Raw genomic sequence first — 57,671 nt, 5'->3', positions numbered from 1 at the left:
GCCGAGGATGAGGATGGATTTGATATCAGTACGTTTTGGCATGGTTTACTACAGGGAAAAAATAAAATGGCCTATTTTACCCAATTTTGCTTAAGGATTATACCCATTCTATTTAATTTTCGAGAGTTAGTAAAAATTTGCACTTCTTATGACAATACTGGCAACGAAAAGGAGCTGTTAGACAGCCTATAACTCACCACGCATTTTTAACCAAGCCCTTCCCAGAAGCTCATGCATTGCCACGCTTAAGTAGAATAGATTATGGGGATTAGGTAAGTAACGTTTAGCCCAGCGCTCATCATTCCAGTAGAGTGTATAGTCTGTGGGAGCCGCAATGGGGTGCAACCCTTGAGCTTGGCAAAGTTGCATTGAACGAGGCATATGAATTGCAGAAGTCACTAAATAAAAAGGTTCTTTGTGGACTATTTGCTTAATCGCTTTAATTTGGTCAGCGGTGTTTATCGATTTTGTTTCTAATACAATATCGCTTTGCGGAATAGCAAACCAGGAAGCAATTTCGGATAAATGATTGGCCTCGGGCACTTCAAAACCATAACCGCCTCCAGATAATAACAATTTGGCTGCGGGCAATTGTCGGTATAACCGCAGCCCTTCCAGCAAACGCTTGATACTTACATTCGATAAAAGCGAATTTGCTGGCATGTCAATCCTATCTGACTGGCCACCACTGAGTACCACAACCCAATGGATGGCAGGATTAATTTTTGTTATTGGCGAATATTCATCTTCCAGATTGCGAGTTAAACTTTGGACAAACCAGCCCGTGCTAAAAAAAATTAACAAAACAAGAACTAATACTAGCCCCCCCCGAATAAAACGATGGTCTCCAATGAACCAAAGTAACACTAGAAGAACAGTAAAAAACAATAGAACCAGAAAAAAAGGGTTTAACATCACTTCAAATAAATGACGGAAAATAACCACTACCTCATCCTCCGCATCAAATAAAGCCCCAACAAAGCAAATATACACGTGGGGCCGATGGCCGCAAGCTCAGGTGACAATTGCAAAACCTGGCTTATAGGACCAAAAAAACGGTTCATAATATGGAAACCAAATCCGACCGTTGCACCAACCAATAACTTAGAACCCATAGTCGATGAGCGCAAGGGGCCAAAAATAAAGGGAATAGCAAGAATCATCATAACCACTGTTGTTAATGGCTGAATTATTCGTTGCCAATACGCCAAACGATAATTTAAAGCACTTTGATGACTTATTTTTTGGTCACGTAAAAATTGCTTTAATTCATGCAAAGTCATTTCGTCAGGTTCATTGCTGCTTACGCTAAGAATTTTTGGCTTGACATTAACGTCCCATAACATCGATGGAATAAAACGAGACATTGTACTTTCTTTGTTAATATCGGTTTCTTGAATAGAATAGGCAACCCAGCGATTGTTCACCAGATTAACCTGGTTAATCATCCGTGCCACACGCAAGTTATGTTCCTCATCAAAACGATACTGATAAACTAATACTAGGTTATTTTTAGGGAGAATGGCACCAATGAAAATAAAATCATTTTTATGCCGTAGCCAAACTCCAGAAGCCGTGCGAAGGGTTTGCCCCCCGCTTAAAGCCTGCATTTTTTGATCATTAGCTAAATGCGCTAATTTGGGAACTATCGTTTCACCGATTATCGTGACAAACAAGATAATTACCATAGCGACTTTAAGCACAGCAAGGGTGATTTGGCCTATCGACATACCTGCAGCCCGCATGACTACCAATTCACGGTGATTAGCCATGATGCCTAAACCAATCAAACAACCTAGCAAGCTGGCCATAGGGAAAAATAAATACACTTGATAAGGCATTTGCAAGAGCACATAGAACGTTGCCTGCACAATGCCATAATCAGCTTTACCCAAATCATCAAGCTGATTGACGAAAAGAATAAATATTTGCAACCCCGCGAGCATCAGGGTCACTAAAGAAATAGTGGCGAGTACAGTTTTGGCAATATAGCGATCAAGTAATTTCACGATAATTTCACCCGATTACGCCAAATCAACCCTATCCCTATCATTGCCATACTAAGATGTAACCACCAAATACCAATCCACCATGGCACTTTGCCCGCTGCCAACCAATCACGCGCCACAAAGATAAAGTTTGCATAGATAATATAAAGGACAAGTGCGGGTAATAGTTTGGCGTACTTACCAGAGCGTGGATTAACACGGCTAAGTGGTACTGCGACCAGAGTGAGCACAAACACCATAATAGGCACTGATAAGCGCCATTGTAACTCCGCGGCCTTAGCGTTATCAGGATTGCTGAGCGGCAATAAATTGGCTAGGGGCGCTGTCCGTAAATCTTTATCTAAATCATCAATCTTGGGATGCGGCAATCGCGCTTTAAATTGCTCGAACTCCGCTGTTTGATAATTGTTTAAACCCGCTGTTCCCTCGTAAGCATGCCCTCGCTGCATAACGATATAATCTTCAAATGTTTTAGGATCAGTTTCAGCGAAAGCTTGTTCTGCCCATAAAATATCCCACTGCGGCGTGTTATTTTTCATAACATGGCGAGCTAAAAAAACATTCTTCGCTTTTGTGTGATCACGGTTCATCGATTCAACATAAAAAATCTTTTTTCCCCCGGATTCTGCCCGAAATCGCCCAGGAACAATAAGTTGAACGAGCGTTTGGATCCCTGAAGTACGCAACAAGATTGTGCGTTGCGTGTTGATTATTGGGCTTGCCCAAGTCATGAGGATAGTCACTAATACAAATACCACGGAAGCCATCACCAAAGTATGCTTAAGTAATTGGTTTGGTCCATACCCACAAGCATGCAACACAGGCATTTCACTTTCTGCATACAAACGCCCGTAAGCCACCAATATTGCCACATAAAACCCAAGGGGCAGGAGTAATCCCATAAGATTAGGCATTTCTAGCATCATCAATTTCATGATGATCATGCCAGGTATTTGACCACTCGCGGCGCGATTCAAATAACGCACAAACTGATTTGACATGAAAATCAGCATCAATATGCTTGTTAAAGCCGCTAAAGTTACAAAAACTTCTTTGGCTAAATAACGAAAAATCAACACGACCTAGCTCGCTACCTTATAAAAGTGCACTTTAAGGGCTTCATTATACCTTTTGAAATCGACTTTGCCTAAGGTTCTCAGCAAAAAGCACAGTAGCATTGATAACAAACCCCAGGTAAACTACCCATTTTTGGTTAGAGAAAGCAACATGCACTACAGTCTTCTTGAAGCTCCTACCCTAAAAGCCAATGAATGCCTTGTGCTCGGTCTTTTTGCTGATGATGAATTCCCTGATTTAGCTAAAAAACTGGATAAGCACCACAATAAACTCATTACCCGTTTGTTTGCTAAACTCAGTGAAGCTGGAGATACCATCTGGCAAGGTGATATTGAGGCGCATAGCTTAGTGCTGGTTCACTGTGGCAACAAAGCTGAATTTAAAGGCAAAAATCTACGAAAATACCTAAATGATATCATCCCCGCACTCATTAAACAGCGGATAACTTCAGCGACTTTTTGCTTACCTCAAATTTCTGACCATGAGGCTGATTGGCAACTACAGCAAATGCTTTTGCAAATTGAGGCACAACTTTATCAACAATCTGCTTTTAAAACCAAGAACAATAAACTGCACAAATTGGAATCGGTGCAATTTTACCTTGTTGGTGCGTCAAGCAGTACAATTCACTCGGCACAAGCGATTGCTGAAGGAGTTAAATTCACTCGCAACTTAGCTGATCTTCCCCCTAACGTCTGCACCCCCACTTACTTAGGCGAACAAGCAACCGCTTTAGCTCAATCACATGAAAATTTGTCAGCACGAGTTATGGGCCCTGAGGATATGCGAAGCATGGGCATGGGAGCATTGCTCGCTGTCGCCCAAGGTAGCCAACAAGAACCGCGTTTAATAGAAATTAATTACTGTGGGGGCGGTGATACACCACCGATTGTGTTAGTCGGGAAAGGGATCACATTTGATTCTGGCGGCTTGTCATTAAAGCCTGCAAACATGATGGATGAAATGAAATATGATATGTCGGGTGCTGCCAGTGTATTTGGCACTGTAAAAGCATGCGCTATGATGAAACTTCCGATTAATCTTATCGGATTAGTTGCCAGTGCTGAAAATATGCCGAGCGGGTCTGCGGTAAAGCCAGGTGATATCGTCACCAGCATGTCTGGACAAACCATTGAGATATTGAACACCGATGCCGAAGGTCGTTTAGTCCTTGCCGATGCACTCACTTATGCAGAGCAATTTAAGCCTCGATTAGTCATTGATATCGCTACGCTCACAGGAGCCATGGTCATTGCACTTGGCTCTGTGGCCACCGGCTTTATGACTGAAGATGAAGAATTGGCAGAAGTGATTTTACGAGCAGGTAAAGACGCGGATGATAAAATTTGGCGTATGCCGTTAGATGAAGCATATCAAGAAGCACTTGAAAGCCCCTTCGCTGACATGATCAATGCCTCTTTTGATCGCAATGCCGGAGCAATCACTGCGGCTTGTTTCCTTTCCCGCTTCACCAAAAATTATCGTTGGGCTCACTTGGATATTGCGGGTACTGCCTGGATTACGGGTAAGAAGCGTATTGCCACTGGCCGCCCTGTTCCCTTACTTGTTCAACTGTTACGCTATGCAATCAATTCGCGTTGATTTCTATTTATTAGCCAATGGCGATGAGCAAGCTCGTTTGCTGCTTGCTTGTCGCTTGCTGGAAAAAGCTTATTTTCGCGGCCATCGTGTTTTTGTGTATTGCAATAATCAACAAGAGGCTGAAACTTTAGACGAATTACTGTGGACATTTAAAGACAACAGTTTTATTCCACATAACATACAAGGTGAAGGCCCAGAACCACCTCCTCCAATTCAAATTGGTTACCACAGTGAGCCACGTGGGTTTGACGACATTCTTTTCAACTTAGCAACTGAGATTCCCATTTTTTACTCCCGTTTTCGCCGAGTAATCGAGATCGTCACCAATAACGAAGTTGCTAAAGAATTAAGCCGCTCACATTACCGGGAATACCGTGCTAAACAATGTGAACTAAAGACGCATGAGATAACCTGACTCCCGCGTCGACGTCCAATATCATTAATTTAAAACCCGATAATCTGAGCCGGATACATGACAGGCGACAAGGTCGCCTGACACAAACTCGATTTGGACAAGATCGAAAGACCCAACCCCTACCCACTGCCGTTACTTATGGACGCGACTTAACCTCGCTATAGGTCTTCTCAAGGTAATGCATTAACGCCCGAAGAGCCATAGCTTCTCCACCCTCAGGTTTTCCCGGTCTGGTGCTAATATTCCAAGCCATAATATCGAAATGTACCCATGGTAACGACTTAGGTATAAAACGCTGTAGAAACAAAGCGGCCGTGATTGCACCAGCAAAAGGTAGGGGGCTTGCATTAAGTAAATCAGCTACCGTGGAATTAAGCAGCTCCTCATACCCAGCAAAGAGCGGTAAGCGCCAAATTGGATCGTCCACTGCCTTTGATGATTCCATGATTGCTTGGGCTACTTCATCATTATTACAAAACATCGCGGCAATATCAGTGCCCACTGCCGCTCTGGCCGCACCGGTTAAGGTTGCAAAATCTATCAGCAAATCAGGCTTCTCTTCGCTTGCTTTCGCAATGGCATCAGCCAAAATTAACCGCCCTTCTGCATCAGTATTATCAACTTCAACTGTCAAGCCATTGTACATTTTTATAATATCACCCGGCCGGAATGAATCAGAGCCTACTGAGTTCTCCACCGCAGGAATAAATACTCGCAAATGAACAGGCAACTGCTTTGACATCACCCACTGTGCCAAACCAATTACATGAGCCGCCCCCCCCATGTCTTTTTTCATCAATCGCATTGCAGACGATGGTTTAAGATCAAGCCCCCCGCTGTCAAAACAAACTCCCTTGCCAATTAAAGTTAAGCGCGGATGAGTTTCATCTCCCCAAGTTAGAGTAAGTAAGCGGGGTTCTCTAGCTGAGGCTCGGCCAACCGTATGAATCGCATGTAAATTTGAAACCAATAATTCGTTTCCTACCCACTGTTTAAAATGGGCGTCGTATTGCTTCCCTACTTTCGCCAAAGCAATTGCCAATTCCTCAGGTCCTAGATCATTAGTAGGCCGATTAATCAGATCGCGCACCAAAAAGATGGTTTCAGCCTCTGCTATAACCGCAGGCAATGTCCCCTTATTGACCACTAAAACACGCGGAACCCAATCTTGTTTTTTATATTCACTAAAGTTATATTGCGCCAAGGACCAAGTCACGTCGGCAGTGCGTGATAAATCCTCTTGTGAGACATAACACCCTGCAGGCAATTGGATCGCAGCATTTGCAATGGCTAGAACTTGATTACCCTCACCAGCACCAATATAGGCTTTGCTGATATGGCCTTCATTGTCGTGAATCAGACAGTATTCACCCAATTTACCTGTGAAACCTTGGCCTGAAAGGGAATTTCGCTCATTCGCTGTGATGGCATCAACGCCTTCTTGCCATTGCTCCTCGTTGATAAAACAAAGTGGAATCGCATTTTCAGAATGAATTGTATAAAACAGATCACTAGGCATTTTTACTCCTTCATGTGGCCACGGAATTGCGCTAAACGAACCCCAGTCAAGCCTAAACAGACTACATAAATAACGACTGCAACTGACACATGAAGCATCAATTGGATTAGACGCATCAGCGCCGAAAGCTCTAACCAATAATCTACGGTACCTACCATCCTATACAAATAGAAAGCAATCGCCGCATTAGCAATAAGTAATTGCAAGGTAAACTTCAACCACCCCGATGAAGGCTTATAGATGCCACGCCGTATTTGTAAAAAAAATAATAAGCCGCAGTTAACATAACCTGCTAGAGCAGAGGCTAAAGCAAGGCCTGCATGAGCTAAAGGCCAAATTAATAATGCACAGAGGATTGAATTTGCAACCATTGCCCATGCACCTATTTTCACGGGTGTCTTGATATCCTGGCGGGCATAAAATCCGGAAGCAAGAACTTTAACCATCATGAATGCAGGAACTCCAGAGGCAAGCGCAATTAGGCTTTTCTGGGTTTGAATCAAGTCGTTTGCAGAAAATTTGCCATAAGTAAAACAACTTGCAATTAATGGCATGGAAAACAAAGCTAACCCCAAACCGGAAGGGATACCAATGAGCATCAGTGAACGCAACCCCCAATCCAAGGCACGAGAAAAATTCTCAACACTTTGTTCTGCATGACGCCTGGATAAATGAGGCAGGATAACCGTTGCAATCGCAACACCAAAAACACCTAACGGAAAGTCCGTCAGTCTGTCTGTATAATATAACCAGGTTACACTGCCTACTTTTAAGAAAGACGCAAAAATAGAGTCAATCATCAAATTAATCTGCGCAATAGATACCCCAAATAAAGCAGGAACCATTAATTTTAATACGCGTCTTACACCAGGATCATTCCAAGCCATTTTAGGCCTTACCAATAATTGGCGATTGTAAAGGAAGGGGATCTGGAATAGAAATTGAACTATTCCCGCAATTAACACGCCCCATGCCAATCCAACTACAGGGTTTTCAAGATGCGGACTTAAGTAAATTGCCGCTAAAATCATGCAAATATTGAGCAACACAGGGGTGAATGCGGGAACACCAAAATAACCATACGTGTTTAAGATGGCACCTGCCATTGCAGTCATTGAAACCAACATCAGAAAAGGAAAAGTTAAACGCAACATCTCGGTAGCAAGAGTCGCACGTAGACTACCTTCTCCAAATCCTGGCGCAAATAAAAATATAATAATAGGGGCAGCCATCACACCAATAACCGTCACCAAGGTAAGTACCGCACCTAATTGACCTGCTATGCGTGCGATAAAAAGGCGAACATCAGCAAAAGGACGGGTCTGTTGATATTCAGCAAGCACAGGGACAAAGGCTTGGGAAAACGCCCCTTCAGCAAAAAGCCGCCGCATGAAATTCGGGATTCGAAAAGCGACATAAAACGCATCCATTCCTGCTTGCGCACCAAACAATTGCGCGATCACCATATCCCGCATGAATCCTACCATTCGCGATAACAAAGTCATAAGCGATACAAGGGAGGTCGAACGTAATAGACTTTGTCGTTTGGGCACCATGGTTTCAGTCACAGACATAATTCGAAGGTATTCACAAATAAACCCCTATGATATACCCAAGAAACTTCAAAGCGCTAGGTTTAATACTATTTACCTAGCAAAGACTCTTTAACTACAGTGCCCGAGAGCTTTAATAAAATTTAACTGATATTTTTGCTAATCTATACCTATTAATGAATCCTTCATCCCACTAATAAGGATTTTTATGGAACCTTCGATTCTAAATATTGCCCTTTACTCTCTCCTTCCAGCAATTGGAATGCTTATCGGGGGGATAGGCGCGAGTGTTTATCAACCAAGTAATAAATTAACCAGCGCGACCCAACATTTTGCCGCAGGCGTGGTTTTCGCAGCGGTTGCTAAAGAATTGCTTCCCAAATTAGGGGCTGATAACGAGCCAATTGCCTTGATCGTTGGTTTTGGTCTGGGAGTTATTTTAATGCTATTCCTTAAAAAATTAACCAATAGGCTTAGCGAAGAGGAAGCAAAATCAACCGGCATATCCCTAGGCTTAGTGTGTGCTGTAGGGATTGATTTATTCATCGACGGCATCCTTATTGGCGTTGCTTTTTTAGCTGGAAAACAAGGAGGAATTTTGATTGCCATCGCCCTGGCATTAGAAATTTTGTTTTTAGGCCTATCGTTGACATCAACATTGGGCACACGTGCAGTTAGTCCCAAAACAAAATTACTCATAACTTTTGCGCTCGCTTTACTAATTCCTATCGGCAGTATTTTAGGTGCAGTCTCATTATCACAATTGCCTCAATTCTTCACAGATGGATTACTCGCATTTGGTGTATCTGCCCTGCTCTATTTGGTAACTGAAGAATTATTAACCGAAGAACATGAACATGAGATTAAGGAAACTCCCCTCATCACCGCGAGTTTTTTATGGGATTTTTGTCTATTCTTCTATTAGAAAGATTTGCTGTCTAAAGCCTAATATGCATTCAGGCCAGCATATTAATATTGACAAGATAGGCCTTATTGGGCATGATCACACTTTTTTTGTGACATCTGAATGAGTGGAGATTTCTAAGTGGCAAACATCAAATCAGCGATCAAACGTGCTCGTCAAAACGTAAAACTGCGCAAACACAATGCCAGTGCACGCTCCATGTACCGCACCTTCATTAAAAACGTGCTTAAAGCTGTTGAAGCAGGTGACCAAGAAGCTGCACGTGCTGCCTATGCCAAAGCACAGCCGATTATTGATAAAGCAGCTGGCAAGGGTCTGATTCACAAAAATAAAGCTGCCCGTATTAAGAGCCGCCTAGTCGCGCGTGTTAAAGCTATGGCTGCTTAATCCTGCGTTTCCGTCGCTCTAAGTCCGTAAACACCCGGACCGGTTTCTTTCTACCGGTTCGGTCCTTTAATCCCCATATCTTGGGTAAAGCATTGTTATCCCGATTGTAAACATAATCCTTTTCAGCCCACCCCCATCAACCTGTTCAAACCATCTTATGCCGTTAATCGCTTGTCCTTGTTATATAAAAAATGTACAATCTGCGCATCTTGTTAATGGAATTCAATCACTATGCCAACTGAAATTTCTTACCATATTGCTGATTTTAAAGTAGATGACGAGATCAAAATTTTAGAATTAGGCAATGCGTTTTATGGTTCAAATTTATCTGAAAGAGCACAACACGGTGTTGACAATAAAGCAGCCATGCTCAAACATGCTGCTCAATTTGGACCTATTGAGCTAATTTTTCCGGAGCTTCGAAGTTTTAGGCACTCCCGAATCCGCTGGGAAACATCAGACTGGGAACTACCGCAATACCTCAGGACAATGCCGATCCCCACAAATCCAAAACAAATTCATTTTGTTGATGATTGTTTTATGGAACCGGTGATGGAATGCATCCAGGAAAAACACGATGCCTACTTGGAGCAAGGTAAAAATTCCCAACTTGTTTTTGATGGGGCAATCGATACTTTTTATCTTTGCGATCGAAATAAACGCATCTTCAATACGCTTTTAGATTTGAATGGACTTAAGCCCATTCAGCCAGAAACCTGGTTTTATCAGCTTGATTCAGCAGAACCTTTTATTCCACCTTCAAATATTCCTTTTTTCATTGTAAAGCCAATGCAAGAATCTTTAGGAAAAGGGGTCATGTTGGTAGCCAATAAAGAGCTACCTGCTTTGCTTGAGGCATTAAAAACAGGGGCAAATTATGCTAAGGACGTAGGTGATATCGATTATTATGCCCGTAGTAAAAATAGAGGCATTCTCATTCAGCAATTTTGTCCAGGGAAATTAATTCAACATAACGGCAAACTCTTTCGCCCCACGGCCCGTGCCGTCTTTGCAGTAGTGAGAGAAGGTAATCAAACTTACATTGATATTCTTGATATTTTCTGGAAACTTCCCAAGACTGCCGTTCAAAGCGAGACCCCTATCCCTGAACAATCCGTTTCTTATTCCGGTAATTCAAACCAGGTTATTAGCCAAATCTCTGTTGAAAAATCCACCTATCAAGCCATAGAAAGTGCCTTGAGGGAAAAACTAATGGCACTAAGTACTGCTATTTATAATTATGATATTAAAAGCTATTTATTTAAGCTTGATGAGAAAAAACAACACGATGAGATCAGATATTATTTAGATAATTACGGTCATGTGCGTGTAAGAAGGCTAGATCAGGAATTTGTAAAACTTATTCTTGCAATCGATGAAAATAAAGCCAAGCGATTCTTAGTTGAGCAAGCCAAACACTTCGCCCTCCCCTGGCATTTGGAATTTAAAAATCTCTTTTTGAAAAAATGGATACAAGATAATTTGGCAGAACTAGACCCTGAATTACTGATGAATTTGCGAGAATTCTTTAGTAAAAGTAAAGAAGCCCTTGCGGGCTCAGGAAGAGCAGATGAAGAGGAAGTCTTGAAAGAATACACTTCCTTTATAGAACAAATAGATGCCCTTCTGGCACTAAAAGAGAAAAAGCAAGAAGCACAAGCACCCAGTTTTAAGCAAAGTTCAACCCAAACTTTTTTTAAGGACGGCAAAGCTGAGTTGAGTGATAAAACACTAACCTTGGATGTTACTTATTCTTAATGTGATGCTGGGCTATAGCCAAAACGAGCCAACCTATAAAAATTAAAGAAGCGGTTGAATCACACCACTAATCAACTGGGCAATGGCTTTCAGGCAAGTTAGCTTCGCTGTGCAAGAACGCCAATAAAGCGCAATCGTGCGCGATGGTGCGGGTTTTACAAAAGGTATAACTTGAAGATTATCTGTTCCTGTTTTTTGAACAGACAATGCAGGTAACAAGGTAACGCCAATTCCTGACTCTACCATCAAACGTAACGTTTCTAAGCTGGTTGCAGTGAAATCGGCACGAATTTCTGCTTTGGCTAATCGGCAAACAGCCATCGCTTGCTCACGCAAACAATGCCCCTCCTCTAATAACATGACAGGTTGATCAATCAAATCATTAATCTGCATGGTTGTTTTATTCTTTGTGGGGGAATTCAGCGCTGCAGCAAAATAAAAGGGTTCCTCAAAAAGAAATTGACTACTAAAATCCTCTTCAATCGGTGTTGCCATGATGGCTGCATCCAATTGACCAGCAGTCAACTTCTCAATCAGGCGATAGGTTTTATCTTCAACTAGCCATACCCGTAACTTAGGAAAACTCCTTTGAATTTCAGGCATGACGTGGGGTAACAAATAAGGTGCCAAAGTAGGAATAACACCTAGCCGCAACTCGCCAGCAAAAGGATCGGCAGCAGCGCGGGCAAATTCCTTCAATTCAGTAACCTGCGCTAAAATTTCCTGTACACGACTAACTAATGCTTTTCCTTGATCAGTCAACATAACCTGCTTATTATTTCGCTCGAAAAGCGCTACACCTAATTCCTCTTCAAGCTTTTTAATCTGCATACTGAGGGTAGGCTGGCTTACATGGCAACGTTTAGCTGCCTCGCCAAAATGCATTACTTCTGCCAACACCACAAAATAATGCAAATCACGTAAGTTCATTTTCCCCTCCGGAGCAAATTCCTCTCATTTATAATACTTTGCCTATGCAGGTCATTTCGGCACCCACATTTTCACGAAAGAATAAGATTAATTGGTGAATTCTTCAGTACAGTATAAACTGTATAACAAAAACATTTGAGCATGCTGACCATTCATGGTGAAACTTTCCCACTTGACTGACTTTTTCTTGAAGTTTATCCTGCTAGTAATTACCCTAAGTGTTTTCGTACCCTTTTCCCCTAAAATGCCCGCACCCGGGCTTGATCCCTCTTGGGCTCTTGGCTTGAATCAAGCAATCGCCCAGGGACTTTCTTTCGGCAAAGACATTATTTTCACCTTGGGCCCCTACTCTGCTATTTACACGAAAGCCTATCACCCCAGTACCGATTTCATGACTATGAGTGGTAGCTTCTATTTGGCTTTTTCTTACTGGATCGGCATGATCTTACTCATGAGAGGAATTAAATGGCACTGGAGTATCGTATTTGGCCTGCTTCTCTTCACCATGATTTATGTCCGTGATTCTCTTTTTTTTTCGTATCCTTTATTGGCGGGGTTAGTTTGTTTTAAACTGCTTTCTTATGAAAATCAAAAGAAAACTTTCTTCTCTTTGCCTCTGCAGCTTACCTTCATCTTCGCCCCCTTTGGTCTGCTCCCTCTAATTAAAGGATCGCTGTTAATTTTATGTGCCCTCGTTGCGATTTTTAGTTCAGTATTTTTCAAAATAAATGAAAAAAATCAGTTAGCTCTCATTTGCTTGATCATCCCCATTTTATCACTCTTGCTATTTTGGGTTGGCGCAGGGCAATCGGTTAGCAATTTATTCGGTTACTTGGAGGGTACTGTCTCACTTACTTTTGGTTTTAGCGAAGCAATGGCAACTGAAGGTATCCATGAGGAAATAATTCTATATCTAATCAATTGTGCCCTAATCCTTTTATTTATCGCTTTGAAGAATCAAATGCCTCGTATGCATCGATTTTTCATCCTAAGCCTTTTTCTTGTTTTTTTGTTTCTTTCTTTCAAAACCGGCTTTACCCGTCATTTTGGCCACGCATTTATCGCGAGTTCATCCATCCTCATCGCAGCCAGCCTACTTCCTTTTATTTTTAATTCCAAAATGGTGTTCTGTCTTATTCTTGTCTCTTTTAATACTTGGTCATACATCAATAGCCATTACACCAATATATCAATCTGTAATAATTTCAAATCCACCTATTCAGCAGCATGGTTTGGTCTCAAAAATAGGTTGAAGGGTAGCAATGGGCTAAAACAGGATTTTAATCTTGTTATGAATTTTATGCGCGACCAAGCTTTGTTTCCTGAATTACCAGGCACGACCGATATTTACTCATCCAACCAATCCTATTTAATTTCTTCACAAAATACTTGGTCACCCCGTCCTGTGTTTCAAAGTTATTCAGTTTTCACAGCTTCTTTGGCAGAAAAAAATAAAAAACACCTGATGGGAAAAAATAGACCCGATCATATTATTTTTAAAATAGAGCCGATCGACGGAAGAATTCCTTCGTTAGAAGACGGTTCAAGTTGGCCATTTTTAATAACCAACTACCAACCAATGCAGATGATCAATGATTTTTTATTTCTACAAAAAAAGGAATCGCCTATTGTAGAGCCAATGGAATTACTAACCAGTGAAGAACATTTTTTAGGAGAAACAGTTACTCCCCCCCAAGGAGACCAACCGTTATTTGCTGAATTTCAAATTAAACCAACCATATTAGGTTATTTATCAGCTATTTTCTTCAAACCCACCCCTCTATACATTCATTTTGAACTAAAAAATGGTACAAAAAAGCAATATCGTCTTATCGCAAATATGGCTAAATCCGGCCTTCTTTTATCGCCTCTTATAGAAAATACTACTGATTTTGCTGCCATGTTTGATAAACGGGATGAGTTAAATAGCAAATTAATCAAATCGTTCCAAATTTCTTTGAATCCAAATATGCTTTGGCAGTGGAAAAACGAATACGTGATTCACTATAAACGATTTCGATAATCGTTTAGCCTTGTTCAATTGACCCAACAGCAATCTGCCGCTATCGTTTACCCGATTTGATCCCTACTTATTGCACAAAATCCAGGCATATTACCTTCGGCGACACCCGCAATAAGTTGATGCTTACCATTTTCCTTCGCTAGAGCATCTTGTAAGGTAAGGTGAACATTAGGAGATGGAATACGAATACGCCAGATTCCTTCCTGCTTGGTTTCTTTAACTGATACGAACTGGGACATAGCAATCGCTGAACCTTGGATATCTCGCCAGCCTGCTACAGCCCCTCTTAAAGCATCCGGTTCTTGTAAATTCACTGCATAAAAGCCGCTTCCGTCATTAAACTGACATAAAACTCCGGTGAGGGAATGCAGGCTATCTTGCGGTTTTTTCACACGAATCTGCTTAAACCAAGCTTTTTGCGCAGTAACAAATTGATCTTTGGAGGTTTCACCAGTCTGTAAATGCCCATTGAGCCGGCCTGTTTGATTAATAAGCAGCTCTACACCAGAACGGAGATCTTGGCTAACTGGTGGGCTAACCGCTTGTGCTAACATATCAATTTTAAAATTAAACCCTTTGTTTCCATGGGTTTTAACTCCGAAAACCCAACTGTTGTTGATTGGGTTAAATTGCATGAACATTTTCCCTACACGCCAACTTTTGGCATCGGCATTGTCAATGGTAGTATTACCCTCTTCAAAGAGTAAAACATCCTTACTTTGGCTATCAATTAGAGTAGCAAGCGCGTGAAATTGGGTGTTTTTACGTTGTATTTGAAAATAATAATCATAATGCTCACCACTTTCGTTAGTGACTATACCAGAAAATACCCAATAAGCTTCGAATGAGTTGTTTGATAAATTATTTTCGATTTGCTTTAACTCTATTTTTGCTGGATCCACAGCTTCGGTGGCACAAACACTTGCCGTTAAAAAAATAAAGCATCCAAACAACTTGCGCAATCCAATTTGTCTCATCTCAAATGTAACCCTGTAATCGTTCATGTGACCATAGCGCCTGCCAAAACGAGTCGCTTAACTTTGCCTCCACAGGCAAAAAATACCAAGAGTCTTGTGCAAAAGATTGACATTTTACCGCATCTTTTTCGGTCATAACCACGGCTTTTGCTGCCAATTGTAAATCTTTTTCCTGGAAAGGGTGATGATCTGGAAAAGAATATTTTACTATTGCCAATCCCATGTTTTGCAATGTTTTAAAAAATCGCTGTGGATGGCCAATGGCTGCAATAGCTGCTACAGGCGATGGTAAACTCTGAGTACTTACTTCTTGTCCAGTAGTAAGTTGCGTTAGTTTACCTGGCTGCAAACGCATTGAGTAAGCGTTTGGCCATTCGCCTTCATTTACAACAATCAAATCACTCCTTTGCAAACGGCGGGCACTTTCTCGCAAAGGCCCTGCCGGTAAACACATACCATTTCCTAATCGACGCAATCCATCAATCACTACAATTTCAATGGCTCGTCCCATAGCATAATGTTGCAAACCGTCATCGCTAAGAATAACCTGGCATTGGTGGTTCTTTAGCAAATAATGCACTGCTTGCACGCGCTTCGGGGCAATGACTACGGGACAACTTGTTTTTTTAGCTATCAACAGAGGCTCATCGCCTACTAAGCTCGCTGTATCATCAAGCGAAATTTCATGAGGAAATTGTTTAATTGTAGCACCATAACCACGACTGACAATTCCTACACGCAGTCCCTTACTTTGGAGTTGTTTTGCCAAAGCAATCACTAAGGGCGTTTTCCCTACACCACCTACGGTTAAATTGCCAACCACAATAATAGGAACAGGAAATTGGTGCTGACAAAAATACGATAAATAAATACGGCGCAGACAAGTAATGACCCCGTAACTGAAAGCAAAAGGCCATAATATCCAACGTAAAGGGTGTTTGTTATACCATAATTTATCGATATTAAGTAACATCATGCGATTACTTTTTCGTGCTCAGTACCTAATTTTTGGACTCTGTACAGCTGTGCATAATGGCCGTCTAATTCCAGTAATTGCTGATGCGTGCCCTGCTCTACCACATGTCCTTGTTTCATAACAATAATTTTATTAGCCCCTTTAATTGTTGACAAGCGATGGGCGATAACTAAGGTGGTTCGAGTTTTCATTATTCGCTCTAATGCAGCCTGGATATAACGCTCCGATTCACTGTCAAGCGCTGAAGTGGCTTCATCGAGAATCAAAATTGGTGCATCTTTTAATATGGCACGAGCAATGGCTATCCTTTGCCTCTGCCCACCTGACAGAAGAACACCATTTTCTCCAATACGAGTGTCATAACCATTGGGCAACCGCCTAATAAACTCATCTGCAAAAGCAAAATTTGCAGCTTGTTCAATTTGCTCACGAGTGACATCGAAACGCCCATAAGCAATGTTATTCGCCAAACTATCGTTAAATAAAGTGACATTTTGGCTAACTAGAGCAATTTGCTCTCGTAGACTAGCTAAGGTTATTTCCTGGATTGATTTACCATCCAGAATGATCCGCCCTTGTTTGAGTTCGTAAAATCGAGGCAATAGGCTGGCAATGGTCGTCTTACCACTACCCGAATGGCCTACCAAAGCGACTGTTTCACCGGGGGCAATACTAAAGCTCACATCATGCAGCACAGGCTGCCCTTGACGGTAAGCATAGCTCACTCGCTCAAACTCGATCGCTCCTTGCACCCTTTTCGTTAATTTCGTGCCTTTAGTACTCTCAATAGGCTTATCAAGCAAATCAAATACGCTTTCAGCCCCCGCTAAACCGCGCTGGATAGTCGCATTGAGCGTCGTTAACGTTTTCATTGGTTTAATGAGTTGCAACATTGCGGCGATGATCGCTAGAAAAGAACCTGCCGTAATTGTGATGACTGTAGCTAGCTGAATCGCGGCCAAAATAATGACAGCAATCCCCACTGCAATCACGAACTGCACACCAGAAACATTGATTGCTTTGGAGATCGCGACTTTCATGTCATTTTTGCGTGAAATTTCAGTGGCTTGATTGAACTTATCTATCTCATGCTGTTCACCGCCAAACACACGTACCACCCGATAACCCTCGATAACTTCACCGGCAATTTCAGTGACTTCCCCCATGGATTTTTGCACCTTATGACTAATCCGACGTACACGTTTATTGGTATAACTGACAATCAATCCTACAAATGGAACGGTTAATAAGAACATCAATGATAATTGCCAGCAAATCACAAACATGACGGTTAAAAGACCGATCACTAAACAGGTGTTTTGCACAAAATCTGTTAAAGCATCTGCACTGACTTGCGCCACTTGCTCCACATCGTAAAGAATTTTGGAGAGAAGTTGTCCTGAGGTGGCCTCGTCGTAATAATCAGCAGGCAGTCTCACAATATGGGCAAAAACACGCTGACGCAGAACTTTTACCACAGAGCGAGCAACCCAAGTCATGCAATAACTACCTAACGAACTGACTAATCCTCGTACAGTAATCCCTATTAATACAATAAAAGGAATCTTCTTAACAAAGACCATATCGATATGGATTAATCCCTTATCAAGAAAGGGGCGCATCATGTAGGTAAAACCTGCATCAATAAGGGAATAAAGGATATTAGCAAATATGCCTAACAACAGGACAAGCCAAAAGGGTTTAACATAGGAAAGCAGACGACGATATAACGGACCGGTTTTACCGAGAGGCTTTTTATTCATTTAGTATGCGACTAGGTTGGCATAAAGATGGGGCGAATTGTAACGCTAAATATAGCTACGAGCCAAGTTCTCTGATAAGAATGAGCTTACTTCGTAAAACTGAACTTTACATTACCTTAAACTTGCCGCTAATTCAGCCACTAAACCAGGTCCTTGATAAATCAAACCGGTATAAACTTGCAGCAGATTAGCTCCTGCATTTATTTTATCCTGAGCAATTTCTGGACTGTCTATGCCTCCGACACCTATCAAAGCCACGTCATTACCAACCACTTGCTTTAATACACGCAAACAATGGGTAGCGCGTTTTGCGATAGGACGCCCGCTTAACCCTCCCTGTTCAGTTCCATAGGGCAAGGAAGAGACCCCTTCTCGTTCACAACTAGTATTAGTTGCAATAATCCCAGAAACACCTAATTCGACGATAATATTCGCTATTTCTTTCAGTGTTTCATCCGGCTCATCAGGGGATAATTTGATCACTAACGGGACGAAGCGTTGATGACTATCTGCTAAGCGTTTTTGCTCTTCGCACAACTTGCCAATCAAATCACTAAAAAATTTTTGCTGCTGAAGCAAGCGTAAATCAGGAGTATTCGGCGAAGAAATATTGATTGTGATATAAGAGGCATGTTGATAAATTTTACGTAAACAATGCAGATAATCTCCTGCTGCCCTTGTTAAAGGGGTATCTTTATTTTTCCCAATATTAATCCCTAAAATACCACGATAATTTGCCTTTTTTACATTTTCGATTAATACGTCGACGCCGAGATTATTAAATCCCATCCGATTAATAATCGCAGCCGCTTTAGGTAAACGAAACAGGCGTGGTTTAGGATTCCCGATTTGAGGATAGGGTGTCACTGTTCCGATTTCGATAAAGGAAAACCCAATTTTACTTAAAGCATCGAGATGTTCACCGTTTTTGTCTAAGCCGGCTGCCAAACCAATTGGGTGAGGAAATTTTAAACCCATGGCAGTTACTTCCCTACCCACAGGTTGTTTAAAACAACATCGGGGTAACCAGTGCAAAGCCGACAAAGTAAAACCATGCGCCTTTTCTGCGTCCAAACAAAACAAAAAAGGTCGAATTGAAGAATACATGACAACTCCTGACAATAAAAAGATTCGGATACCCACAACTAGGATTTCGAAAATACTACAGGAAAATTTTAGAGCTAAAAACGATGTTTTTCGTCTAATATGAAAAAAAAAGCTAAAAAACAGTTCAAACCACGATAAATATATTGACAAATATCAAAAAAAATTGTTGCATTGACATAATGTTCGTTTTTTAAAAACTATTGTAAAAAATAGAAGCCTGTATACAACATTGGATTGGAGCTCTTTAAATTATGGTAATCAGCTAATTAATACACTCAGACTTATTTGAGCTAACATAAGGAATATGTTATGTCATCAGATATTGCAAAAAGGATCCATGAGTTAAAGCTTCAGTTAGATGAAATTTATCTATCCATAGAAAAATTGCTGTTCTCTAAAACTTCCTTTCTTCATTACATCATTTTATTCAATCAATCCATTAAAGAAAAAGAGAATATTGATCTACTCAGCTACTATGGGTTACTAAAAACTTTCATGCCCTCAGACTATTCATCCGAAGATCCAAGGCGAATTTATTCGATAAAAGAAATGGCCTTTCTTAAGGCCAACGTTTTTCTACCGAAGTTACTCAATCAAGCAAAGCTTGAAATGTATGCTTTAAGCACCCCCTCCGAAGAAAACAATCCGGTCATTAGAAGGCTAACTGCTAATTTCGTAGAAATGCATGTTACTATTTTAAGAATTATTTTGGCCAAAAAAAACCTTACTGATCAACAAACTAATTACTTAGAAGAAAAGGTAGGCTCCCTTAAAACCACGGTTGGCGAAATCGAGAAACTGAATATCCAGGAATTTATCTCACACATCGAATGGCGGTTATCCCGTAATCTGTATCCTCAATTACGTAGTCCTATGTTCACTTTTTTCGGGAAAGGGAAAACTAATAAAAGATTGATTCAAGAGATAAGCAATTTATTTGAGGACTTGCGCAGCAAACCTCTCACTGCAGAAGCGTTAATCGGGGCACTTTTTTTAATTAATGGGCAATTGATTCCCCTACTTCACGAATCTCTACGCAACACATTGTCTCATCATATCAATCAATATCTGGTTCACATTCAAGGAAATTCAGGGAACAACAAATATGATCAGCTAACCTGCATTCAAACTTTCTATACCCAAGCTCACACGCTCGCTGTGACTTGGCCAGTAGTAAATTCCGCCGCTGAACCTACGAATGAAACGTTGTCAAAGCAAGACCTTGTCGCAATGGTCAACCAACAAGGACAAAATCATACTTTGAATCTATCATGAGATTTTTGGTCATAGGATCAAATCTGGCATTGTTGCGCCCATACACGCAGCATCGCATTGCCGCTCGGTTGTAAATGATAGGCAACCTCCCTCACTTCGGTTCCAAAATTATCCTGTTGTAAACCAAGAAGCACAGGCCCTAGAAAGGGTGAAGGTTGATTGTAGCGATCAATGAGCGGAAAAATACGAACTTCTTTAGCAACTCTAGCCAATTCTTTAATTGCCTTTAAGTGGAAATCAACATCTTGATCATCCAAATCAGCAAACAGATAATGAGAACTTAAAGCAAAATCGAAGGAAAAATCAGAAAAAGGAAGGGTGTATTCACTTATACCCAAGTAACGCTTCTCTGTTTTGCCTTTTTCGTAATCAGCAAAAAATTTTGCCATGCCTTCACGTCTTTCATCAATGAACAACCTAGGGCTACCGTAGCGACTAAAATCAAATTTTTTCTGATCTCTAAGCACTCTTTCTGCCATGTCAGCAAATATCAAGGTGGTTTTGCTGTAAAGAGTGTCTTTATCTAAGTTAAATAGTGGATCGCAACTGACAATATTGTGAGAAATAGCAGTTAATTCTGCATTAACTGCACTCGGTCCACAGCCATACTCTAATAAGTGAGCAGTCATATCCTCAGCTGATAAATCAAACATTTCACGGTATTCGTCAGCATGGTGTCCCCAGAGCACAAGTTTACGCATAGGCTATACTCCTTTTTTAGCACCGAAAAAAATAATCCTGTCATACGAAAATCGCTGGTATTCTCTATCCATTCGAAGATTTTCCTATAACTTTCACGATGCCGTTTATTAACTTATTGATATTTAATATTTTTTAAATCCAACCAGTATAAGATAAATCGTTTAAACATTTAGGTAGTAGGATAGTCGATTAAATTGATGTTGCAACTTAAATTTAATTGGGTGTAGTCTAGCCTATCCGCTTTAGTAACTGTAATAGCTAAGGCTCCGTGCTTATGTTTACCCGCAAGGAGCTCAGCAACTTACTCAGTAACAGGAAGTCATCTATGCATACCGGTTTACAGTACCTACTTGGTGAAACATACGACATATTGCGCGATAGCGTTTATCATTTTGCACAAAAAGAGATAGCCCCTCTCGCTGCTAAAATTGACATCGAGAATTCCTTTCCTAATCAAATATGGCGAAAATTAGGCGAGATGGGCTTACTTGGGATTACTGTTAGCGAGGAGTACGGCGGGGCAAACATGGGATACCTCGGCCATGCGATTGCCATGGAAGAAATATCACGTGCTTCAGCCTCGGTTGGATTAAGTTATGGAGCTCATTCAAATCTGTGCGTTAACCAAATTTACTTAAACGGCAATACTGAGCAAAAACGTCGCTATCTGCCTAAATTGATCAGTGGGGAACACGTAGGCGCCTTAGCCATGAGCGAATCCAATTCGGGTTCTGATGTCGTCAGCATGCAACTTAATGCTTCTTATCAAGGCGATAAATTCATCCTCAACGGCACCAAAATGTGGATTACTAATGGTCCTGATGCTGACGTATTGGTAGTCTATGCGAAAACAAATAAGCAAGCGGCAAGTAAAGGGATCACAGCTTTTATTATCGAAAAGGGATTTAAGGGTTTTCGCACAGCACAAAAACTCGATAAACTGGGTATGCGTGGCTCCAATACTTGTGAACTTGTCTTTGAAGACTGTGAAGTCCCCAGAGAAAACGTGCTTGGCGAGATTGACAAGGGCGTCACAGTATTGATGAGTGGTCTTGATTACGAACGAACAGTGTTAGCGGCCGGCCCCATCGGCATCATGCAAGCCTGTATGGATGTTGTGCTACCTTATGTCCACGAACGCAAGCAATTCAACCAACCCATCGGAGAATTTCAATTTATCCAAGGTAAATTGGCTGACATGTATACTGAATTAAGTGCTTCACGTGCCTACCTCTATACGGTAGCCCGCGCATGTGACCAGGGCAAAGTGAGCCGGAAGGATGCAGCTGGAGTGATTTTATATACCGCAGAAAGGGCGACACAAATGGCGCTACAAGCCATTCAAATCCTTGGTGGTAATGGGTATATCAATGAATATCCAACAGGCCGATTGCTGCGCGATGCAAAGCTCTATGAAATTGGTGCGGGTACGTCCGAAATTAGACGAATGCTAATTGGACGTGAACTTTTTAAAGAAACTGCTTAAGGGAGAAATGAACATGGAACAAAATGAAATTGTAATTGTTGCAGCAAAAAGAACGCCGATGGGGAATATGCTTGGCGCATTATCCCCTTTATCAGCCCCAGAATTAGGTGCTGTTGCCCACCAAGCAGCAATGGCCCAAGCAAAACTGTCACCAGCTGATATTGATGAGGTCATCAGCGGCTGTGTGCTACAAGCGGGGATTGGCCAAGCACCAGCAAGGCAAGCGGCTATCAAAGCAGGTATTCCTAATTCAGCAAACGCCACAACCATTAATAAAATGTGTGGTTCAGGTATGAAAGCTGTGATGTTAGCCCATGATTTACTTAAAGCAGGCTCAGCCAATGTTATTCTTGCAAGCGGAATGGAAAGCATGAGTAATGCACCCTACTTGTTAAGTAAAGCACGTGCTGGCTACCGATTAGGACATGGTGAGCTGAAAGATCACATGTTTTTAGATGGGTTAGAGGATGCGTATGAACGGGGTCAATTAATGGGTTGTTTTGCAGAAGCAACAGCCAGCCACTTTCAATTTTCTCGTCAACAACAAGATGAGTTCGCTGCCCGCTCTTTGATGCGTGCATTACAGGCGCAGCAAAATAACGCATTTGCGGAAGAAATTGCTCCTGTAACCATTGTTGATCGTAAAGGTGAGATCGTGGTCAAACAAGATGAAAGCCCTGACGAAAGCAAACTTGCCAAAATCAGCCAACTACGACCCGCTTTCAAAGCAGACGGCACAGTGACCGCAGCAAATTCAAGCTCGATTTCTGACGGGGCTGCGAGCTTGATTTTAATGACTGCTGCTTATGCAAAAAAACGTGGGCTGCAACCTCTCGCTCGAATTATCGCTCATGCTAGCCATGCCCAAGCTCCTCAATGGTTTACTACTGCTCCTGTCGATGCCATACGCAAGGTTTTAAACAAAGCGGGTTGGCATCCAGGTCAGGTTGATTTGTATGAGATTAATGAGGCCTTTGCCGTTGTCGCTATGGCTGCCATTACCCAGCTTGAACTGGATCATGAAAAAGTTAATATTCATGGGGGGGCTTGTGCATTGGGCCATCCAATTGGTGCTTCCGGAGCACGAATTATTGTGACATTAATGCATGCGTTAAAACAAAAACAAAAAATACGCGGTATCGCTTCTTTATGCATTGGCGGAGGGGAAGCTACAGCAATTGCTATAGAAATGATGTGACATGGAGAAGTTAAAGAGTTCCGCCCTGCTACCGGAAGAGAGCGGACAAGAAGCAAGCGGTTATGTATCCGCTTGCTCACACATCCGGCTCGGATTAACAGTCTTAACATAATGACAGTAAGTCTACGACTGCACCCGCTAGCCCGGATTAAAATATATAGGGTCAAACAACAATGCCCTGAAATAATAACAAAACTTGTTTACTTCGATTAAGGATGTACATGCTTAGACAAAGTCTTATCTACCTGCTACTTAGTATCCTTGTAGTTGTTTTTGCGCGATTTGCCCACATGCTATTAGTCTATATCGATATGTTGTATGTGTTTATTAATATCAAATTAACGCCAATCTTTAGCCAAGGAGGCTTAGGCACCGTTATCCGTAAAGTCATTCTTCTAGTGCTTATTCCAGTTATAATTGCTGCGATCCCCGCTCTGAGTTATCGCTTAGTTAAAGGAAAAGAAATGCCTTATTTCATGGAGTTAACTTGGTGTTTATGGCTTGTCGTAGTACTTAGCAATGTTTTGATACATATTTAAGGATTATTCATGACTAAAATTATCAGTCAGTTAAATCCCGCCAGTAATGAATTCAAAGAAAATCAAGCAAATATGCAGGGCTTGCTTGAAGCACTGCAAACTGTGGTTAGGAAAATTGCTCAAGGAGGGGATGAAAAAGCCCGACATAGGCATTTGAAACACGGAAAACTACTACCACGTGAACGTTTGCAGCAATTACTTGATCCGGGCAGCCCCTTTCTCGAGCTGTCGCAGCTTGCCGCCTATGAAGTTTATGAAGACAATGTTCCGGCAGCCGGAATTATTACCGGTATTGGTCAAGTTTCAGGCACCGAATGCATGATTGTGGTCAATGATGCCACTGTTAAAGGTGGAACTTATTACCCTATAACAGTTAAAAAGCATCTGCGCGCGCAAGATATAGCGAGGGCAAATCATCTCCCCTGCATTTATTTGGTAGACTCTGGCGGTGCTTTCCTACCAAGACAAGATGAAGTTTTTCCAGATCGTGACCACTTCGGGCGTATTTTTTATAATCAAGCCACGCTCTCTGCCGAAAATATACCGCAAATTGCCGTCGTGATGGGCTCTTGTACCGCTGGAGGAGCTTATGTACCAGCAATGGCTGATGAGTCGATCATGGTGAAAAATCAAGCGACAATTTTCCTCGGTGGCCCCCCACTTGTGAAAGCCGCGACAGGTGAAATCATTAGCGCTGAAGAGCTTGGCGGAGCGGACGTTCATTGCCGTCACTCAGGGGTTGCTGATCACTATGCTGAAAATGACGCTCACGCCTTACATCTAGCAAGAGTCGCAATCAGCAATTTGAATCGTAAAAAGCCAGAAACACTTACCCGCATTCAAAGCCGTGAGCCTCTTTATGATGCTAATGAGCTCAACGGTATCGTCCCCGTCGATCCGCGCAAACCTTTTGATATTCGTGAAGTCATTGCCAGAATTGTCGATGCCTCTGAGTTTGATGAATTTAAAGCGCTTTACGGTACAACTTTAGTCTGTGGGTTTGCCCATCTTTTCGGCTATCCGATAGGGATTATCGCTAATAATGGGATATTATTCAGTGAAAGTGCGCTAAAAGGGGCTCATTTTATTGAGTTATGCTGCCAACGCAAAATCCCATTAGTCTTTTTACAAAACATCACGGGTTTCATGGTGGGAAGTAAATATGAAGCAGGCGGCATCGCCAAACATGGCGCCAAAATGGTTACTGCTGTAGCCAATGCCCAAGTACCTAAATTCACTGTGATTGTAGGGGGTAGTTTCGGTGCTGGAAACTATGCCATGTGCGGGCGCGCCTATGATCCACGTTTCCTATGGTCGTGGCCTAACACGCGGATTTCAGTCATGGGCGGCGAGCAAGCGGCTAACGTTCTTGCTCAAATTAATCGAGATAAATGCATCAAGCATGGTACACCTTGGCCTGCAGAAGAGGAAGAAGCTTTTAAAGCCGAACTGCGCGCACAATACGAGAAGCAAGGTAATCCCTATTATGCCAGTGCCAGGTTGTGGGATGATGGCGTTATTGCTCCCGAAGACACACGAAGAATTTTAGGGTTGAGCCTATCGGCTGCCTTAAATGCACCGATTCAAACAACTCGTTTTGGTGTATTTCGCATGTAACCTGCATTCCGCAATGCAAGGAGATACGATGAGTGACTTGTTAAGTGAACTTCAAGATCGAATTTTTATTATCACCTTAAACCGTGTAGAAAAACATAATGCTTTTGACGATCGTTTATTAGCCGCCCTTAAGCAAACACTCGATGAAGCAGTGCGAGATCCACGGGTACGCGTTATACTACTTAAAGCAAATGGTAAGCATTTTTCTGCTGGCGCGGATCTCGCCTGGATGCAGCGCATGGCAGAGTATAGTGAGGAAGAGAACTTAAACGATGCCATGGTCCTTGCACAAGTGATGTACAACTTAAATAAGAGCCCCAAACCCACCATTGCGATGATTCAGGGTGCTGCTTTTGGTGGAGGAGCAGGTCTTGCGGCTGCTTGTGATATTGCAATTGCGTCAACTGCTGCACGCTTTTGCTTTTCTGAAGTCAAGCTCGGCTTAATTCCTGCAGTAATTAGCCCTTATGTTGTTAAAGCAATTGGCGAGCGTGCTGCGAAACATTTATTTATGACAGCGGAAATTTTTGATGGGGAAGAAGCGAAACGATTGCAGTTAGTCCAGCACTGTGTAACCGAAGATGCCTTATGGCCTTTTACTCTGAATTATGCTGAACAGATTATTAGACTTGCCCCACAAGCAATCAGTGCTTGTAAAACATTAGTTGAAAAGGTTGTAGATAAAGCGATTGATGAGGAAATGATGCGATACACAGCAGCTCTCATTGCGAAAAAACGGGTTTCCACGGAAGGCCAACAAGGATTGCATGCCTTTTTAAATAAAGAAACACCCATCTGGGATTAAGGTAATTAAGGATTTTCATGTTTAATAAAATTCTCATCGCTAATCGTGGAGAAATTGCTTGCCGTGTTATTAGAACTGCAAGGCAATTGGGTATCCATAGTGTTGCAATTTATTCGACCGCTGATAAACATAGCCAACATGTACTGCAGGCAGACAGCGCCTATTGGATTGGTGATGCACCTGCAAAAGCTAGTTATCTCAATATTGACGCAATTATTTCAGCAGCAAAAGCCAGTGGTGCAGAAGCAATCCATCCTGGCTATGGTTTCCTATCTGAAAATCCACTTTTCGCTCAAGCCTGTGCTGAAGCAGGAATTGTTTTTATTGGTCCTCCAGCTTCGGCAATGCAAGCCATGGGTTCGAAACAATTAGCTAAACAGATGCTGGAAAAAACCAATGTGCCTCTCACCCCAGGCTATCATGGTGGTGATCAATCCGATGAGCGTTTATTAAATGAGGCGCTCCAAATCGGTTTTCCAGTTTTGTTAAAAGCGGCTTGCGGCGGTGGTGGTAAAGGAATGCGTGCGGTGTATAGCGAAGCGGAATTTTCCCAAGCTTTAGCAAGTGCCAGGCGTGAATCCATGGCCAGCTTTGCTGATGATACGATGCTCATTGAAAAATTGATCACCAATCCCCGCCATGTTGAAGTGCAAATTATGGCGGACAACCAGGGTCAAGTCGTCCACTTGTTCGAGCGTGATTGTTCTATTCAACGGCGTCATCAAAAGATTATTGAAGAAGCTCCAGCTCCTAATTTGCCTCATTCTTTGCGTCAAAGCCTTGCTGAAGCAGCTTGTGAGGTAGCCCGCTCCATTGATTATCGCGGTGCCGGTACAGTGGAATTTTTAGTCGATGCCAACGAGCACTTTTATTTCATGGAAATGAATACACGCTTACAGGTTGAGCATCCCGTTACTGAAATGATTACTGGATATGATTTGGTTGCATGGCAACTAAAAATTGCAGCTGGTGAACCTGTTCCTCTTACACAAGATAAAATTTCTGCTAAGGGACATGCCATTGAATGCCGAATTTATGCCGAAGATCCCCATCAAGGATTTATTCCTTCGATTGGTCAAATTGATTTCCTCAAAGAACCGGATGGCGAAGGAATCCGTATCGACAGCGGTGTAGCTTGTCATTCAGATATTACTAAGCATTACGATCCCATGATCGCAAAATTGATTGCTTGGGGTGAAACGCGCGAACAGGCTTTACAACGATTAAGACAAGCATTGAAACACTTTGCTATCGGCGGCGTAAAAAGCAATATTCCTTTTCTACTCGCGATTTGCGAACACCCACGCTTCAGTAAGGCTGATTTAAGCACTGATTTTTTAAGTCAGGAAAAAGTCCATTTCCCTAAACCCAATGTGAATTTAGCAGTCTTAATGGCAGCCGGTTATGACTACCTCATGTTGACTCAAAATAACGATGATGCGCTTTTTCACCATAGTTTTGCTTGGCAAATGCACTTATCGAGCCATTGGTCTTGGCGGTATTTGATTGGCGAACAACAATTAGACGTTACGGTTACCCCCTCCGCCTCAAAGACACTTAAGTTGAAGCTCAATGAGGAGGAATTTGCTATGAGTGTCTGGATAGATCACGATCGGTTATACCTGAACGATGGTCAACAAATCCACCAGTCTTTCGTTGCAAATGAAGCCGGTAGCATTTGCTTATATACTGAACAAGGCCCTCTAATCATCGAACGCTTTGACTGGCAAAATTTTGGAGCACAATCAGCAGCAAAAAGGGGGCAACTGACAGCGCCCATGCCCGCCACAGTAGTTGCCATTCTAAAAAATAAAGGGGACACCGTTAAAGAAGGGGATAGTTTAATTGTTCTGGAAGCGATGAAAATGGAGCATACTATTCATGCACCTAAAGACGGCATACTTGTTGAGCTCTATTATGAAGTCGGCTCGCAAGTCAATGAAGGGGCTGAATTATTGGCCTTAAAAGACTAATTCGGTTTAGGGATAACCATGAACTATCCACAAAAAGTCACCATTGTTGAAGTAGGCCCACGTGATGGTTTACAAAATGAACCTTCTTTTTTGCCCACAGAAACTAAAGTGGAGTTAATTAACTTACTGAGTGAAAGTGGTTTGAAAAACATTGAGGTGACTAGTTTTGTTTCACCAAAAGCAATTCCACAACTTGCCGACAATGAAGCAGTATTTGCGGCAATTGATAAAGCATCTCATATCCATTATTCAGCGCTAGTCCCTAATGAGCGCGGTATGCTAAAAGCACTTGAAGTGGGTGTGAAAGAAATTGCTGTGTTTACTGCCGCCAGCGAAACATTTAATCAGCGCAACATCAATTGCTCAATCGCAGAAAGCATCCACCGTTTTGAACCAGTTTTTAATTTAGCTCAAGCCCACCATATTCGCGTTCGAGCCTATATTTCCTGTGTGCTCGGGTGTCCTTATGAAGGCAGTATTAGTCCAAAGCAAGTTGCATCGGTCGCCCGTCAATTATTGGCATTTGACGCAGTCAATGAAATTTGTTTAGGCGACACCATTGGAGTAGGCACACCTAAGCAAACCAAAGCAGTGATTAACGAAATTTTAGAGCTTATTCCCCTCCCTCGATTAGCCATGCATTTTCATGACACTTATGGGCAAGCGATTGCAAATATTTATGCTTCTTTAGAATGTGGGATCCATCGTTTCGACAGCTCTGTAGCTGGGCTTGGCGGATGTCCTTATGCACGGGGGGCAACTGGCAATGTCGCTACCGAGGATGTCCTCTATCTTCTGCATGGTTTGGGCATTGAAACAGGTGTCGATATTTTTAAAATTGTGGCTGCTGGTGATATGATTTGTAAAGCTTTAGGAAAAAAGAATCAGTCGAAAGTGGCTAATGCATTGATGGCTAATCAAGCTTAATCGATAAACCTTAAAGCAAATCCATGGCTTTAACTCTCTGCTAAAGACTCGATAATCCCTCAAGTGCAAGCAGATAAATTGCTGCACTCCTTTCACTCCCTCACATCGCGGTTCGAGTTCCCAGTTTTAATAGTCTATAAGTTGGGCAATTAACTCTTTTATTTTCCAAAAAGAATTTTGATGATAAAGTACGCACTTCGAAACAGGCCTTTATGGACACTGCGTAATTAACAGCGAGATAACAAATGAGTAAAGACATATTAAAAGTAGGTTTAGTGCAAGAAAAATGGAGTGAAAACCCTAACGAACATCAAGATCGGCTTGCTTCGGGTATTTTTGCTGCAGCCAAACAAGGCGCCCAGATTGTATGTTTACAAGAATTAACGCTTTCTCCCTATTTCTGCACACGTCATGATGTTGATCCCACCCCCTACATGGAAGATATTGCTACAGGCCCTACTGCACGCTTTGTTTCAGCAATGGCTAAATCAGCTGGAGTGACTATTACTGCATCGCTCTTTGAAAAAGCAGGCTATAACACAGCAGTTGCCTTTGATGAATCAGGTACATTGATTGCTTCTACTCGTAAACAGCATATTCCGAGTGGAGAAAAATACCACGAAGATTACTATTTTAAGCCCGGAGACTCTGATTACCCAGTCCACACGCTTGCGGGGCATCGTTTTGGCCTGCCCACCTGCTATGATCAATGGTTTCCCGAGTTATCACGAATTTATGGCCTAAAAGAGACGGAAGTTTTAGTCTACCCTACAGCTATAGGCGGAGAACCTACAGCTCCCGGCTTTGATAGTCAGCCCATGTGGCAAAAAGTCATGGTGGCTCAAGGTATTATGGCAAACACATTTATTGTTGCTGTTAATCGCATTGGTTGTGAAGATGGACTTGAATTTTATGGCAGCAGTTTTATTTCAAACCCAATGGGTGAAATTTTAGCGCAAGCCCCTCGTAATGAACCCGCTGTATTAGTCGCTGAATTGGATTTTAGCCAACGCGCACTATGGGGACGTTTATTCCCTTTTGCAATGCAACGCGAACCTGAGACATATCAGGAGTTACTCAAGCCACGTAAATCCAATTTAGGACGACTTTAATGACAATAAATGCCATATCTGATGATAACTTCTACAACATAGAAAACTGGGGGGAAGGTTATTTCAACATAAACCCCAACGGAAATATCGCAGTAAGCAAAAACCCTGCGGATAAAGGAGTTGAATTACAAACGATTGTTAATGCTGCAAGCCGTGCTGGCCTGCAATTGCCTTTGCTGATTCGTTTTACTGACATTTTGCATGATCGAGTTCTGAAGCTAAATAAGGCTTTTGCGGAAGCGATCAAAGAAAATGACTATAGCGGAAACTATAAACTGGTTTATCCGATTAAAGTTAATCAGGAATACAGCGTAGTGAGGGAAATTTTGAAAGCGCCCGGGTATTCTGTTGGCCTAGAAGCCGGAAGTAAACCCGAGTTAATGGCTGTCATTGGCTTATTAGGCCAGACTCCTTCCACCATTGTATGTAATGGATATAAAGATAGTTGCTACATACGCACTGCTTTAATCGCCCAACAGATGGGGCATGAGGTTTTCATTGTCATCGAAAAACGTTCCGAACTCGATATTATTCTCAAAGAATCAGCACGCCTAGATATCAAGCCTAAAATTGGCCTACGTATTAGGTTAGTCACCAAAGGAGCGGGTAAATGGGAAAACACTGGGGGTGCTAAATCCAAATTCGGATTAAATGCTGAACAAGTTCTGGATGTGGTGAATCAATTAAGAGATAAGGACTATCTAGATTGCCTTCAATTAATGCATTGTCACCTGGGGTCGCAAATTGCCAATATTCATGATATTCGCCATTGCATGCAAGAAGTAGCACGCTACTACATCGAGCTACGGCATTTGCAAGCCCCAATCAATACCATCGATGTAGGCGGCGGTCTTGGTGTTGATTACGAGGGTACTCATTCCAGTTCGGATTGTTCAATGAACTACAGCATCAAAGAATATGCAACAAATATTCTTTTAGCGCTTCGCCCTTTCTGTGAAGAAGCCAACATGCCGGAGCCAAATCTCATTTCAGAATCAGGAAGGGCGCTCACAGCGCACCATGCTGTTTTGGTCACGAATATTACCGACGTTGAATCTGTCAAAAGATCTAAAAACTTACCGCCTATTACTGATGAAGACTCCCATGTTATCCGTGATATTTGGGATACTTACCAATCCATTTCGGGAAGCTCACCCTCTGAAATTTACAATTATGCGAGCCACTCTTTGGATGAAGCACATTCTCTCTTTAAACACGGTCTCATGAGTTTGCAAGAAAAAGCAAAAGTTGAACAATTTTTTACAGCAATTTGTTTTGAAATCCAGCAAATACTGGATGAAAACAACCCGAGTGACAGTGAATTGCATAATCAAATAAATGAACGCATGGCAGCAAAAATATTTTGTAACCTTTCTTTTTTTCAATCGTTGCCTGATGCTTGGGCCATTGGCCAGATTTTTCCAGTAGCCCCAATTTCGCAACTAACAGAAAAGCCCACCATGCACAGCATCCTTCAAGATTTAACCTGTGATTCAGATGGAACAATCAAAGAATATCCCGGTAAATCTTGCATAAATACCACTCTTATGCTGCCGCCTTATGATGAGAATAACCCTTTTAATATCGCCTTCTTCCTCGTGGGTGCTTATCAGGAAATCTTAGGTAATTTACATAACCTCTTTGGTGACACCAATTCCCTCGATGTAAAATTACTCGGAGATGGCCAATTTGAGATTACTGATTTAGTGAGCGGGGATACTGTCACTAATGTCTTGAATTTAGCCCATTTTGATACTAAGAAATTGCTCCTGTCTTACGAGAAACAGCTCATTAGTGCTGATTTACCAAGCGAAAAAATTCAAGCTTACCTCAATGAGCTACGCAGCATTTTTACTCAGCAAACTTACCTTGATAGTAACAAAGTAAAAGGATAACCATGACTACACCTAAACAAGCAGGATTTAGTATGCCACCTGAATGGTATCCACACGCGGGGTGCTGGATGGCTTGGCCTTGTCACCAAGACACTTGGGCGCTGATAGGATTTGAACGTGCACGTCACGCCTATGCCCGCGTGGCTAAAGCGATTGCTCAATACGAGCCTGTGACCATGATTGTTAATCCCGGGGATGAAGAGTCAGCCCGATCACTATGCGGAGAGCAAATTCGTTTAATGACCCTTCCCATTAACGATTCCTGGACCCGTGACACTGGTCCCACTTTTCTATTAGATGCTCAAGGCAAGTTAGCGGGAGTTGATTGGATCCACAATGCCTGGGGGGGCAATTACCAAGATTGTGCATTGGATAATCAAATTGCAGGGGCGATCATTCACGAAACCCAAGCTCAGCATTTTAAAGCCCCTTTAGTGATGGAAGGAGGCTCATTTCATGTGGATGGTGAAGGGACCGTTCTGACCAGTAAAGAATGTTTATTGAACATCAATCGCAATCCCCATTTATCCCAAACTGAAATTGAAAATTATCTTTATGAGTATCTAGGCACTGAGAAGATCATTTGGTTAAACAGAGGATTAATTGGGGATGAAACCGATGGGCATATTGATGAAATAGCCTGCTTTGCCGGTCCCGGTAAAGTGCTTTGCCTGATTACCCATGATAAGCAGGATGAAAACTATCCCATTTTGCAAGAAAACTTAGAGATACTGAAATCCGCAACCGATGCCAAAGGAAAACCTTTTGAAATCTTCACTGTAGAACAGCCTTCTGCCTCCTATATGGGGAACGAGCGCCTAACTTTGTCTTACATTAATTTTTATTTGGCTAATCAAGGCATTGTGATGCCTGCTTTTGGTGATGAGAAAAAGGATAAGGCTGCTTATCAACTCTTCTGCCAACTCTTCCCAAATTATCACATCACCCAAATTGATGCATTAGATGTGTTCGCAGGGGGCGGCGGAATTCATTGTATTACACAACAACAGCCTGTGAGTGCATCATTATCATACTGAGCTGAGGGATTAATTAGATCATTCCGGCTTTCCCTTGCAAGGAGATTCTTCGCTGGGCACGGAAAAGACGTCCCATTTTTAATGGGACAACCGTGCCGCGATGACACTTTTTTATTGACAAGCGTCAATGAATACCTAAAGATTTATTCGGATTGGTAGATAACCGATAAGAAGTAATTCTCAATCAGCAAGGATAGTTACAATGAAATCAGTATGGGAACCCAAGCAGCCAGAAAAAACCAGAATATGGCAATTCATGCGTTTTGCAGAGCAAGCACATCAACAACACTTTAAGAATTACCAAGAACTTTATACCTGGTCTATCAATCAACCAGCTGATTTCTGGCAAACACTGATTGATTTTTTTGGTCTCACTTTCACTATTCCTGCAAAAGAACCCCTCAATCATTATGACCATATGATAAACGCGCGGTGGTTTAGCGGAGCGACATTCAATTTTGCTGAAAAATTATTATCTCGTAACGACAAACACACAGCGATAATTAGCGTTAATGAAAACGGTGACAGACAAATTTTAAGCTACAAAGAACTCAATGGGTTAGTTGCTCGTTGCGCTGAAGGGCTAAAAAAAGCGGGAGTTGTCACCGGTGATCGAGTGGCAGCCATTATGCCTAACGTTCCATACACGATCATTGCCATGCTTGCCGCTACTTCGATCGGTGCTATTTGGTCTTCCTGCTCCCCCGACTTTGGACCACAAGCAGCCCTTGACCGATTAGGACAAATTGAACCCAAAGTCCTTTTTATTTGCGATGGGCACCAATATTTGGGTAAAACACACGACGGCAGCACTAAAATTATCGAAATGAGCAAAGCAATCCCTACCCTTACCAAAGTGATTGTTTGCCCCATTATTTTCAGTAACCCAGACTTAAGCCCAGTAAAGAACGCTGTCGTTTGGGACAAGTTTCTTGAACCTGCAGAATACTGTGAATTTAAGCAATTACCTTTTGATCACCCAGTCTACATTCTCTTTTCATCAGGCACCACCGGCAAACCTAAATGCATCGTCCACAGTGCTGGGGGCACCCTGTTGCAACATCTGAAAGAACTGGGTTTACATACCGATCTGACTCCTGCCGATAACCTTTTCTTTTACACCACTTGTGGCTGGATGATGTGGAATTGGATGGTCTCTGCACTCGCTTTAGGAGTCACATTAACCCTTTACGAAGGCGCGCCGACTTATCCCGGTGCGGATCGACTTTTTAAGTTAATTGATGATGAAAAAATTACCGTTTTTGGAACCAGTGCTAAATTTATTTCTGCAGTCGAAAAAGCTGGAGTTATCCCTAGTCAACAATTTACTTTAAAAACTCTAAGAGCCATTCTTTCCACAGGTTCACCTTTGCTGCCTAAAAATTACGATTTCGTTTATAAACACATTAAACCTGACGTCCAACTTAGCTCCATTTCCGGCGGCACAGATATTGTTTCTTGTTTCGCCTTAGGCAACCCCATCCTACCCGTTTACCGTGGTGAACTGCAATGCCTTGGGCTTGGAATGGCAGTTGAAATCTTTGATGAGCAAGGCCATGCCCTTCGTGAGGAACGCGGTGAGCTGGTTTGCACTAAGCCATTCCCTTCAATGCCCGTCAGCTTCTGGAATGACCCTGATAAAAAAAAATATAAGCATGCATATTTCGAGCGTTTTGAGGGCGTATGGGCTCACGGCGATTTTGCCGAAATTACTCCGCACAATGGACTCATTATTTATGGGCGTTCAGATGCGGTTCTCAACCCGGGAGGCGTGCGCATCGGCACCGCAGAAATTTATCGTCAGGTCGAAAAAATTCCCGAAATTCTCGACAGTATTGTTATCGGGCAAAACTGGCAAGAAGATGTTCGAGTCGTGCTGTTTGTAAAACTAAAAGAAGGGGTGGAGCTTAATGATTCGCTGAAGGATACGATTCGTCAGACGATACGGCATAATGCTTCCCCACGCCATGTACCAGCAAAAATTCTCCAGGTCGCAGATATTCCACACACAATCAGCGGAAAAATTGTTGAAGTAGCTGTCCGTCAAGTAGTTCATGGAGAAGAAGTGCATAATGTTGGTTCTCTAGCTAATCCCGAAGCGCTTGAACACTTTAAGAATCGCAAAGAGTTAATGGAGTAAAGGGTGTATCTTTTAGATTTGGTCTATACTAAAAACGCAGATACCTATTAAATACAATCATTTACTACAGACTCATTGAATAGATTAAGCAGACAGTCAGGCAGTAATAAGCATTAATAAGGAGATGTTACATGTATGACAAGAAAGGGATCAGCAATGGGATAGTTGCTGGAGTGGTCGCTGGTATTGTGTTCGCCTTTTTTTTAATTCTTGGAGGAATGACAGAAACATTAGGGAGTCTTATCGGCTGGCCGACTAGACTTGGTGGTTTAATTGTTCATTTTATAGTGAGTATCATTGCAGGTATTGCCTTTGCGCTTATTTTAGGCTGGTTAATTCATTCCTGGTGGTCTGCAGTCTTTTTAGGACTGCTATTCGGTATTGCGATGTGGATTGCTGGCCCCATGACTCTCCTGCCTACTTTGACTGCCGGTGCACCTTTATTTTCTAAATGGAATCTCGCAGGTATACAAGCCAATATCCCCCCCCTAATCGGCCATTTAGTTTATGGTTTGGTTCTTGGACTTGGTTATTGTTTTCTGAAGAAAGGTAAATTACATAAACTTAAAAAACCGAAGATGTAATAGTTCCTCTTCCTACTCTTTTACGTGCCCGAAATGGTGCTTTATTGGGCACGGGCACGTTTACGTAAAAGAGAGCGGCGGGCATGTCTCTTATTTCTTTCCATGTGCGACAGCGACCGTGACATAACTGTCCTCATCACCTAATTTATGCATTTCCTCCACAATGTCATTAAATGAGTCACATGAGTGTTCTTTAGGAGGAAAATTCGCGCTAAAAGAGTAGCAAGTTCCTTTTTTTGTTTTTCCAAAAGCAACCTGATGAAATTGATCTGTATTTTTAATAGGATAGGTAACAAGATAATGGGGTCTTGTGTCACTAACTAATTTGGGTAGGCTCTCTTCATTAAGATCAGAGACTTTTAATTGATTATTGCTAGAAAAATAAGGTGTTTTACAATCAACAAAAGCACTATGAAGTCCATCTTCCCCTTTTGCAAATAATTCCTCTTGGTGTCGTCTCTCCTGAAGTGAGGCCTTATAAATTTCTTCTGGGCTGCCCTTTAAAAAATCAGGAGAACTGCAGCTAATTTGATATTTTGTAAAAAGATTCGCCATTTGTGAACAAATACCTTTTTCTCCTTTTTCAGGATTAACACTATGCAAGACCTCGTCTTGGCTAGTAAAGTCTTGATTTTTATTTATAGAATCTGTGGAGGGAGGTGAGGAGCTGTATTTCCGTAAAAAACTAAACATAAATATTCCTTAGTCTAGGGTTAGATGCTGTATTAAAAAATGTCCAGTATATTTAATTTTCTTATTGTAACCGATCAGAAACCACTCAGCCAGTGTAATGTTGGGCCAAACATGACCCAACTTACTCACTGGATACCGCACATAAAGTGGGGTAGTAAAGAAAACGTGGAGCCTTATTTGAAGGATGCATGATCAAAAACAGTGCGATTTGGATCACTAGCATCTCTAATAAGGGTGTTTTGAAATTCTGCAGTGCTATGCAAAAAGAAACCGCTCGTGTAACCCGTTTCTTTAAATATTTTTTTAAGCTCTTGATGGGCTGCTACATTCGCTTTAGCGTGCTTATATGGTGATGCGTGTGGTTGTCCTTTGGATCTTGCCTTTTCGTCCAATTCGGCATGCTTTTCAACTTGTTTAATGAAAGCAGGAATGCTTTCCTTCGGCATAGATTGGCTCAACCCATTCTGAGCATAATTTTGTCCTTTCATCATGCCTATTTCATATTGAGCGTGCTTAGATTGTTTCACTACTTCTTTCTGCGAAACTTTTTCTAATTCATCATGAAAATGCTGACGGTTTGGAGCATCAAACTTATTGTCCAATGGAGGTGCAACTAAAGGGGAACCAGTAACGACATATTTTACAGCGGCTGCAAGTCCACCAAAAAAATGAACAGATTGCGATTCATGTTTTGGATTATATTCGCTCTTACCTTTCATGATGTGTACCTCTTACTACTAAGTGATTTAAACAAATGGATAACATAGACGCTAAAGTGACTATAAATTGTACATACTGAACATTAAGAGAAAATTAAAAGATAAAAAAATGTAAAAAATCTTTGGCTTCCAAACTTTGCCTGGGCTGAGTTCTCAAAGCGAGAATTGCTGAAGCTGCCTACAGACCCTAGATGAACAACATTTTTTATAGTATCATCCCTACTTGCGCCGATTTGAAACTCAGCTTGCGGGCGCTCATTTGTGTGGCTTAAAAACCATGCTCTTGTAAATACGGCTAAAGCGGGTGGGTACCTCCCTCACTTTCTTAGCACCCCGCATCCTGTATACCCTAGGTTGATGTGATGATTGAATTAAACGGATTAACAAAATCCTATAATGAAGCCGTTGCTTTACGCAGCGTTAATTTATTTATTCAAGAAGGTGAAATATTTGGCATAATAGGCAAAAGTGGGGCGGGAAAATCCACTTTATTGCGCACTATCAATCTATTAGAGCAACCCGACTGCGGTGAAGTCATTGTGGATAACGAAACTATTACCGAACTATCCCCCGGTAATTTACGGAAAGCCCGCCATAAAATGGCAATGATTTTCCAGCACTTCAATTTACTGAATTCCAAAACGGTTTATGACAATATTGCCCTCCCTATGCGTATTCAGGGGATTGATGAAGAAACCATTAAAAATAAAATTGATGAATTGCTGCCCTTGGTGGAGCTTTCGGCAAAAGTTGATGCTTACCCACATCAACTCAGTGGCGGACAGAAACAAAGAGTTGCTATTGCTCGTGCCCTAAGTTGCTCACCTAAAATTTTACTTTGTGACGAAGCAACTTCTGCTTTAGATCCAGAAACAACAAATTCCATCCTTGAGTTACTTAAAAAAATCAACAAACTCTACGGGATAACTATCGTATTAATCACTCACGAAATGGAGGTAGTGAAACGAATTTGCCATCGCCTCGCAGTGATGGAAAATGGTGAGATTGTCGAGACTGTTGCCCTATCTAATGTTTTTGCCAAACAAGAAAGTGTAGCAAAATCAATGCTTTATGCACAATTGAGCCCTCAATTACCTGCTTGCTTAAGCTCAAGTTTATCTAACATTCCAAATAATAAACCTTTATTACGTTTGTTTTTTCAAGGCGAAACAGCAACAGTGCCTTTCATAAGCAAAACGAGTCGTGAATTACACCTGGATATTAATATCCTTCTCGCTAATATCGACCGATTTGATACGGTTACCTGTGGCGTTTTAGTCGTTGAATTGACAGCAAATGAAGTTTTATTGGAGCGATTTATCGGACGCTGCGAAGAAGCTAATCTAACTGTGGAGATTTTAGGTTATGTCACTGACAATGTTCTATGATTTGCTAATAGCCAGCGGTGAGACGCTCTACATGGTTATTGCCAGTACACTATTCGCTATCTTGCTAGGGCTACCTTTAGGTACTCTTCTTTTTACGAGCAACAAAATTAAACCTCATGCTTGGATCAGTCGATTTATTTCCGGATTAATTAATATAAGCCGCTCGATTCCCTTCATTATCTTGCTGGTTGCATTAATTCCTTTTACTCGATTTTTAGTTGGGACCTCCATTGGGATCCATGCAGCCATGGTTCCGTTGACTTTAGGAGCTACTCCTTTTTTTGCTCGTTTAGTCGACAATGTCTACCAAACCCTGCCCTATGGTTTAATCGAGGCCGGATTCTCAATGGGGGCCAGTACTTGGCAGATGATTCGCCTCATTTTGTTACCCGAGGCTTTTCCTGCGTTAATTCAAGCCGTCACAGTGACAGCAATTACTCTCGTTAATTATTCTGCTATGGCAGGTACAGTTGGTGGAGGCGGTTTAGGTGATTTAGCCATTCGTTATGGCTATCAACGCTTTAATGTGGTGATAATGTTAGCAACAATTTTAATCTTAATCGTGATTGTTCAATTAATTCAAATGGGAGGAGATCGGTTGGCGCGTCATTACTCGCACAATTAGCCAATATCCCCTAAAGTTATTACTCATCATTTCTGGAGAGTTTAATGCGTATTTTCAGTGTTTTTGTTTTGTTAATAAGTTTAGTCGCTTGCAACAAGCCTTCACCTAATACTTTGACAGTAGGCACTATTGCAGGCCCTGAAACAGACTTAGTAGAAGTAGCAAAAGATGTTGCGCAAAAACAATATGGCTTAACCATTAAAATTGTTGAATTTAATGACTACAATTTACCCAATGAAGCCCTGCAAGACGGCAGCCTGGATGCTAACGTTTATCAACATTTGCCTTATTTACAAGCCGCTATTAAAGCTCATGGCTACAACTTAGAACCCATTGGCAAAACGTTCGTTTATCCTACAGGAATTTATTCACATAAAATCAAATCGCTAACTCAATTACCAGAACGGGGCACAGTCGCAATACCCAATGATCCAAGCAACGAGGCGCGCGCCCTCTTACTGTTGCAAAAGGCTGGGTTAATTGATTTAAAAAATGCTAGCCTGGCTACAGTGGCAGATATTACTAATAACCCTAAACACCTCGTCATCAAAGAACTCGATGCCGCACAATTGCCACGCATTTTAGATGATGTTGATGCTGCAGTCATTAACACCACTTTTGCTATTCCAGCTGGCTTAAGTCCTTCGCGGGATGCCATTTTTATTGAAGGTAAAGATTCCCCTTACGCTAATTTGATTGTGATTCGACGGGACAGCGCTAAGAAACCGCAATTGGAAGAGTTTGTTAAAGCGATGAATTCACCAGAAGTAAAAAATAAAGCGAAAGAACTTTTTGGCGACTCAGCAATACCCGCTTGGTAAGGAGAACGCTTAAGCCTTAGTTAAGCATTTAATGTTATACTTTTTATATACTGTACGTGCGCAAAATCTATTAGCAGGTGAACCATGGCTGATCTTAAAGTTAAAAGCGACCTTGAAGCAGAAAGTACCGTTGAAAAAAAGAAAGTGTATAACCACTACATACGCAGTCTTAAAGACAGCGGCGGTTTGCCCAGCACCAACAATTTTAACGATTTCGAATCGAATCGAGTAAAAGGTGCTGACGGCTTTGCTAAAGTTAAAGCGCCTGATGGGACAACGATTGCTGAAAAATTAAAAGCAGCCGCTCCTCCAGAAGCTGCCTTAGCTAAAGATAAAATAGCTGGTGCTCTTAAAGAAACGGATCCCTATAAGAATGCAAAAAAAGCGTTTAACACCAACTTGGCCAATTTAAATACTCTTTTACAATCCGGGAAATACACTCTTTGTGATGCCGGTTCTTATTTGCTAGACGCTAAAAACACTGCCGTGAGCGCGATAAAAGCACAACATGCGCAAGAGAAAGATAAATTAACCAAACTATTTGACGAGACTCAGGGGCCTGAAAGTGTTGCATTCAGAAATGAAATGAAAACAGCCCTCGGCTGCAGTGATGCCCAACTCAATGCAATTAAAAATGAAATGATTTCGGAGTTGACTAAATCGCAGAATGAAGAATTGAAAAAATTTGAAAAATCGCTGCAAGATGACGCCAACAAACTTTTTAAAAGAGCTGAACAAGAATGGTATCGCCTTTCCTTCTTAGGGCAAAGATACTCAATCTCTTCTAACTCGATATTTTCTAAACAGCTGAGCAAAGAAATTGAGGCCATTTCAGCAAACGCCAACCAACATGGTGAAAATCTTTCTATAGGCACAGGCAAAAAAGGCTCAGCCCTACTCAAAAATGTTGACCCAGCGAAACTACAAACTCACATTACCCTATCGGGTAAAACTCTCCAGGCAGGCGAGGATGGCTCTCTCAGTACGCAGTTTAGGCGATGGTTCCAATCTGACGCCGATATCTATGAAACGATAACCAGCATGGCCGAAGAAATGAAAGCTCGTGGATGCGAATCCATTACCATTCGTGTCAACAATGCTACAGATCCCAAATTAGCCGCAGAAATTGGCCGCAAAGCTTATGAATCCGCTATTTTGGCCGGTTTTGACCCTAAAAAAATAACCATTGAAGTGAATGGCGAACCCAAATATAAACACGATGACAAAGGCAAACCTGAGAAGACTGATTTATTTAAAGAACATCCTCAACGACTTAAATTTGCCCAGGAAAAAGCAACACAAATCGCTGCCAATAGGGATGCTGCACTTAAGAATCCCGCTAATCAAGCTAACTTGAAAAACGAATTGCAAAGGCTAAGACAAGAGCAAGAAGCGGCCGAACAAGCCGCTCCTGCTAACCTAGGGGTAAATTAATTCGTTATCTTCCATTTATCTGAATTACTCCTTTTTAATACCTAAAGTGTAAATAGGTTTGCTGGGCAATAGCCCAGCGTCATATTGAAAATAATTTGCTCCCCCTCACTACCCATCAAAAATTAATGCTTGTATGCTCAATGGACGCAAACTCTGGATTAGATAAAGCTCTTTTTATCACTTTTCAGTTTGATTTATCGTAAATAATCCAGATAAAATTGATTCTTAAATTTTATGGATCGAGGGAGCAGATCTACTTGATATCAAGATCGCTAATTACCAGGCGCATTTTTTGGAGTTTGTTAGCCCTTCTCATCACAATGCTTGCCTTCTGGTTAATCCTCACTTATGACAAAGGATCTAAACCAGCAAAAAATGTCTCTCCCATACTCCACATCGATGGACGCCTAGTTATTCCTCCAGAATCCCCTTTACGGCGATTCATTGTCATTAAACCGGTGGTAGAGCAATTAGTTATTACGCCTTTTACACTTCCGGCCATTATTGAAGCTGATCCCGCTAAGCTAATTAAAGTACAACCCCCCCTTTCCGGACGGATAACGAGCATCAATAAACGACTCGGTGATCAAGTCAATGCAGGGGATATTTTATTTACCATTGATTCAGCCGATCTCGCTCAAGCTTTAAGCGATGTTGAAAAAGCCAAGGCAACTTTAATTTTTGCAGAGGCGAATCTGAAGCGTCAACAACGATTAAGTGTCTCAAATATTAATGCTCGGCGTGATCTACAGCAAGCTCAAAGTGATTACGAGCAAGCAGTAAGCGAATTATTGAGGGCGAATGCACGATTGAAAGCCCTCCGAGTCGAAAACACGAATATCAAAGACAGTCTATTGGCAGTTCGTTCCCCCATTTCCGGCCAAGTCACCGAGTTAAATGCAGCAATAGGGAGTTATTGGAATGACATAACAGCGCCTGTCATGACTGTAGCCAATCTATCGACCGTATATATTAATGCAAGCGCCCAAGAAAAAGATCTAAAACACCTGTACGTTGGGCAAGATGTTGATGTTGTGATCGATGCTTACCAACAACATTTTCGATCTAAGGTTGATTACATAAGCCCTTTGCTCAACCCAAATACCCGTACCGTTGATGTGAGTATGCTATTTGAGAATAAATTGGGACAATTAAGGCCTAATATGTTTGGCAAAGCCGTTTTCTTAAGCCAACCTCACAAACGGATCGTCCTTCCCTTGACCACAGTTATCCAAAGAGGGTTCGATAGTATCGTTTTTGTTGAAGTAGCACCCTGGCAATTTGAACCACGTCTGCTCGAACTGGGTCCCCAATTGCATAATCAAGTTGAAGTGCTTTCTGGGCTAAAGGCTAACGAACGGGTTGTAGTCAAAGGGGGAATTATACTCAATGGTTGAGACTATAGTTAGACAATGCTTTCATCGACGTGGTATTGTCGCTCTCGTCTTTGTCTTTGTTTGTTTTTATGGCTATTACTGCTGGACACAAATCCCACTCGAGGCTTATCCCGATATCGCCCCCACGACCTCGCAAGTCGTCACACAGGTGAATGGACTTGCAGCAGAAGAAGTTGAACAGCAAATTACTATCCCTTTAGAGCGTGAGATTATGGGGACACCCGGTATCAGCGTGATGCGCTCAAGAAGTACCTTTGGCTTATCATTGATTACGGTTGTATTCCAGGATGGTTCAGAAGATTATTGGTCACGTCAACGGTTATTGGAACGCATTAATAATGTAAACCTACCTTATGGAGCCCAACCGGGTTTAGATGCGCTAACCTCACCCATCGGTGAAATCTATCGCTACACACTTGACTCAAAAACACGGACCTTACGTGAATTATCTGAATTGCAATTTTGGAAAGTTATTCCAAGGCTAAAGCAAGTTCCGGGAGTAACCGATGTCGCCAATTTTGGCGGTGTCACTACTCAGTTCTTGCTAGAGTTTGATCCAATAAAATTAGCAAAATACCATCTTTCGTTGGGAAAAATTATTCAGGCAATCAACAATAACAATGCTAATGCCGGCGGAAGTATCATGGTGCGCGGTGAACAAGGTATTGTCGTACGGGGTGTAGGTTTAATCCGTAGTTTAGAAGATTTTGCAAATATTCAAGTCACACAAGATAATGGCGTACCCGTTTTTATTAAAGACATCGGTAAAGTGACTTTGGGTCACAAACAACGTCATGGGATAGTTGGAAAAGACAATAATCCTGACGTAATTGAAGGCATCGTGCTTTTACTCAAAAAGGAAAACCCCTCTCGTGTCATGAAAGGCGTCCAAGACGCAATCAATGAACTGAATGAAAAAATCCTACCGAGGGACGTCAAAGTTGTCCCTTATCTCAATCGCAATGATCTTGTTCATGCGACTGTGCATACCGTCGGTAAAACCCTTTTTGATGGAATGACGATGGTAACGCTTGTTCTTCTCTTTTTTCTTGGGAGTATACGTGCTGCAGCCATTGTTGCGATCACCATCCCAATTTCATTACTGACCGCTTTTATCCTAATGTACAACTTTAATATCCCCGCCAACTTATTGTCACTCGGTGCTATTGATTTCGGGATTATTGTGGATGGCGCGATAGTGGTAATGGAGAATATTTTGCGCCGTCGTGAAGCAAATGAAGAAGCGACGCTAACGGAAGAAGAAGTACTAAAATCAAGCCTACAAGTCACTCAGCCCATTTTCTTTGGTATTCTGGTGATCATCACAGCGTACTCAGTGCTTTTCGCATTTCAGCAAATCGAATACAAATTATTTTCCCCAATGGCATTTGCAGTGGGTTTTGCCTTAATTGGTGCCTTGTTGGTGGCTCTAACCTTAATTCCAGGCTTAGCTTATTGGGCGTATCATAACCCCATAAAAATATATAAAAACAGGGTCCTCACTTGGTTGATGCCTCGCTATGAAGCTTTATTAAGGCGATTAGTAGGCCGCAATAAATTGGTGGTCAGTCTTTTTGCCGCAACTCTTGTATTAGTTACTTTTTTGGGCATGTGGATTGGTCGTGATTTTTTACCTTACTTAGATGAAGGATCAATCTGGCTACAGGTTACCTTACCTCCAGGAATTTCGCTGGAAAAAGCAACCGAAATGGCCAATGAAATACGTTCAGCCACATTGGAATTTAAGGAAGTGGATCATGTCATTTCTCAAGTAGGACGAAACGACGAGGGTACAGATCCTTTCACACCCTCACACATTGAATGCGCAATCACCCTCCATCCTTATAACACTTGGAAATCTGGTTGGACTAAACAGGATCTGATCAAACATCTTTCCGAGCGGTATATGCAATTAGCTGGAGTCCATGTTGCATTTTCTCAACCCATGATTGACGGAGTATTAGATAAAGTAGCAGGCGCTCATAGTGATTTGGTGGTAAAAATTTTTGGCAACAACCTTATTGGTGTACGTAAGATTGCCAATTCTGCAGTACGGATTTTGAAATCCGTGCCAGGTGCAAAGGATGTGATCATCGACCAAGAACCTCCTATGACTGAATTTCGTATTGATGCAGATCGTAAGGCCATTGCACGATTAGGAATTAATATCTCAGATATTATGGACGTTATCCAAACGGGCATAGGCGGGAACCCCATTACCAAGATTTATATTGAAGATCGAAGCTATGATGTCACGGCAAGATTCCAACCCACCACGAGAAACAATCCACAGGCGATTGGCAATCTTCTCCTAACCGCCGATAATGGCGCTCAAGTTGCGCTTTCACAACTTGCGAAAATTAAATTCATTGAAGGACAAACCGTAATCACTCGTGAAATGAATAAACGCCAACTTACTGTACGCCTAAACCTTCGCGGACGGGATTTAGCTTCGTTTACTGAAGAAGCCCAAAAACGACTTGAAAATGAACTTCATTATGATCACACGCGTTATCAAATCACTTGGGGTGGCCAATTGGAAAATCAACGCAGAGCCCAGGCACGCCTTGCGATTATTATTCCAATGTTGCTTGGTCTGATGTTCGTGCTTTTATTCTCCCAATTCGGTAACTTACGCCAGCCGGGATTAATTCTTTTGGCAGTACCGCTGGCGATGGTTGGTGGTTTAGTTGCACTCCTGGCAAGAGGTATGACTTTCAATGTATCAAGTGCAGTGGGCTTTATTGCCTTGTTCGGAGTCGCTGTCTTAAATGCCATTATTATGATTGCCAACTTAAATCGCTGGCAACGACAACCTGAAATCAGCAGCTTAAAAGAAGCAGTAATTCATGGGGCTAAGGAACGAATGCGGCCTGTCTTAATGACTGCTACCGTAGCTGCTATTGGTATGATTCCAGCGGCTTCTGCCCATGGTCTTGGTAGCGATGTACAGCGCCCATTGGCTACTGTCATTGTTGGTGGTTTAATTACAGCAACAGCCCTCACTCTCGTTTTATTACCAGGTTTGTACTATTTAATTGAAGAACGATTCCTGGCTCGTAAAGCAAAAAAAGCAGCAAATTCAAAAAGTAAGGAAGAGTAATGATCAGAACCTTCCAAAGCAAAAAAGGTAATAGGCTAAATACACCATCATGGGGATCCTTGAACCAAAAGCTACCTTTCTTTGCATTGATTATGCTTAGCTTCTTGGTCAGCGGATGCAGATTTGGTCCCGATTTTCTGCGTCCTCCTCCACCGACGATAAGCCGTTATACTGATAAACCTATACCTTCACGTACAGCATCTGCCCCGACGACAGCAGGAAAAAGTCAATGTTTTGTGACGAATAAAGATATCCCTGCTGAATGGTGGGAAATTTTTCATTCAGAAACGCTTAATCAGCTCATCAAAGAAGCGCTTATCGCTAATCCGGATTTGCGCGCAGCGGATGCAGGATTACGCATTGCTCAAGAGACTGCTTTAGCTCAGCGCGCTTTTTTTTGGCCAAGGGTTGATGCCAACCTAAATGTTACACGTCAAGAAACAGCCCATACTTTAACACCAGTTGTTTCTACCAACTCTTTCTTTTACACGTTGATTACACCGCAGCTCACTGTTTCTTATGTGCCCGACGTTTTTGGCTTAAATCGCCGACAAGTCGAATCATTAGAAGCACAAGTCGCGAGTGAAGTTTTTCAGAGGGAAGCGTTGGCTTTAACTATCACCACTAACATTGTGATGGCTGTCATTCAAGAAGCTTCTTTGCGCGCTCAAATCCAAGCCACGCTGCGCAGCATCGCCATAGGTAAGAAACAACTTCAATTATTACGTATCGAGCATAATACAGGGGAAATTGGCTTAGCAGGGGTTGCAGCACAAGAAGCAGCTTTAGCACAACTCGAAGCTAACCTGCCTCCTCTACAAAAACAACTCGCCCAGCAACACCATTTAATTAGTGTACTTTGCGGACACTTCCCTAACGAAATGCTAGTTAAGTTCAATCTGAATCAACTTAACTTGCCACGGGAACTACCTTTTAGTGTTCCTGCCGCACTGGTAGAACAGCGTCCTGATATCCGGGCAGCAGAATCACAAATTCATGCAGCAAGTGCACTTATCGGTGTAGCTATTGCACAACGTTTACCGAATCTATTACTAACCGCTGCCGGTGGCTCAGCTGCATTGACGCCTGAAATGCTACTTAATACAAATACCCTTTTCTATGCTTTAACAGGAAACGCAGCACAAACCCTCTTTGCTGCAGGGATGCTAAAACATCGACAACGTGCAGCGGTGGCTGCCTTTAAACAAGCCGATGCTCAGTACCGTAGTGTCGTTTTATCTGCCTTTCAAGATGTAGCGGATACCTTAAAAGCGATTCAGTTTGACGCAATAAATTTAGAAACGGCCCAAAAGGCTGTCCAAGCTTCCCGCAGAAGTCTCTCGATTGCTCAGCAACAATGGAAAGCTGGGGAAGTTAGCTATCTTGAAGTCCTTAATGCCGAGCAAACTTATCAACAAGCACTCATTACATTGGTTCAAAACCAGGCTAATCGTTTTGTTGATACAGCAGCATTGTATCAAGCTCTTGGTGGAGGTTGGTGGAATCGGGGAGCATCGAAAAAAACGGTTGTTGTGCAAAACGATAATTGCGTACTGAGATCTAAAAAGGGTTGATTGATCTATTGCTTAGCGAATTAAAAATGATATATTTATTAGTTAGCTACCCCGGATAAGGAATTCCAAAATATGAAACCTATTAATGCCTATTTAAAAATCAATATCATTACTCAGGTCATCCTTATTTTTCTTTTGCTTGTTTTTCTACTTAACGAATCGTTTGCTAAAACGGGGTTCCATGCGAATCGTGAAGGTGTTGGTCGATGTCATAAGATAGCTGGCTACCAGAACAGCAAGAATGTGACAGCCTTAACAGATTGTAAATGCTAGATATAAAATAAACCATATTTAAAAACATAGACTATGTCTTGCATGCTTAAGTTGATATCAACAAAGCCCTTCATACAGAGTTTTCAATATCAGCCAAAACAACGGCTTTGAGATTGAATTTGGATAACCAGGGTATCATAGAATGAACTAGTTGTCCTCGACTGATACCCATTAATCATGAAAGGGGTGGAAAATTCCTCCCTTTTACCTTAACTATTTTTACAACTTACAGGAATTTTTGTAGGATCTTCATCAATTTCAACAATTGTAGCTAACTGGGGCTTGTTTTGAAAAAAATTACCCCTTGTTCTCCTGGGTACAGGTCCGTCTATATTTGGATTAAATTCGGTCGAAACTTTACGAACAGCCTCGACAATAGTTTTTTTATTTCCAGTTTCATGTTTTTTCATTTAGTTTTCCTAGCAATAATGATTAGATAATCTGTGAGGCAATTGTATTAACTTATTATCAAAAAGCAAATTTTTTTTGCATTTCATACTTGAATAGAGGGCAAGAAATGGTCTCATTCTTTAAGTGGCTAAAATCTATTATAAATATCGAACCGCACTGTTTTACCTGAAACACTTAACGTTGGTTTCTGAATGGGTGGCAAATGCTGTGGCCACTTCATTACCACTCTCCCCAAAGTCTTGGACATTGCCAGCTCTAATAAGGCGGGTACATCAAGATCAACACCAATTAATTGCTGCAATGCCTGCATATCCTTCTTCACTAACGCCGTCTTCTGGCGTTGAGGATGCATCGGATCAATATAAATGATGTCAGGATAGTTTTCCTCTGACAAATGCTGTAGATAACTTAGAGCATCCACGTGGTATAGTTTAAGTTTTAAAATTTCCTTCGAGCGCTCATCTTGACGCTCTAAGGCGTCATTAAGCAAAGCAGCCATAACCGGATTACGCTCAAGCATTAATACTTCCGCACCAAAACTGGCCAACACAGCCGCATCTCTCCCCCATCCAGCTGTCACGTCAATAATTCTAACTCCAGATCCTGGCTTGCAAGCCCGAACAAGACCCTGTTTTTTTCCCTCATCTCGACGTTTTTGCCAAGTTTTACTTGCAAAATCAGCATATAAGGAGGAAAAATTTCCCATTTTCAGCACTAATTTATCCGCTGTAACAAGCAATTGCTGCTGCGCATTATTATCAATAACGAGATGCAACTGCTCTTGTAGCTGCTTTGCTTTTGCTAAAAGCGCATCCGATTCATATGCTATTGCTAACGTGCTCATGAACTAGCCAACAGATGATCCACGCACTGAGCAAGTGAATTAAAAACGGGGACATGAAGATACGCTTGCAAACCAACACGATCTGTCATAGGTGACAATACCAACATGGGTGTTGCTCCAGCGGCTTCAGCAGCTTGAATGTCAGAGACCCTGTCACCAATAAAGGGTACACCAATTAACGGGCAATTAAAACGCTCAGCTAAAGCCAAAAGCATGCCTGGTCTCGGTTTGCGACAAAAGCATTGCTCATACGGCATGTGGATACAATATTCAATGGCCTCAATCTCGCCCCCAGCTTCACGCACTAGATTAAGCATTTTGGCATGAATAGCAGCGAGTTCTGCTTCATCATAATACCCGCGCGAAACACCCGATTGATTGGTAGCAACCCCAATACGATAACCTGCGGCCGTTAAACGGGCGATCGCCTGAATACTGCCAGGGATAGGAATAAATTCTTCTGTGGACTTGATGTAATGCAGGGAGTCCTGATTGATTACGCCATCCCTATCTAAAAGCACAACCTTGTTCATAGTAAACGATCTCTCCGCACTTAGGAACGGCCGTATTTGGCTCATCTTGCGAAAAAAATGGCAAATTTTTCTATAAAAACAGCTTTGTTTCCCTGTTTTTAACAGGGAAACATTCTGTCATTATTCTCGCAACCTGTGCTCAAATTCGACCGTTCGAGTAAACATCAGCACAGGAGACCTGATCTATTACTGTTTTATAAATTCAATTGCAACAAGGAAATATCAGCCACGCCCTGAAGCAATTTTTGTAATCGAGTAAGTAAGTTTAGACGATTCATTTTAATTGCTTGCTCATCCACCATCACCATTACGTGTTCAAAAAATGCATCCACAGGCTCTCGTAAACTCGCAAGTTGCGTTAGAATTTTACCATAGTCCTCATTTGCATAAAGTGGTTTAACCATTTCCTCCATCGCCTTAAGATGAGCAAAAAGCGCCTTCTCTGCCCCTTCTTCCAGCAAATTTTCATTAATGGCCTCAACTTTAGCTTCAGAGTGCTCAGCTTGCTGCAACAGGTTATGTACACGCTTGCATGCTGCAGATAGCACTGCTGCCTCTGGCAAGCTAACAAAAGTAGCTAATGCATTGATTCGTTTATCAAAATCATAAAGCCAATCCTCCTGCCGTGCACGAACCGCTAGGACTAGGTCTGTGCTTAAACCGAGTCCTTGATAATGGGATTGCATACGCTCGAGGATAAAAGGCTTTAATTCAGCAACTAATTGTTCGGCTGCGGGTAAGGTATTGCCATAAATTCTAAGTGATTGAGCGATTAAATCGGCTAATTTAAGCTCAGTTGGCGTAGCGATTAACATTCGCACCACCGCTAAAGCGTGACGCCGCAATTTAAAAGGATCTTTTACTCCAGAGGGTTTTTGCCCAATCGCAAAAATGCCAACTAATGTATCCATGCGATCGGCAAGCGATAAGGCTAACCCTAATTCCGAATCGGGGATTTGATCACTAGCAAAACGAGGCATGTATTGTTCATTTAAGGCAACGGCTACGTTTTCAGGCTCGCCATCGTGCTTAGCATAATAATAACCCATCAATCCCTGTAACTCGGGAAATTCACCTACCATACCTGTCATGAGATCACATTTACAGAGTTCTGCAGCACGGCAAGCTTGTTCTTTATCCAAGCCGAGTGGTGTCGCTAAAAAAGCCATCAACGTTTTTAGCCGCATCGCCTTATCTTGCAAACTGCCTAACTGTGCTTGGAAAACCACTTTTGCAGTACTTGGAATATGCCGGCTTAAAGGTTGCTTTTTATCTTGGCGAAAGAAAAATGCGGCATCACTCAATCTTGCACGCATCACTTTTTCATTGCCCACAGCAACTTGAGAAGGATTTGAACTGCTAATATTAGCAACGGTGATAAAATGGGGTAGTAATTGGCCTGCATTGTTGCGCAAAGCGAAGCATTTTTGATGAGCCTGCATAGCAGCAATCAAAGCCTCCGGAGGTACCTCTAAAAACTCCTCTTCAAAATTTGCCAACAGCGCCTGCGGCCACTCCACAATGGAAGTCACTTCATCAATTAGCGCATCTGGCATTACTGCTTCTGCGTTATACCGGTCAGCAAGTTCCCTTACTTGGGAGACAATTAAATCGCGCCGCGCATTAAAATCGGCAATCACATAGGCATCTCTCAATAATGAGTCATAATGTTTCACTTTATCGATTTTAACAGCTTGCGGATGATGGAATCGATGTCCAAAAGTGTAACAGCCTGTTTGCACGCCCAAAATACGACAATCGACAACCTCGTTACCAAATAGCAAGACAGCCCAATGAACTGGACGCGCAAACTCATCATCCCCCATCCCCCAACGCATTGGCTTTGCAATGGGCAAATTCGCTAAGGCTTGGCTAACCATTGTTGGTAATAAATCTTTTGTTTTTGCGCCCTGGGTGATTGCTTCGTGAACCAACCATTCACCCTTATCTGTTTTGCTAATCGTCAAATTCTCGACAGCAACACCACAAGATTTAGCAAAACCAAGTAAAGCGGGAGTTGCCTGTCCATTATTGTCATAAGCAGCGGCTAAGGCAGGTCCTCGGCGTGATACCGTTTGGCTTGGTTGTTCATCTTGCACATCATCAATTAAAACAGCTAGACGTCTTGGCGTTGCAAATCTTCGCACCTCCCCATAACGGATTTGTGCTTTATCGAAAGCTGCGATTAAATTTGTCGCTAATGCATCAGCCAATGGCCAAACAGCACCTGAAGGAAGCTCTTCACAACCTAATTCAAATAAAAAATCGTTTGCCATTACACACCTTTCTGCATAGGAAAACCCAGCGCTTCACGCGCATCATAATAAGCTTGCGCTACAGCTCTAGATAGATGACGCACTCTTAAAATAAATCGTTGCCGCTCTGTCACAGAGATGGCTCGTCTCGCATCTAATAAGTTAAATGAGTGAGAGGCTTTCATAACCATCTCATATGCCGGTAAAGGAAGATTTAAAGCAACTAATTTTTGTGCCTCAGCTTCATAATAGTCAAATTGCTGAAACAAAGCATCCACATTGGCATGTTCAAAATTATAAGCTGACATCTCCACTTCATTTTGATGAAAAACATCACCATAGGTAACTAGGGCATTAGCAGTGTTAGCCCAGGGTAAATCGAATAAATTGTCTACACCGAGAGCATACATCGCAATTCGCTCAAGCCCGTAGGTTAGCTCGCCGGTGATTGGCTTACAAGCGAGCCCTCCGACTTGCTGAAAATAAGTAAACTGCGATATTTCCATCCCATTTTGCCATACTTCCCAACCTAAACCCCATGCACCTAAGGTAGGGGACTCCCAATTATCTTCCACAAAACGGATGTCGTCAGCCAAGGGGTCAACCCCAAGGGCATGCAATGAATCAAGATATTTGTCTTGAATATCGAGCGGGGAAGGCTTTAACACAACTTGGAACTGATAATAGTGCTGTACTCGATTCGGATTCTCACCATAACGCCCATCAGTTGGCCTTCTAGAAGGTTGTACATAGGCTGCTGACCAGGCTTCCGGTCCAATTGCTCTTAAAAAAGTCGCCGGATGAAATGTTCCCGCGCCTACTTCCATATCCAAAGGTTGTAATATTACACACCCTTGGCCAGCCCAAAATTGCTGGAGGGCTAAGATAATATCTTGAAAAGTACTTGGTTTTGTCATGTTTATCTCAAAATACGAATACAGCTCTAGAATGGCGGGGTTCAAAACCCCCAAGAATTAGTCAAAAATCACGTCAAGATGAGTTATTTTAACACAATTACTGCCGCCCCGCGAGTGAAGGGTGGTCATCACGCAGGTTGGTCGTTTGATCCAACCAACTCACCAGCCTCTCACTGCGGTCAGGACGGCAACTCCAATAATTCGTTAAGAATTTGAACTTTCTTTCTTGACTAATTCCTGTAAGGATTCCTCACTTGCAGCGCCTGGTATAAAAGCTGGTGTGCTTCCATCTTTCAGCTTGCCATCAGAAGTTGCCGCGATAATGAAGGCTGGAGTTCCCATTAAATGCAGTTTTTCGGCTAATTGACGATTTGAATCGAGGGCATCGTTCACTGTTTGACTAGACATATCGGTTTTGAATTTTGTCATGTCTAAACCGAGGGATTTAGCCGTATCCATAATAACCTGATCATTTAGACGGTTTTCTTGCTTGATGAGGGCATCATGCATTGCCAAGTACTTGCCTTGCATTGCTGCAGCAAGGGCTGCTCTTGATGCAGAATCAGAGCTTTTGCCGAAAATAGGGAACTCTTTATAAACGACGCGTAGATTAGGATTTTGTTTCACTAAGTTGCTGATTACAGGTGCCATTTTCTTACAATGGATGCATTGATAATCGAAAAACTCGACCAGGGTAACATTGCCTTTTGGATTACCGGCCACAGCAAGTTTATCATTAAATATTTGGCTTGCGTTTTCTTGAATAGCCGCCTGTGCTTGAACTTGCATCGCTTGTTGTTGCTTTTGCTGTAAAGCTTGGGAGGCTTCAAGCAAAACTTCAGGATTATTAATTAAGTAATCATGAATCACTTGTTCAATTTGCTTCTTTTGTGCATCAGGCATTGTACCATTATTATTGTTCGCATCCGCAGCAATCGCAACAGGCATCGTCATTGCTGACATTAGAGCACCCGCTGTTAATAAATTTGTAAATTTCACTCCTAATCCCCTTACGATAATAATCAAAATGATTTTGCCCACAAAACGTAGCACCAGAGCAAGTTAAATTCAATATTTTATGCTAAGTTTTCTGCGGAAGATTTCTCATCTCTCAGCATGAGGCACAATCATCCTCTAAAACAGTTAAATTGGCATAGGCTAGAACTAACCATTTTGCACCTTCTTCCACGAATTTTACCTGCACGCGCGTATGAGCTCCAGATCCTTCAACAGCTAAAATAACACCCAGTCCAAATTTAGCATGCTTAACACTCTGCCCAAGTTTCAATCCTGCTTCATTTGCAGCAGAAGATTGTACTGTTTTTTGTGATAAAGGAGACTGAAACCGCGCTTTAACTCGCACTTCTTCGACTAGTTCTGAGGGTAATTCACGTAAAAATCGTGAAGGCCGGTGATATTCTTCTCGTCCAAATTGACGCCTTACTTCGGCATAAGACAAAATTAACTTTTCCATTGCCCGTGTCATACCGACATAACAGAGTCTACGCTCTTCTTCCAAGCGGCCTGGTTCATCCGCAATTTGTTTACCAGGAAACACGCCTTCTTCCATCCCTACTAAAAACACCAGTGGAAATTCCAAGCCTTTTGCTGAGTGGAGTGTCATCAGATGCACATAGCGTTCGTGTTCTGCCGCTTGCATTTCACCTGCTTCCAAAGAAGCATATGCCAAGAAAGAAACAAGCAAAGGTAGCTCACTCTCTTGTGCTTGCTCGTAACGAAATTGCTTGGCTGCATTCACCAGTTCCTGTAGGTTATCTAATCGGGATTCCGATTTATCACCTTTAATTTTTGCAAAATGGGCATATAAACCACTTTGTTCAATCACTGCACTTATTTGTCCATCTAATTCAAGATGGCTTGTTTGTTTCTGCAAATTTTCAATGAGTGTGATGAATTTCATCAACGATGTCGCAGCACGAGGCGGTAACAACTCTGCTTGCAAGGCAACTTTTGCAGCTTTCCACATTGAAATCTGCTCATTTTTGGCCGAAAAACGTATTTCTTCCAATGTCTTTTCGCCGATACCTCGGGTTGGAAAATTCACAACACGTTCAAATGCAGTATCATCATCACAATTAGCGATAAGGCGCAAATAGGCCAAGGTATCTTTGATTTCTGCCCGCTCAAAAAAGCGTACCCCCCCATGGATACGATAAGCGATACTAGCCCGCAGTAATGCTTCCTCCAAAACACGCGATTGCGCATTGGAACGGTATAAAATAGCAATCTCATCTGGATTGCGCCCGTGACTGATTTCCATGGCGATGCGCTCGCTCACAAAACGAGCCTCTTCCAATTCATTGAAAGCACTATAGACAACAATTTTTTCACCCGAAGCACCCGCGGTCCACAACGCTTTACCCATACGGGACTCATTATTAGTGATGAGCGCATTCGCAGCATCCAAAATAGTGGAGGTGGAACGATAGTTTTGTTCTAATCGAATAATCAATGTGTTTTTAAAATCTTGAGAGAATTGTTGAATATTTTCGACCTTAGCCCCTCGCCAACCATAGATTGATTGATCATCATCCCCGACTACCATAACCGAAGTATGTCCTCCGGCTAATAAGCGAATCCATGCATATTGGATAGTATTGGTGTCCTGAAACTCGTCCACCAAGATAGCCTGAAAACGCTGACGATACTGAGCCAGTATCTCTGGGTTATCACGCAACAGCTCATGAGAACGCAGCAATAGTTCAGCAAAATCAATAACCCCGGCAGTTTGGCAAGCTCGCTCGTATGCTTTATAAATTTCGACCAAAGTCCGACCAGGGCCATAGGGCAATACATGAACATGTTGTGGGCGTAGGCCCTCATCTTTGTTACTATTGATAAACGCTTGCGCTTGTTTTACAGGCCACTGATCCTCATCAAGATTGAGTGATGCAATGACACGTTTCACCACTCTTGCCTGGTCCTCGCTATCAAGAATGTGAAATTGCTCAGGTAAATTGGCTTCTTTATAATGACGTCGCAGTAAACGATGACATAACCCATGAAAAGTACCCACCCACATACCAAGCAATGGCACCTCCACGAGGCTATGCAGTCGTGTTCGCATCTCACCTGCTGCTTTATTGGTAAATGTGACTGCTAAAATCGCATGGGGCGATAAGTGTTGTTGTTCAATAAGCCAAGCTATTCGGCTGACTAATACGCGTGTTTTACCACTCCCAGCCCCAGCCAAAACTAATGTATTCCCTAAAGGTGCGGTCACCGCTTCACGTTGTCTCTCGTTTAATCCTTCAAGCAGTGCTGTCATTGTCATAAATCTATCCAAATCAAAAATTGTCTGTGCATTATCTTAAATTTAGCAGGCAAAAACAAAGCTAGGCCTAACCTATTTCAAAAATAGTATTTTTTACTATAGGAGTATACTTATTGGGTTCTTGACAACTGAACAGTTTAATTACACAATTTTTTTTAAAAAACTATTGTAGCGTATACCTATTTTACGCTATGTTGAAATTACCCCATAAAAAATGGGTTTTTACAATTGTCATTTAAGGATGAATGCAATTGCTCAACCAATTAATGGTTGACGATTGATCAGCTTTAGCAAAAGGAGGAGTCATGGCTACAGGCGAAGTCAAATGGTTTAATAATGCCAAGGGCTGGGGGTTTATTATGCCTGAAGGCGGCGGTGAAGACGTCTTTGTTCATTTTTCTGCTATTCAAGGAACAGGCTACAAAACCCTAGTTCCCGGACAGCAAGTTTCCTATGACCTTGAAAAGGGAGAACGTGGCTTACATGCCTCAAACGTCGTTGCGATAAATGAATCAGTTGATGCGTAAGTGAAAGATTAATCTCTCAAAACTAATCATCACAAACATTCATTGCTTGTATCTGCATCGCTCAATTCCCAGAGAAACCTCAAAACATCGATTCTTGAGTGCTGCAATAGAAGAATCATTGTCTTTTGAGGTTGCACTCACGATTACTCATTGAATGACATCTATTCCTCACAACATATGCTATCATTCTCATTTGCTCACGTTTACAACGGACAACGAAAAATAAAAGAGCGGTTCTATACCCGCATTTACTTGAAAACCGTATTTAGTTCGGAGTGGTTTCTTGCGATGAAAAAAGGTTTATTACTCATTAATCTAGGTACTCCAAGTAGCCCCAAGAAGAGTGCAGTCAGAAAATTCCTGCGCGAATTCCTAACAGATAAACGAGTGATCGATTTACCCGCTTTTGTAAGATATGCTCTCGTTTATGGGGTAATTCTGCCCTTTAGACCGAAAAAAACGACTCATGCCTATCAAGCCATCTGGACTGATAAAGGCTCTCCCCTAATGGTTCATAGCCAAAATCTCCAACACAAATTACAAAATCGTCT

At 42.0% G+C, this 57,671-nt stretch carries 50 protein-coding genes (2 of these 50 only partly in view); 29 read left to right on the top strand and 21 right to left on the bottom strand.

The features are described from left to right. The 4 genes from carB to lptF all read right to left on the bottom strand — a co-directional run. Positions 1-42, bottom strand: the beginning of a protein-coding gene (gene carB, locus LMI_RS04550; protein WP_045098736.1) for a carbamoyl-phosphate synthase large subunit. The gene continues 3,165 nt to the left of window position 1, outside the view; the window shows 42 of its 3,207 coding nt (coding positions 1-42); the start codon lies at positions 40-42; its stop codon lies beyond the left edge, outside the window. A 144-nt stretch (positions 43-186) separates the two neighbouring features. Further along, the gene (locus tag LMI_RS04545) at positions 187-945 is read right to left on the bottom strand and encodes a YdcF family protein (RefSeq protein ID WP_148315095.1); all 759 of its coding nucleotides are present in this window, start codon (positions 943-945) and stop codon (positions 187-189) included. Next, positions 945-2,015 carry an LPS export ABC transporter permease LptG gene (gene lptG / locus LMI_RS04540; RefSeq protein WP_052679451.1) on the bottom strand — a complete coding sequence of 357 codons (1,071 nt, stop codon included), beginning with the start codon at positions 2,013-2,015 and terminating at the stop codon, positions 945-947. The genes LMI_RS04545 and lptG overlap by 1 nt, the downstream gene beginning before the upstream one ends. After that, positions 2,006-3,088, bottom strand: coding sequence for an LPS export ABC transporter permease LptF (gene lptF / locus LMI_RS04535; RefSeq protein WP_045098734.1), 1,083 nt, complete (start codon positions 3,086-3,088; stop codon positions 2,006-2,008). Before lptF ends, lptG begins: the two co-directional genes overlap by 10 nt. A 148-nt stretch (positions 3,089-3,236) precedes the next feature. On the opposite strand from lptF, the gene LMI_RS04530 reads away from it, so the two are divergent. Next, on the top strand, positions 3,237-4,688 hold the full coding sequence (locus tag LMI_RS04530; RefSeq protein WP_045098733.1) for a leucyl aminopeptidase: 1,452 nt from the start codon (positions 3,237-3,239) through the stop codon (positions 4,686-4,688). Then, positions 4,669-5,103, top strand: a complete 435-nt coding sequence (locus LMI_RS04525) for a DNA polymerase III subunit chi (RefSeq protein WP_045098732.1) — start codon at positions 4,669-4,671, stop codon at positions 5,101-5,103. Before LMI_RS04530 ends, LMI_RS04525 begins: the two co-directional genes overlap by 20 nt. Before the next feature lie 136 nt (positions 5,104-5,239). Here LMI_RS04525 and LMI_RS04520 read toward each other — a convergent pair whose 3' ends face one another. Further along, positions 5,240-6,622 (bottom strand): leucyl aminopeptidase family protein, encoded by a 1,383-nt coding sequence (locus tag LMI_RS04520; RefSeq protein ID WP_045098731.1) that lies wholly within the window; start codon positions 6,620-6,622, stop codon positions 5,240-5,242. A gap of 2 nt (positions 6,623-6,624) precedes the next feature. Further along, positions 6,625-8,196 (bottom strand): murein biosynthesis integral membrane protein MurJ, encoded by a 1,572-nt coding sequence (gene murJ / locus LMI_RS04515; RefSeq protein WP_045098730.1) that lies wholly within the window; start codon positions 8,194-8,196, stop codon positions 6,625-6,627. A 187-nt stretch (positions 8,197-8,383) separates the two neighbouring features. Here murJ and LMI_RS04510 point away from each other — a divergent pair, with 187 nt between their 5' ends. The 3 genes from LMI_RS04510 (at position 8,384) to LMI_RS04500 (ending at position 11,245) form a co-directional block, all read left to right on the top strand. Beyond that, on the top strand, positions 8,384-9,100 hold the full coding sequence (locus LMI_RS04510; RefSeq protein ID WP_045098729.1) for a ZIP family metal transporter: 717 nt from the start codon (positions 8,384-8,386) through the stop codon (positions 9,098-9,100). A gap of 120 nt (positions 9,101-9,220) precedes the next feature. Beyond that, positions 9,221-9,487 carry a 30S ribosomal protein S20 gene (rpsT, locus tag LMI_RS04505; RefSeq protein ID WP_045098728.1) on the top strand — a complete coding sequence of 89 codons (267 nt, stop codon included), beginning with the start codon at positions 9,221-9,223 and terminating at the stop codon, positions 9,485-9,487. 231 nt (positions 9,488-9,718) lie between these two features. After that, positions 9,719-11,245 (top strand): hypothetical protein, encoded by a 1,527-nt coding sequence (locus tag LMI_RS04500; RefSeq protein ID WP_045098727.1) that lies wholly within the window; start codon positions 9,719-9,721, stop codon positions 11,243-11,245. A 42-nt stretch (positions 11,246-11,287) separates the two neighbouring features. Here LMI_RS04500 and LMI_RS04495 read toward each other — a convergent pair whose 3' ends face one another. Further along, positions 11,288-12,175, bottom strand: coding sequence for a LysR substrate-binding domain-containing protein (locus tag LMI_RS04495; RefSeq protein ID WP_045098726.1), 888 nt, complete (start codon positions 12,173-12,175; stop codon positions 11,288-11,290). Positions 12,176-12,458: 283 nt separating this feature from the next. Here LMI_RS04495 and LMI_RS04490 point away from each other — a divergent pair, with 283 nt between their 5' ends. Further along, a complete protein-coding gene (locus LMI_RS04490) occupies positions 12,459-14,198 on the top strand; it encodes a hypothetical protein (RefSeq protein ID WP_231852234.1) in 1,740 nt (579 codons plus the stop codon). A gap of 47 nt (positions 14,199-14,245) precedes the next feature. On the opposite strand, the gene LMI_RS04485 is transcribed toward LMI_RS04490, so the two are convergent. From LMI_RS04485 to LMI_RS04470, 4 genes are all read right to left on the bottom strand, one after another. Continuing rightward, entirely contained in the window at positions 14,246-15,202 is a 957-nt protein-coding gene (locus LMI_RS04485) for a hypothetical protein (protein WP_173892035.1), read from the bottom strand. Continuing rightward, positions 15,177-16,148, bottom strand: a complete 972-nt coding sequence (gene lpxK / locus LMI_RS04480) for a tetraacyldisaccharide 4'-kinase (RefSeq protein WP_045100563.1) — start codon at positions 16,146-16,148, stop codon at positions 15,177-15,179. Before lpxK ends, LMI_RS04485 begins: the two co-directional genes overlap by 26 nt. Further along, a complete protein-coding gene (gene msbA, locus LMI_RS04475) occupies positions 16,148-17,914 on the bottom strand; it encodes a lipid A export permease/ATP-binding protein MsbA (RefSeq protein ID WP_045098723.1) in 1,767 nt (588 codons plus the stop codon). Before msbA ends, lpxK begins: the two co-directional genes overlap by 1 nt. Positions 17,915-18,025: 111 nt before the next feature. After that, on the bottom strand, positions 18,026-19,021 hold the full coding sequence (locus LMI_RS04470; RefSeq protein ID WP_045098722.1) for a quinone-dependent dihydroorotate dehydrogenase: 996 nt from the start codon (positions 19,019-19,021) through the stop codon (positions 18,026-18,028). A 309-nt stretch (positions 19,022-19,330) separates the two neighbouring features. Here LMI_RS04470 and LMI_RS04465 point away from each other — a divergent pair, with 309 nt between their 5' ends. Further along, a complete protein-coding gene (locus LMI_RS04465) occupies positions 19,331-20,296 on the top strand; it encodes a hypothetical protein (protein WP_045098721.1) in 966 nt (321 codons plus the stop codon). 17 nt (positions 20,297-20,313) lie between these two features. On the opposite strand, the gene LMI_RS04460 is transcribed toward LMI_RS04465, so the two are convergent. Continuing rightward, positions 20,314-20,997 (bottom strand): class I SAM-dependent methyltransferase, encoded by a 684-nt coding sequence (locus LMI_RS04460; RefSeq protein WP_045098720.1) that lies wholly within the window; start codon positions 20,995-20,997, stop codon positions 20,314-20,316. 326 nt (positions 20,998-21,323) lie between these two features. Here LMI_RS04460 and LMI_RS04455 point away from each other — a divergent pair, with 326 nt between their 5' ends. From LMI_RS04455 to LMI_RS04400, 12 genes are all read left to right on the top strand, one after another. Further along, positions 21,324-22,484, top strand: coding sequence for an isovaleryl-CoA dehydrogenase (locus tag LMI_RS04455; protein WP_045098719.1), 1,161 nt, complete (start codon positions 21,324-21,326; stop codon positions 22,482-22,484). A gap of 13 nt (positions 22,485-22,497) precedes the next feature. Beyond that, a complete protein-coding gene (locus LMI_RS04450) occupies positions 22,498-23,682 on the top strand; it encodes a thiolase family protein (RefSeq protein WP_045098718.1) in 1,185 nt (394 codons plus the stop codon). A gap of 221 nt (positions 23,683-23,903) precedes the next feature. Beyond that, positions 23,904-24,221 (top strand): hypothetical protein, encoded by a 318-nt coding sequence (locus tag LMI_RS04445; RefSeq protein ID WP_045098717.1) that lies wholly within the window; start codon positions 23,904-23,906, stop codon positions 24,219-24,221. A gap of 9 nt (positions 24,222-24,230) precedes the next feature. Next, a complete protein-coding gene (locus LMI_RS04440) occupies positions 24,231-25,838 on the top strand; it encodes a carboxyl transferase domain-containing protein (protein ID WP_045098716.1) in 1,608 nt (535 codons plus the stop codon). Between the two features lie 28 nt (positions 25,839-25,866). Next, positions 25,867-26,643, top strand: a complete 777-nt coding sequence (locus LMI_RS04435) for an enoyl-CoA hydratase-related protein (protein WP_045098715.1) — start codon at positions 25,867-25,869, stop codon at positions 26,641-26,643. Positions 26,644-26,660: 17 nt separating this feature from the next. Then, a complete protein-coding gene (locus tag LMI_RS04430) occupies positions 26,661-28,616 on the top strand; it encodes an acetyl/propionyl/methylcrotonyl-CoA carboxylase subunit alpha (protein WP_045098714.1) in 1,956 nt (651 codons plus the stop codon). 18 nt (positions 28,617-28,634) lie between these two features. Then, positions 28,635-29,543, top strand: a complete 909-nt coding sequence (locus tag LMI_RS04425; protein ID WP_045098713.1) for a hydroxymethylglutaryl-CoA lyase — start codon at positions 28,635-28,637, stop codon at positions 29,541-29,543. Between the two features lie 245 nt (positions 29,544-29,788). Further along, a complete protein-coding gene (locus LMI_RS04420) occupies positions 29,789-30,655 on the top strand; it encodes a carbon-nitrogen hydrolase (protein ID WP_045098712.1) in 867 nt (288 codons plus the stop codon). After that, positions 30,655-32,550, top strand: coding sequence for a biosynthetic arginine decarboxylase (speA, locus tag LMI_RS04415; RefSeq protein WP_045098711.1), 1,896 nt, complete (start codon positions 30,655-30,657; stop codon positions 32,548-32,550). Before LMI_RS04420 ends, speA begins: the two co-directional genes overlap by 1 nt. 2 nt (positions 32,551-32,552) lie before the next feature. Then, entirely contained in the window at positions 32,553-33,587 is a 1,035-nt protein-coding gene (locus LMI_RS04410; protein WP_045098710.1) for an agmatine deiminase family protein, read from the top strand. Positions 33,588-33,789: 202 nt separating this feature from the next. Next, entirely contained in the window at positions 33,790-35,727 is a 1,938-nt protein-coding gene (locus LMI_RS04405) for an acetoacetate--CoA ligase (protein ID WP_045098709.1), read from the top strand. A 131-nt stretch (positions 35,728-35,858) separates the two neighbouring features. Continuing rightward, complete coding sequence (locus tag LMI_RS04400; protein WP_045098708.1) at positions 35,859-36,311, top strand: hypothetical protein; 453 nt, start codon at positions 35,859-35,861, stop codon at positions 36,309-36,311. 90 nt (positions 36,312-36,401) lie between these two features. Here the strand turns inward: LMI_RS04400 and LMI_RS04395 are convergent, their stop codons facing one another. After that, the gene (locus LMI_RS04395; protein WP_045098707.1) at positions 36,402-37,004 is read right to left on the bottom strand and encodes a hypothetical protein; all 603 of its coding nucleotides are present in this window, start codon (positions 37,002-37,004) and stop codon (positions 36,402-36,404) included. A gap of 173 nt (positions 37,005-37,177) precedes the next feature. Beyond that, positions 37,178-37,723 carry a hypothetical protein gene (locus tag LMI_RS04390; protein ID WP_045098706.1) on the bottom strand — a complete coding sequence of 182 codons (546 nt, stop codon included), beginning with the start codon at positions 37,721-37,723 and terminating at the stop codon, positions 37,178-37,180. 362 nt (positions 37,724-38,085) lie between these two features. Here LMI_RS04390 and LMI_RS04385 point away from each other — a divergent pair, with 362 nt between their 5' ends. From LMI_RS04385 to LMI_RS04350, 8 genes are all read left to right on the top strand, one after another. Then, on the top strand, positions 38,086-39,111 hold the full coding sequence (locus tag LMI_RS04385) for a methionine ABC transporter ATP-binding protein (RefSeq protein WP_045098705.1): 1,026 nt from the start codon (positions 38,086-38,088) through the stop codon (positions 39,109-39,111). Beyond that, positions 39,089-39,736, top strand: coding sequence for a methionine ABC transporter permease (locus LMI_RS04380; RefSeq protein WP_045098704.1), 648 nt, complete (start codon positions 39,089-39,091; stop codon positions 39,734-39,736). The genes LMI_RS04385 and LMI_RS04380 overlap by 23 nt, the downstream gene beginning before the upstream one ends. A gap of 44 nt (positions 39,737-39,780) precedes the next feature. Then, positions 39,781-40,557 carry a MetQ/NlpA family ABC transporter substrate-binding protein gene (locus LMI_RS04375; RefSeq protein WP_045098703.1) on the top strand — a complete coding sequence of 259 codons (777 nt, stop codon included), beginning with the start codon at positions 39,781-39,783 and terminating at the stop codon, positions 40,555-40,557. 84 nt (positions 40,558-40,641) lie between these two features. Then, on the top strand, positions 40,642-41,991 hold the full coding sequence (locus tag LMI_RS04370) for a hypothetical protein (RefSeq protein ID WP_045098702.1): 1,350 nt from the start codon (positions 40,642-40,644) through the stop codon (positions 41,989-41,991). 257 nt (positions 41,992-42,248) lie between these two features. Beyond that, the gene (locus LMI_RS04365; RefSeq protein ID WP_231852232.1) at positions 42,249-43,388 is read left to right on the top strand and encodes an efflux RND transporter periplasmic adaptor subunit; all 1,140 of its coding nucleotides are present in this window, start codon (positions 42,249-42,251) and stop codon (positions 43,386-43,388) included. After that, on the top strand, positions 43,381-46,491 hold the full coding sequence (locus LMI_RS04360; RefSeq protein WP_045098700.1) for an efflux RND transporter permease subunit: 3,111 nt from the start codon (positions 43,381-43,383) through the stop codon (positions 46,489-46,491). The genes LMI_RS04365 and LMI_RS04360 overlap by 8 nt, the downstream gene beginning before the upstream one ends. Then, positions 46,491-48,065, top strand: a complete 1,575-nt coding sequence (locus LMI_RS04355) for an efflux transporter outer membrane subunit (protein WP_082050703.1) — start codon at positions 46,491-46,493, stop codon at positions 48,063-48,065. Before LMI_RS04360 ends, LMI_RS04355 begins: the two co-directional genes overlap by 1 nt. 72 nt (positions 48,066-48,137) lie before the next feature. Continuing rightward, on the top strand, positions 48,138-48,338 hold the full coding sequence (locus tag LMI_RS04350; protein WP_045098699.1) for a hypothetical protein: 201 nt from the start codon (positions 48,138-48,140) through the stop codon (positions 48,336-48,338). A gap of 209 nt (positions 48,339-48,547) precedes the next feature. Here LMI_RS04350 and LMI_RS04345 read toward each other — a convergent pair whose 3' ends face one another. The 7 genes from LMI_RS04345 to uvrD all read right to left on the bottom strand — a co-directional run bounded on the left by LMI_RS04345 (position 48,548) and on the right by uvrD (position 56,593). Continuing rightward, on the bottom strand, positions 48,548-48,748 hold the full coding sequence (locus LMI_RS04345) for a hypothetical protein (protein WP_045098698.1): 201 nt from the start codon (positions 48,746-48,748) through the stop codon (positions 48,548-48,550). A gap of 128 nt (positions 48,749-48,876) precedes the next feature. Then, positions 48,877-49,593, bottom strand: coding sequence for a class I SAM-dependent methyltransferase (locus LMI_RS04340; RefSeq protein WP_045098697.1), 717 nt, complete (start codon positions 49,591-49,593; stop codon positions 48,877-48,879). Then, positions 49,590-50,126 carry a D-glycero-beta-D-manno-heptose 1,7-bisphosphate 7-phosphatase gene (gene gmhB, locus LMI_RS04335; RefSeq protein ID WP_045098696.1) on the bottom strand — a complete coding sequence of 179 codons (537 nt, stop codon included), beginning with the start codon at positions 50,124-50,126 and terminating at the stop codon, positions 49,590-49,592. Before gmhB ends, LMI_RS04340 begins: the two co-directional genes overlap by 4 nt. Before the next feature lie 194 nt (positions 50,127-50,320). Further along, a complete protein-coding gene (gene glyS / locus LMI_RS04330; protein WP_045098695.1) occupies positions 50,321-52,402 on the bottom strand; it encodes a glycine--tRNA ligase subunit beta in 2,082 nt (693 codons plus the stop codon). Then, complete coding sequence (gene glyQ, locus LMI_RS04325) at positions 52,402-53,298, bottom strand: glycine--tRNA ligase subunit alpha (protein ID WP_045098694.1); 897 nt, start codon at positions 53,296-53,298, stop codon at positions 52,402-52,404. Before glyQ ends, glyS begins: the two co-directional genes overlap by 1 nt. Positions 53,299-53,502: 204 nt before the next feature. Further along, entirely contained in the window at positions 53,503-54,297 is a 795-nt protein-coding gene (locus LMI_RS04320; RefSeq protein ID WP_045098693.1) for a DsbA family protein, read from the bottom strand. A gap of 112 nt (positions 54,298-54,409) precedes the next feature. Then, positions 54,410-56,593, bottom strand: coding sequence for a DNA helicase II (gene uvrD / locus LMI_RS04315; RefSeq protein WP_045098692.1), 2,184 nt, complete (start codon positions 56,591-56,593; stop codon positions 54,410-54,412). Positions 56,594-56,898: 305 nt separating this feature from the next. On the opposite strand from uvrD, the gene LMI_RS04310 reads away from it, so the two are divergent. Together LMI_RS04310 and hemH are read left to right on the top strand one after the other, a co-directional pair. Continuing rightward, on the top strand, positions 56,899-57,120 hold the full coding sequence (locus LMI_RS04310) for a cold-shock protein (protein WP_045098691.1): 222 nt from the start codon (positions 56,899-56,901) through the stop codon (positions 57,118-57,120). A 288-nt stretch (positions 57,121-57,408) separates the two neighbouring features. Further along, positions 57,409-57,671, top strand: the 5' end (the start) of a protein-coding gene (hemH, locus tag LMI_RS04305) for a ferrochelatase (RefSeq protein WP_045098690.1). 733 nt of this gene lie beyond the right edge of the window; 263 of the gene's 996 nt are visible here — the first part of the coding sequence; the start codon lies at positions 57,409-57,411; its stop codon lies beyond the right edge, outside the window.

Source organism: Legionella micdadei, assembly GCF_000953635.1.
Taxonomy (GTDB): domain Bacteria; phylum Pseudomonadota; class Gammaproteobacteria; order Legionellales; family Legionellaceae; genus Tatlockia; species Tatlockia micdadei.
Note: the sequence above shows the minus strand (reverse complement) of the source record. Positions and strands in the feature narration are given on the sequence as shown.

Excerpts from the sequence above, each read along its gene's own strand:
- LMI_RS04440 (WP_045098716.1), top strand. The coding sequence starts at position 24,231 with ATGACTAAAATTATCAGTCAGTTAAATCCCGCCAGTAATGAATTCAAA.
- LMI_RS04495 (WP_045098726.1), bottom strand. The coding sequence starts at position 12,175 with ATGAACTTACGTGATTTGCATTATTTTGTGGTGTTGGCAGAAGTAATG.
- LMI_RS04445 (WP_045098717.1), top strand. The coding sequence starts at position 23,904 with ATGCTTAGACAAAGTCTTATCTACCTGCTACTTAGTATCCTTGTAGTT.
- LMI_RS04345 (WP_045098698.1), bottom strand. The coding sequence starts at position 48,748 with ATGAAAAAACATGAAACTGGAAATAAAAAAACTATTGTCGAGGCTGTT.
- speA (WP_045098711.1), top strand. The coding sequence starts at position 30,655 with ATGACAATAAATGCCATATCTGATGATAACTTCTACAACATAGAAAAC.
- LMI_RS04460 (WP_045098720.1), bottom strand. The coding sequence starts at position 20,997 with ATGCGTAAACTTGTGCTCTGGGGACACCATGCTGACGAATACCGTGAA.
- murJ (WP_045098730.1), bottom strand. The coding sequence starts at position 8,196 with ATGTCTGTGACTGAAACCATGGTGCCCAAACGACAAAGTCTATTACGT.
- LMI_RS04400 (WP_045098708.1), top strand. The coding sequence starts at position 35,859 with ATGTATGACAAGAAAGGGATCAGCAATGGGATAGTTGCTGGAGTGGTC.
- msbA (WP_045098723.1), bottom strand. The coding sequence starts at position 17,914 with ATGAATAAAAAGCCTCTCGGTAAAACCGGTCCGTTATATCGTCGTCTG.
- LMI_RS04385 (WP_045098705.1), top strand. The coding sequence starts at position 38,086 with ATGATTGAATTAAACGGATTAACAAAATCCTATAATGAAGCCGTTGCT.
- LMI_RS04510 (WP_045098729.1), top strand. The coding sequence starts at position 8,384 with ATGGAACCTTCGATTCTAAATATTGCCCTTTACTCTCTCCTTCCAGCA.
- LMI_RS04525 (WP_045098732.1), top strand. The coding sequence starts at position 4,669 with ATGCAATCAATTCGCGTTGATTTCTATTTATTAGCCAATGGCGATGAG.
- LMI_RS04310 (WP_045098691.1), top strand. The coding sequence starts at position 56,899 with ATGGCTACAGGCGAAGTCAAATGGTTTAATAATGCCAAGGGCTGGGGG.
- LMI_RS04455 (WP_045098719.1), top strand. The coding sequence starts at position 21,324 with ATGCATACCGGTTTACAGTACCTACTTGGTGAAACATACGACATATTG.
- LMI_RS04395 (WP_045098707.1), bottom strand. The coding sequence starts at position 37,004 with ATGTTTAGTTTTTTACGGAAATACAGCTCCTCACCTCCCTCCACAGAT.
- LMI_RS04465 (WP_045098721.1), top strand. The coding sequence starts at position 19,331 with ATGTCATCAGATATTGCAAAAAGGATCCATGAGTTAAAGCTTCAGTTA.
- LMI_RS04360 (WP_045098700.1), top strand. The coding sequence starts at position 43,381 with ATGGTTGAGACTATAGTTAGACAATGCTTTCATCGACGTGGTATTGTC.
- uvrD (WP_045098692.1), bottom strand. The coding sequence starts at position 56,593 with ATGACAATGACAGCACTGCTTGAAGGATTAAACGAGAGACAACGTGAA.
- LMI_RS04520 (WP_045098731.1), bottom strand. The coding sequence starts at position 6,622 with ATGCCTAGTGATCTGTTTTATACAATTCATTCTGAAAATGCGATTCCA.
- LMI_RS04370 (WP_045098702.1), top strand. The coding sequence starts at position 40,642 with ATGGCTGATCTTAAAGTTAAAAGCGACCTTGAAGCAGAAAGTACCGTT.
- LMI_RS04425 (WP_045098713.1), top strand. The coding sequence starts at position 28,635 with ATGAACTATCCACAAAAAGTCACCATTGTTGAAGTAGGCCCACGTGAT.
- LMI_RS04350 (WP_045098699.1), top strand. The coding sequence starts at position 48,138 with ATGAAACCTATTAATGCCTATTTAAAAATCAATATCATTACTCAGGTC.
- LMI_RS04375 (WP_045098703.1), top strand. The coding sequence starts at position 39,781 with ATGCGTATTTTCAGTGTTTTTGTTTTGTTAATAAGTTTAGTCGCTTGC.
- LMI_RS04340 (WP_045098697.1), bottom strand. The coding sequence starts at position 49,593 with ATGAGCACGTTAGCAATAGCATATGAATCGGATGCGCTTTTAGCAAAA.
- LMI_RS04355 (WP_082050703.1), top strand. The coding sequence starts at position 46,491 with ATGATCAGAACCTTCCAAAGCAAAAAAGGTAATAGGCTAAATACACCA.
- LMI_RS04410 (WP_045098710.1), top strand. The coding sequence starts at position 32,553 with ATGACTACACCTAAACAAGCAGGATTTAGTATGCCACCTGAATGGTAT.
- glyQ (WP_045098694.1), bottom strand. The coding sequence starts at position 53,298 with ATGACAAAACCAAGTACTTTTCAAGATATTATCTTAGCCCTCCAGCAA.
- glyS (WP_045098695.1), bottom strand. The coding sequence starts at position 52,402 with ATGGCAAACGATTTTTTATTTGAATTAGGTTGTGAAGAGCTTCCTTCA.
- LMI_RS04420 (WP_045098712.1), top strand. The coding sequence starts at position 29,789 with ATGAGTAAAGACATATTAAAAGTAGGTTTAGTGCAAGAAAAATGGAGT.
- LMI_RS04405 (WP_045098709.1), top strand. The coding sequence starts at position 33,790 with ATGAAATCAGTATGGGAACCCAAGCAGCCAGAAAAAACCAGAATATGG.
- LMI_RS04390 (WP_045098706.1), bottom strand. The coding sequence starts at position 37,723 with ATGAAAGGTAAGAGCGAATATAATCCAAAACATGAATCGCAATCTGTT.
- LMI_RS04485 (WP_173892035.1), bottom strand. The coding sequence starts at position 15,202 with ATGAACGATTACAGGGTTACATTTGAGATGAGACAAATTGGATTGCGC.
- LMI_RS04450 (WP_045098718.1), top strand. The coding sequence starts at position 22,498 with ATGGAACAAAATGAAATTGTAATTGTTGCAGCAAAAAGAACGCCGATG.
- LMI_RS04435 (WP_045098715.1), top strand. The coding sequence starts at position 25,867 with ATGAGTGACTTGTTAAGTGAACTTCAAGATCGAATTTTTATTATCACC.
- LMI_RS04500 (WP_045098727.1), top strand. The coding sequence starts at position 9,719 with ATGCCAACTGAAATTTCTTACCATATTGCTGATTTTAAAGTAGATGAC.
- LMI_RS04430 (WP_045098714.1), top strand. The coding sequence starts at position 26,661 with ATGTTTAATAAAATTCTCATCGCTAATCGTGGAGAAATTGCTTGCCGT.
- lpxK (WP_045100563.1), bottom strand. The coding sequence starts at position 16,148 with ATGTTACTTAATATCGATAAATTATGGTATAACAAACACCCTTTACGT.
- gmhB (WP_045098696.1), bottom strand. The coding sequence starts at position 50,126 with ATGAACAAGGTTGTGCTTTTAGATAGGGATGGCGTAATCAATCAGGAC.
- LMI_RS04470 (WP_045098722.1), bottom strand. The coding sequence starts at position 19,021 with ATGTATTCTTCAATTCGACCTTTTTTGTTTTGTTTGGACGCAGAAAAG.
- LMI_RS04380 (WP_045098704.1), top strand. The coding sequence starts at position 39,089 with ATGTCACTGACAATGTTCTATGATTTGCTAATAGCCAGCGGTGAGACG.
- LMI_RS04530 (WP_045098733.1), top strand. The coding sequence starts at position 3,237 with ATGCACTACAGTCTTCTTGAAGCTCCTACCCTAAAAGCCAATGAATGC.